Here is a 57671-nt window from a genome sequence, read left to right on the forward strand (position 1 = left end):
GGATGGATTGGTATTCTTATTCTCTGCAGTAGATGGAGTAGAGCCTCAGTCTGAAACAAACTGGAGACTTGCTGACAACTACAAAGTTGCAAGAATGGGATTCGTAAACAAAATGGACAGACAAGGTGCTGACTTCCTTAACGTGGTAAACCAGGTTAAGACAATGTTAGGATCAAACGCAGTTCCAATCGTTTTACCAATCGGTGCTGAAGAAGATTTCAAAGGTGTTGTTGACTTGATCAAAAACAGAGCGATCATCTGGGATGAAGCTGGACAAGGTGCTACTTTCGAGGTAGTTCCAATTCCGGAAGACATGAAGGATGAAGTTCTTGAATACAGAGAGAAATTAGTAGAAGCTGTTTCTGAATATGATGAAACTTTGATGGAGAAATTCTTCGAAGATCCGGATTCAATTACAGAAGAAGAAATCAATGCTGCATTGAGAGCTGCTACTATCGATTTATCTATTATCCCAATGACTTGTGGTTCTTCATTCAAGAATAAAGGAGTACAGTTTATGTTGGATGCAGTATGTAAATATTTGCCTTCTCCATTGGATAAAGATGATATCAAAGGTACTGACCCAAGAACTGACGCTGAAATCACAAGAAAACCATCTGTAGATGAGCCTTTCTCTGCATTAGCATTTAAGATTGCTACCGATCCTTTCGTAGGAAGATTAGCATTCTTCAGAGCTTACTCTGGAAGACTAGATGCAGGTTCTTATATCTTGAACACTCGTTCAGGAGATAAAGAAAGAATCTCAAGAATCTATCAGATGCACGCTAATAAGCAAAATCCGGTAGAATATATCGAAGCTGGTGATATTGGTGCTGCTGTAGGTTTCAAATCTATCAAAACTGGTGATACAATGTGTGACGAGAAAAACCCAATCGTTCTAGAATCGATGGTTTTCCCTGATCCGGTAATTGGTATCGCTGTTGAGCCTAAAACTAAAGCTGACCAGGATAAAATGGGTAACGCATTAGCTAAATTGGCTGAAGAAGATCCTACATTTACTGTAAGAACTGACGAGGCTTCTGGACAAACGATTATCTCTGGTATGGGTGAGCTTCACTTGGATATCATTGTTGACCGTATGAAGAGAGAATTCAAAGTTGAAGTAAACCAAGGACAACCTCAAGTTGAATACAAAGAAAATCTTACAAAAGTTGCTCAACACAGAGAAGTTTACAAAAAACAATCTGGTGGTAAAGGTAAATTTGCTGATATTGTATTTGAATTAGGACCTGCTGAAGAAGGTAAAATTGGTCTGGAATTTATTAACGAGATCAAAGGTGGTAACGTTCCTAGAGAATTTGTTCCTGCTATTGAAAAAGGCTTTAAAGCTGCAATGAAAAACGGTCCTTTGGCTGGTTTCGAAGTTGAAGGTATTAAAGTAGTTCTTAAAGACGGATCTTTCCACGCAGTGGATTCTGATGCTCTTTCTTTCGAATTAGCTGCTAAATTAGGATTTAAAGAAGCGGGACGTGCTGCTAAGCCAGTAATCATGGAGCCTATTATGAAATTGGAGGTTGTAACTCCAGAAGAATATATGGGTAACATCATTGGTGACCTTAACAAGAGAAGAGGTACGATCAGTGGACAAGAAGAAAAGAACGGTGCCGTTGTTATCAAAGGTTCAGTTCCACTTTCTGAAATGTTTGGATATGTAACGACTCTAAGAACACTTTCATCAGGAAGAGCTACTTCTTCTATGGAATTAGAGAAATACTTACCAACTCCACAAAACGTTGCTGAAGATATCATTGCTAAAGCAAAAGGTTAATTTTTTAAAGTACAAGAAATGTCACAAAGAATCAGAATAAAACTAAAATCTTACGATTATAACTTGGTAGACAAGTCTGCTGAGAAAATCGTAAAAACGGTAAAGGCTACTGGTGCTGTTGTAAACGGACCAATTCCATTGCCAACGAATAAGAGAATCTTCACTGTGTTGAGATCTCCACACGTAAACAAAAAAGCAAGAGAGCAGTTCCAATTATCAGCTCACAAGAGATTGATGGATATCTACTCTTCTTCTTCTAAAACTGTTGATGCTCTAATGAAATTAGAACTTCCTTCAGGTGTAGACGTTGAAATTAAAGTGTGATAATTGCATACTTTGCAATGATTATAATAAAATCCGTTCCTTTCGAGGGACGGATTTTTATTTTGTTCTAAACTTATATTTTTATTTTAATACTATTATGTATTGCAAGGTTCTATTTAAATTGTATATTTGTAAAAAATATTATTATGAAAAAGATTCTATTGTTTATGCTAATGTTTAGCTTATCAATTACAGCGCAGACTCACAGATTTGTTTACGAATATCATTTTAAAACAGATTCTACTTCTACAGAAAAAAGAAATGCCAATATGGTACTGGATATTAATCCACAAAATGTAAAATTCTATAATTATGAGTATGTAAAAACAGATTCTATAAATAAAACAAGAGGTGAAAGTAGTTCTATCTGGGACGATACTCCTGCAGTGATAAGAAAGAAAAATTCTAATGTAAATTCAAATTATGTGCTTGTTCAGAATATATTTGTCGTAGATACAGAAGATAAAATAAACTGGAATCTTTCTAACGAAACAAAAATATCGGGTAATTATACTTTGCAAAAAGCTACTACAAGATTTGGTGGAAGAAATTGGACCGCTTGGTTTACAAAAGATATCAATTTAAATGAAGGACCTTACAAATTTAGAGGCTTACCGGGATTAATTTTTGAAATATATGATGATAAAGATAATTTCAGATTTTCATTGATTAAAAGCTATAAACTTGCAAAAACCTACGAAACAAGAGATATTCTGGAACATTTCGGAGGACAGAATCCTGTGAAAATTTCTGAAACGAAACTTAAAAAAATGATGCTCGACAGCTATAATGATCCTTTGCATGAATTCAAAGAACATTATAAAAACAATAAAAACCCTGAAGCACGTTTTATGGTTATGGGAATTGAAGTGAAAAGTCCCGAGCAATTCAAAGATCTATCAGAAAAACTACAGAATAACATAAAGAAAAATAATAATCCTATCGAAATCGATAAGGCAATAAAATACTAACCAAAATCAACCAATTAAATTAACCTCAAAACTCTGCTGTTTCGGCGGAGTTTTTGATATTTAAACTAATATTAAAACTATTGAAAATGGCTAAACCAGACAAAAGCATCTTTGAAAGATTTTCAGATTGGGCAACAAAATTTACAGGAAGTTCTTACGCTTTTCTCGGAGCAACATTTATCGTAATTGCTTGGGCATTTTCCGGACCTGTTTTCAATTATTCTGAAACATGGCAACTGGTCATTAATACAGGAACTACGATTATAACTTTCCTGATGGTTTTTTTAATTCAAAAAGCTCAAAATAAAGATTCAAAAGCTATTCAGATAAAATTAAATGAATTGATTGCTGCAAACGAAAAAGCGAGCAACAGAATTGTAGATATTGAAGATCTAACAGAGAAAGAACTGGATCAGCTTCATTGTTACTATGAAAAACTTTCGGATTTTGCAGAAGAGGATGCCGACATTCATACATCGCATTCTATTGACGCAGCCAAAAGAAATCAAGATTACAAACACGAATTTTTTAAAAAGAAACATGAAGAATGGCTTCATAAGAAACAACAGAAAGGGGAATCAATTTGATTTCCTTTTTTATTTATGTTAAATTAATTAAATATATTGAAATATCTAATTTTGATAGTTTGGTTGAATAAAAATTTTAATTTTTTACGAAATTAAAATTTTTGTTCAAAATATGCTGTTACATCCTAAATTTGCTTACCTTAAGATTATTTAAATGAAAACAAGATTACCCTTTCTGTTGCTGGCGATTGCTGGTTCAATGGTAAATGCACAGTGGAATAAAACAGTTCCGACTAATGATATTACAAAAAAAAAGTGATAATTCAATTTATTATAGTTTGGATATCAGTCAGATAAGAACTCAACTCTCAAGAGCTCAAAAAATTGGTGATGGAGGAAAGATAACAATCAATATTCCAACATTAGATGAGAAGATTGAAAAATTTGCTATAAATAGTTTTCCTGTAATAGACGAGACATTAGCAAACCAATACCAATTAGGTTCTTATGTCGGTGTGGGAATTGATGATCCTACGAAATACATCAGATTTAGTGTTGCTCCAAATGATTTCCAGTCAATGATTATTAGCAATGGAAAATACGAATTTATAGAACCTGCTTCTGCTGATAAAACAATTTATTCTATTCATGGAAAAACAAGTAAAAAAGCCTTTACTTGTAGTACAAAAGAAGATCCGGCATCTGTTGAGCGATTAAATACAATGTTTAAAAATGGAGCTGCTGAAAAATCTGGAAATAAAAAATATCATACCCTTAAATTAGCTTTGTCGGTTACGGGAGAATATGGTGCTTATTTTGGAGGTACAGCTGGAGCACTTACCCAAATGAATGCTACACTGACAAGAGTAAATGGAGTATTTGAGCAAGAGTTCAATTTACATCTTAATATGGTAAATGCTCCTAATCTTATATTTACAGATTCTTCTACTCATAATTCAACGACAAACCCATATAGCAATGCTACTAATATGTGTAAATGGAATTATGAGCTTATGAATGTTTTGCATGGAGGAACTTATGGTGTTACTGATGCTAGTTTTGATATTGGTCACTTATTCGGAAGAAGCGGCGGCGGTGATGCAGGTTGTATAGGCTGTATAGGAAGTAATACTGTTACATATAGTACTTATACTGGATCTTTCACGGGATGTACTTCAGCAACATATCGTTATCCTGATAATTATAAAGGAAGTGGTATTACTTCTCCAGGAACGGGTGCACCACAAGGAGATAATTTTGATATTGATTATGTAGCTCACGAAATGGGACATTAATTAGGTGACTCTCATACATATAGCTTTTATGAGCAATACCTGAATAAAGAGATGGAAACAGGATTTGGATCTACAATTATGGGATATGCAGGAATTACAGGAACTAATACTGACGTTCAGGCTCATTTTGATCCGTATTTTCATAGTGCAAGTATAGATCAGGTACAAGCAAACTTGACATCTGTAACAGTAGATGTTGAGACGGATATTACAAATAATCCACCTGTCGTAGCTGCAATGGCAACAACATATACGATTCCAAAATCCACAGCTTTTGTTTTAACAGCAAATGCTACTGATCCAGATGGTGATGCTTTAACGTATTGTTGGGAACAAATGGATGCAAGTATACTGGATGGAGGTCTAGGTAAGGTTGCAGGAGTAGCTAATGGTTACGGAACAGCAGAAGGGATCGGTGATACAAGTTCATGTGCAAATTTCAGATCTTGGTCGCCAATTTCTAGCCCTACAAGATATTTTCCTAAATTAGCCACAGTTCTTGGCGGAGCTGTTAAAAATACAACAGACTTTGAAGCAGCATCTACAGTTGCAAGAACTACTAATTTCAGAGTTACGGTTAGAGATAATAAAGTTGGTGGACAAGCTCAAACAGCTTATGCAACACAAACTATTGTAGTCGGATCTGCAGCTGCGTTTACAGTAAATGCTGCAACTTTAACTCCGAATGCTAATTCTACCATAACTTGGGTGGTTTCAGGAACGACAGCTTCTCCGTATAATGTAGCAAATGTGAAAATTGATTATACTTATGATAGTGGTGCTACATGGACAACTTTAGCAGCATCTGTACCGAATTCAGGATCAGCAAGTGTGTTTGTTCCTGCAGCTTTGGCTGGTAAAATCGGTCACATAAGAGTTTCTGCGATTGGTAATGTTTTCTATGCGGTAAAACAGAACAATGTTGGAACTTTAGCAACAGCCGAAGTTGGAAATGTGAAAACTGTTCAGATCTATCCAAATCCTGTTGATGATGTATTAAATGTTAAAAATATTTCTCCAAAATCAACATATGAGATTTACAATGCACCTGGACAATTAATTGCTAAAGGTTTAATTGGAGACGGTAAAATTGTAGTAAGAGATTTAGTAAAAGGTGTTTATTTCATAAGCATTGATGAAAATGGAACAACTCTTAAAAATAAATTTGTTAAAAAATAAATTTTAAATAAAAGCAAAATAAAAACCTCTGATTTTTCAGAGGTTTTTTTATGAAGTGAAATTGAATTACTTCATAAAATAATCAAAATAAGAACAACTTCCCATCAAGCTTCTTGCAGTTTCGGTGTTCGCATATTGAGTTTTCAGCATTGCAAAATAGGTTCTGTATTGTTGGTTTTTAATCTGATCCATATTTTTTTTGTAAGCATCACTTTTTTCACTGTATTTCGGATCCGAGTAATTAACTTTCGAAGGGGTTTTTCTTTCATATTGATAATATTTTCCTTGTTCAGCACTCGCCATTTGGAAAAGAACTCTCGCTTTTTGTTCTTTGTTGGTCGATTCATTCAAAGCCTTTTTATAATAATTAATGGCAAGATCAAAATTATCTTGTTCAATATAAATCGTGTTGGGGAAATTTTTATAATAATATTGATAAGGATTTTCCTTTTCCCAATTGTAAAAACTATACTTTCCACCATCAGAATTATCAATATCCATTACGAATATCTGTCTGTAATATCCTAAAATAGAAGTGTTGTATAATAAATTTCCTATTAATTGACTAGCAGTTGCAGATTTTTCATCTTTTCCGACTCCGATTTTTTTCAACTGAATTAATGCGTCTACCAATTCCAGTTTATTCATCGTAGGCTTAATAAAAGGAAATTGTGAATAATCTTCTTTTTCCATACTTTCATCAGGCGAACTTTGGTAACTTTCCCAGACATTATGACCAAAAACTAAATCGGAAATATTATTGAAACCATTATAAACATTAGAAGCATATTTAAGAGGTGTCTGTTTTTTAGCATCATAATTCCATTCTGATCTTGGAATCCCGGTGAAACCTTGTGCTTTTGCATAATAAGATTTAGCTTTTTCAAAATCAGCCTGTCTCATGGCTCTATCACCATAAATTACCGCAAAGAAAGCATCAATATTTCCGACATCATTAATATTCTTAGAAATAATTTGCTCTTCAAACTGAGTCTTATTCGGTTTTCTATAAAAATCTTCCACACTTTTTACCAAAGTGGAATTCGGATTGTATTGAAGATCAGAAAGTTTATTATTCATTAAAAACGATTTTCCGTCTTCACCTTGTAGGAAATAACGGTTGGCCAGAACATCTTTTAAAAAGTCTTTTGTAGAAGGAACTTCACCATAATAATCATATTCATTGGCTTCCGTGCTGTCTTTTTTTACTTCAGGTTTATCCACAAAATATTCTGCATAGTCTTTCATTAAATGATCTTCGTATTCAGCATCAATTTTGGGCTGGGAAACAATATCGTTCAGAACTTTCATTCTTTTGATTTGCTCTTGATACTCAGGATTAGAAGTTTTAATATCATTTAAAATTTTAGTGCTTTCTTTGTAATCTTTTTTCAAAAACTTAAGATAAGCATCAGCAATTTGCCAATATTCATCCTTAGATTTCTCTTTCGTTTTATCGGTGAATTTTTCCAGATCATCCAAAAAGTCTTTTGTCTTATCATCGTACCAATAATTATTTTTCGTGAAAACAGGAATTCTATTTGGATTGTCTAGTAATTGATCGTCACTTTGGTCAGCTTTAATTTCTTCAGGACTTTTATCTTTCAAACCAAAAAGTTTCCTAAAGAATCTTACAATTTTTTGCCAGAAAGAAAGTTCTTCTTTTTTAGGTTCTGTCGTTTCAGCTTTTGCCTGATCTGTATTTTTTATTGAATTATTAACCTGAACCGTCGATTGATCATCATTAGTATAATAATAAACCGGAAGATAGCTTCTTTCCAGTTCATTGATGCTTCTCACCGCCATCACTTTCAGAATCTCCGAATCAGGATCAATTTCAAACATTTTTTCCATAATCGGAATCGGGTTGTTGAAATCTTCGTATCCTAAAAGAAAATATGCCATATTTTTATCGTCATTCGTTCCGGCTCTTTTTAAAATATTATTAAAAGAAGCAGTATCCGAAAGCTTCATCGAGACGAATGCAGATTCTTTACGGCTTTTACTGTCTTTGAAAACCTGGAAAAAATTCCAATTGGCATCGCTGTTCATTCCCAAACCTCGTTGTGCTCCCGCAAGTTGATCGAGAGCCATGATGTAAGGCGCACCTTTCAGTTTTATCGGCTCAACATATGTCTTGAAAGCCTGAGTTGCTGCATCGTAATTTCTTGTATAATGATTAAAACGAACCAGCTGAAATCCGTACCGCTGCTTGATTTCTGGATTTTTTGCAGCGTTGTACAAAGATGTTAATGCGGCAATTGTTTTATTGTAGTCAAGTTGAGTTGCATTTTTATCCGATTCGTTTTCTCTGTAATAAAAAGAATCGGCACTTTCCACATAATTAATTTTCATGTAAGGCTCAAGATATTTTGCTTCGATCAGATAATCAATTCCTTCATGATATTTTTGATAAAAATCAGCTCCTAATTTTATTAATAATTGATTATTCAGATTTCCTTTTTTTAATGCATTCAAATCATTGATGCTCATTTTATTCACCAGATAATCAGCTTCTGCGTAATTAAGCTGATTATTGAAAAACTTCTTCCATGAATAGATATTTTCATCAGGAATTTGCGAAGCTTTGAAATCAGAATAAAATCTTGTCGAATAGCTGTGAAGAAACGGAAGGTAAGATTTGTCCTTAATGATACTTTGTGTAAAAAGATTAAAGTATTCATAATCCGGATCAGACCACGCACAAGCCTCCGTTTTTGTATAAAAAAGCGATAATACAGCAAGTGAAAGGATATACTTTTTCATATTGTTTATGGTGTTTTTTGAGTTTATAGTTTTAATATTTAAGAAAGAAATTCAATGCAGTCATCTGTGAAATCAGTGGTAAATATTTTTTTTTGACCATTGATTTCACAGATCTTATAATTAAAAATTAAAATTCTGTCCTGTAACAAATTTACTATCTAATTGATAATAAACGATATTGAAATGTTTTATTTTTTTCTCAAGAAAATCGACAACCTCATGAAGTTGTTCATCTGAAATTTCTTCAATTTTAATTCTAAAACCTTTATTTAAATAATTTCCAAAGTAAAATCCGTCCTTCTGGATTTCAATTTCCGTTTCAGAGATTTTTTTAAAATTGGGGTTTTCCAGATCTTTTTCAGATAAAGCATTAATGAGTTTGTGTTTTCCTAAATAATTGGTTACAATTCCCCAAGAGTAAATAGGCAGTGCAACTTCAATTTTCTTAATAGGATATTCATCGATTTTCGATAAATAACTTTTCAATATATTCACATCAAGAATTGAATTTTTATCTGAATTTTCTAACGGCGAAGAAGTGGAATAACACATCAGATACACTTTTTCAACAGGCGGAATTCCTGTTTGTGCTTTATCTTTTACCTGATGAAGTCGTAGCGTGCAGGTGATTTCTTTTCCTGAAATCTTTTTTAATTCTTTTAAAAATGTAAAATAATCATCTTTCGTTCCAGCCGTCCAGTCGCAGTCGATCTGAATTTCACGACTGGTCTTCAAATGATATTCTGAGGTTTTCTTTTGAATTAAATCTTTAATATTTTTCGCCAGAAAAGTAATTTCTTCTTTGCTGATATACAGAAAAGTTCGGTTGGTAATAAAAACGGTGGGAACGATCTGTTTATCGGTTTCAAAACTTTGGTCTTTTGTAATGGTTCCAACCGGTTGAAATTTCCCGCTGATTTTATCGATATCAAAAAATCGGGTGTATAAATAAGGCGTTGTCGCTTTATTCAAAACTTCCTTTTCTGTTTTATCTAAGGCTAGTTTCGTTTTCCAATAATAAAATGTGTACGAATGATTCTCTTTTTTCGAGCATGAAAAAATGATGAGAAAAATAAGTAGAAATTTTAAAGCTTTCATTATTGATATAGTGTGGCTCCACATTCGCAATTCTGCTCAGCTATTTCGGAAACAGGACAACAGTCGTCTGATTTTTTGATTTTTCCTTTTTCGTCGGTAAGATAGATTTTTTCCTTATCGAATTTTACATAAAAGGTTTCGTTGTACGTTTTGAAATATACTTTCATCACTTTCGGATTGTATTTTCCTGCATTGATTTCTTCTTTCGTTTCAGTTCCATCTGCCTGATTGATTTGTATAAAACCAAAGTAGACGTCTCCATTATTTTTCACATCAAGATAATAAGAAGGAGTTCCCGTTCCGCTTACTCCCTGTTCAATATTAAAATCACGCTTTCCTGTGAACGGCACTTTCGATTGTGCAAACGAAAGAATACAGATGCAGAAAAGGAATAAACCCAAAACCTTTTTCATATTATAAATTTTCTCAAAATTAGAAATATCTCAGCAAAAATTAAACCGTAAAATCACGGTGATTACTTTTAATAAAGGCTTTTGCGGATTAATAAAAACAAAAAACCACTCCAATACTGGAATGGTTTGTAAATACTAACAATTTTTAAATTTAAAATACCGTTGCGGCAAGTTGTATTCTCGCAAATTTATTTGAAGGATTCCACATCGCCATCATTGAGACAGGCAGAGTGTAGTGATCCGTAATTTTAAGCGATTTAGTTGCTTTTACACCAACATTTACGATATCAAAACTGTTCGTTCCGTTTCCGTACAGAAAGTTTTTATCATTTAAAGCAAAACCAGCTCCTACAAAAGCATCAAGATTTACTTTTTTATCTTTAATCACAGGATAACTTGCCTGAACGTAGGTAGAATATTTATTCTTTTTATAAGTTCCGTCTTCTTCCAAAACAACTTCACCTGCATTAGCTCCACCATACAACATAATATCCGCTTCAATATTTAATGGAAATGAAGGTCCAAAAGTATAATTCGTTCTCAAGTCAATAATATGAGCTGTTCTTCTGTTGGAATAATTAAAAATATCATCCGAAGCAACTGCCGTATTGATGTTTCTTGAATTAAACAAATCCCACAATCCAATGTAAAATCTTCCGTTGGAAAACTGTACATAATAATTGATTTCCTTGTAATGGGTATCGTCTTTATCATCCGTTAAAGCTGACGCTCCCCAAATTCCGACTTTCCATTTTTTGTCTTTATCTAAAGCATAGGAAAGATTTCCCATCACAACAGGTTTATCAGTAATAATGAAACCTCTCCAAAGGTGATTGTTCTGAATATTTGCTGTGAAATCCAACCTGCTGTCTTCCTTTTCTTCCGTATTTTCCTGGGCAAAAAGATTCCCTGTGCCTAGTAAAACCAGGCATATATAAAAGAGTTTTTTCATTGTGTAAACTGTGTGTAGTTAACTTAAAGCTAGATTCAATAGCGCCGCAAGAGCTGCCCCGATGATAGGTCCTGCAATTGGAATCCATGCGTAACCCCAGTCACTACTTCCTTTTACCGGAAGAATAGCATGCATGATTCTTGGGCCAAGATCTCTAGCCGGATTGATGGCATAACCTGTTGTTCCACCCAAAGACAAACCGATTGCCCAAACTAAAAGCGTAACAGGCAAAGCTCCAATGGTTCCTAAACCGATTTTTGCGCTCGGATCATTATTTAAGTTTAGATTCGGATCTGCAAAATGGAAAATCACAAAAACCAAAACGAAAGTTCCTATAATTTCACTAATGATATTTGAAATTGGTTTTCTGATTGCAGGACCTGTACTGAAACATGCCAGTTTCGCTCCTTCATCTTCTGTGATGGCAAAATGATCTTTATTAAACAGCCAAACAAGAAAAGCTCCCAACATTGCCCCAATCATTTCTCCTGCAATATAAGTCGGAACCAAATCCCAAGAGAATTTTCCTGCAAAGGCCAAACCTAAAGTTACCGCCGGATTCAAATGTGCTCCGCTGACTGGTCCTGCAACCGTCACGCCCACAAAGACCGCCAAAGCCCAAGCTGTGGTAATCACGATCCATCCGGAATTATTTCCTTTGGTGTCTTTCAAAACAACGTTGGCTACTACGCCGTTTCCTAAAAGGATCATCAGCATTGTGCCGATTATTTCTGCTACAAATGGAGTCATAGTTTTAATTTGTTTTAAATGTGATTAATCTTCGATCCAGTTTTGAGAACGCTGAACCGCTCTGTTCCACGTGTTGACCATTTTATCAACTTTCTCTTTTTCCAATTGCGGATGGAAATCTTTATCAACAATCCATTGAGATTGTATTTCATCAATATTTTTCCAGTATCCAACGGCAAGTCCGGCAAGGTAAGCTGCTCCCAAAGCTGTTGTTTCCAAAGTTTTTGGTCTTGTAATTTTAAATCCGAAAATATCAGATTGAATCTGCATTAAAATATCACTTGCAGAAGCTCCTCCGTCAACTCTTAATTCCAAACTTTCTCTTCCAGAATCTGCTTCCATGGCTTTTACAATATCATAAACCTGAAAAGCAATTCCTTCCAAAGTTGCTCTTGCGATATGTCCGTTTGTTGTTCCACGGGTTACGCCAACGATTGTTCCACGAGCATACTGATCCCAATGAGGAGCGCCTAAACCTGTAAGAGCAGGTACGAAATAAACACCGCCGTTATTTTCAACAGATTGTGCTAAAGTATTTACTTCTTCCGCAGAATTGATTAGTTTTAAACCATCTCTCAACCATTGGATTGCTGCACCGCCTACGAAAACACTTCCTTCTAAAGCGTAATTCACTTCTCCATTAATTTTCCATGCAACAGTTGTCAATAAATTGTTTTTTGATGCAACGGCTTCGGTTCCTGTATTCATTAAAAGGAAACAGCCAGTTCCGTAAGTATTTTTTACCATTCCCGGAGTCGTACACATTTGTCCGAACAACGCTGCTTGTTGATCTCCTGCAATTCCCGCAATCGGAATTTTAGTTGAAAATAGAGTAGTGGCAGTTTCTCCGTAAATTTCACTGCTTTGTTTTACTTCCGGTAAAATTGCTCTTGGAATATTGAATAATTCTAATAAATCATTATCCCATTCTAAAGTGTGTATGTTCAAAAGCATAGTTCTGCTCGCATTCGAAACATCGGTGATGAACATTTTTCCACGTGTCAGTTTCCAGACAAGGAAAGTATCAACTGTTCCGAAACATAATTTTCCTGCTTCTGCTTTTTCTCTTGCACCTTCTACATTGTCTAAAATCCATTTCAGTTTTGTTGCTGAGAAATAAGCGTCTAATACAAGACCTGTTTTTTCTTTAATCGTTTCAGCATGACCTTGTTCTTTTAATTCGTCACAATATTTAGACGTTCTTCTGTCTTGCCAAACAATCGCATTGTAGACGGGTTCTCCCGTTTCTTTATCCCAGACGACGGTTGTTTCACGCTGATTGGTGATCCCGATTGCGGCAACTTCTCTTCCAGAAATTCCGGCTTTGGCGATAACTTCCGCCGCTACGGAAACCTGAGAAGACCAAATTTCATTGGGGTCATGTTCTACCCAACCCGGAGTGGGGTATATCTGTTCAAAACTCTTCTGAGAAACAAATTCTATTTCTCCGCTGTGATTGAATAAAATGGCTCTTGACGAAGTCGTACCTTGGTCTAGAGCGAGAATTAACTTTTCACTCATGCTGTGACATTAAATAAGGTTAAATAGATCTTGGAGAATAAGGAGTCAATAAATATCCTTTCGCCAATTCGATAAATTCTCTTTCCTGTTCGGTTGCCCATTCTTCAGAATGTCCGTTTTCTTTTGCGATAATGAAAGCGATCTTGTGTGCACTGTCTATCGCTGCTCTAGCATCTAAAAATAAAAGTCGGACTCTTCGTGCTAAAATATCCTCAATGGTTTGTGCCATTTCGCTTCGGATAGCCCAAATTGCTTCTGCGACTGTGAATGGGTGATCAGGATGTATTTTTTCTGAAAATTCAGGATTGCTCTGTTGTAATTTTTTGATTTCCGGAATATCTGCTCCGTAAACATATAAATGATTGGTTCTGTCCACCGTTTCAGGTTCCACATTTCCATGAATCGAAAGATGTTCTGTTTTGGAAGTTGTTGTTCCTAACTTGTGAACTCTCATTGCTTCATCAATTGTGTCTTCTGCCATTTTACGATAAGTCGTCCATTTCCCACCGATGATGGAAACCAATCCGGTGTCGGATGTTACCACTTTATGGCTTCTCGAAACTTCTTTTGTGCTTTTGCTTCCGTCTTTTGGGGCGGCAAGAGGTCGAAGTCCTGCGAAAACAGATTTTACATCTTCACGCGTTGGTTTTTTAGCTAAATATTGTCTTGCGGTATTTAAAACAAATTTAATTTCATCTTCCAAAGCTCTCGGTTCGAAACTTTCGTTTTCCAATAAAGTATCGGTTGTTCCTACCAAAGCTCGGTCGTGCCATGGAACAACAAACAAAACTCTTCCGTCTGATGTTTTAGGAATCATGATGGCGTCGTCGCTTTTTAAGAAAGATTTATCTAAGACTAAATGAATTCCCTGACTTGGAACGACGAATTTTCCGTGTTTCGGATTGTTCATATTTAATATGTCGTTCGTGAAAACTCCAGTTGCGTTGATAACAACTTTCGCTTTGATTTCGAATTGCTCTTTCGTGAATTGATCCTCAGCAAGCACTCCGATTATTTTATTGGAATTATTTTTAATTAAATTAATCACTTTAATATAATTAATTACAGTTCCTCCTTTTTCAGTTATGGTTTGTGCTAAATTAATTGCCAGTCTTGCATCATCAAACTGTCCGTCCTGATAAACAACTCCGCTTGCCAACCCTTTCTGTTCAATAGTTGGAATTTTTTCAATTGTTTTTGATTTGCTGATGTATTTCGTTTTGCCTAAACTTAATTTTCCTGCAAGAAAATCGTAAACCGAAAGTCCTATTTTATAATAAATTCCTCCCCACCAAGTATAATTTGGAATGATAAAAGACTGATTTTTTACAACATGAGCTGCATTTTTTGCCAGTAAGCCCCTTTCTTTCAAAGCTTCTTTTACTAAACCAATATCTCCCTGTGCTAAGTATCTTACTCCTCCGTGTACCAATTTTGTACTTCTGCTGGAAGTCGCTTTCGCGAAATCGTGAGATTCCAACAGTAACGTTTTAAATCCTCTGCTTGTAGCGTCTAATGCCGAACCTAAACCACTCGCTCCTCCGCCGATGATTAGAAAGTCCCATTCTTTTACGGTGGTTAATTTGCTGAGTTCTTCGTTTCGTTTCATAATATTTCGTTATGTTTCGTTTTCAAATGTATGAATTTAAAACGAAACCAAAAAGAAAATAAACGAAATTTTTCGAATCAAAATAAAATTGGTATTTTTGATGAAACGAAACGAAATGGAAAAATTACTGCCGAGACATAATGATATACTGAAGGAGCTGGATGAAAAGGATCATGTTCTTGTGCAGGATTTATGTGAGAAGTTTAATGTTTCGTCTGTTACGATTCGAAAGGATCTTAATTATCTTGAAAGTTTAGGGCTGCTTTTTCGAAATCATGGAGGTGCGAGTAAGCATGTAAGATATGCGTACGAAAAAAACGTTGGCGAAAAGGAAAATATTAATGTGGAAGCAAAACAAAATATTGCAAGAACTGCCTTATCATTAATTCAGGAAAATGACTGCATTATTCTTGCTTCCGGAACGACGATGCATTATCTGGCGAGAATGCTGGTGAATTTCGGTCCTTTGACTGTTCTGACTTCTTCTTTACGTGTTGCGATCGAACTTTGTAATAATCCTAACATTAATATTATACAATTGGGAGGTGAAGTGAGAAAAAGCTCGACTTCTATTGTAGGTTCCATTTCTGAAGGTATTCTAAAGCAATTCTCCTGTAATAAATTGTTTCTTGGTGTCGACGGAATCGATATGGATTTCGGAATCAGTACTTCTAATGCCGCAGAAGCTCATCTAAATCAATTAATGATTGAGTGTTCCGAAAAAGTTGTCATTCTTGCTGACTCTTCAAAATTGAATGTAAAAGGTTTCGGTAAAATCGCTCCTTTGGATAAAATAGATTATTTGATCACAGATAATGAGATTTTAGAAGAAGATAAAAATAACCTTGAGGAAATTGGAGTAAGTGTAATTATTAAGTAAAAATCAACTTATTTTTAAATTTTCTGTAAATCAAAAATATTTCAGCGAAAATTTCATCCGAATTTTTCCAAATTTACCTAAATGATTAAAAATCAAAATATTTTGCATTAAATATTTGTCAGTTATAAAATTATTCATAAATTTGCACACTCATTTTAGGAGCGTAGTATGCCTATATCAAAAGTAGAAATTACTTCAGACTTCCCAAAAATGGTGATAAATAAAGGATAAATTTTATTATAACATAAACAATGTCAGGTATTATTGGTAAAAAAATCGGTATGACGTCTTTGTTTAACGAAGAAGGAAAAAACATTCCTTGTACAGTTATTCAAGCTGGTCCATGCTCGGTTTTACAGGTCAGAACCTTAGAAGTTGACGGTTATACAGCCGTGCAATTAGGTTTCGATGACAAGAGTGAGAAGAACGTTGGTAAAGCGTTAGCTGGTCATTTTAAAAAGGCTGGTTCTGCTCCTAAAGCTAAATTAGTAGAATTCCACGAAGGGTTCTCTGAGGCGAAAGTAGGAGAAGAAGTAAAGGTTGATCTATTCGCTGAAGGTGAATATGTAGATGTAACTGGTACTTCTAAAGGTAAAGGTTTCCAGGGTGTTGTTAAAAGACACGGATTTGGAGGTGTAATGCAGGCAACTCATGGTCAGCACAACAGACTTAGAGCTCCAGGTTCTATCGGTGCTGGATCTGACCCTTCAAGAGTATTCAAAGGGATGAGAATGGCTGGAAGAATGGGAGGTAAGCAGGTAACTGTTCAAAACCTTCAAGTATTAAAAGTGGATCAAGAACAAAATCTTTTAGTAGTAAAAGGTGCTGTTCCGGGAGCTAAAAATTCTTATGTAATTATCAGAAAATGGAACTAGTAGTATTAAATACATCAGGAAAAGAGACCGGAAGAAAAGTAACTCTAGACGAATCAGTATTCGGAATTGAGCCAAATCAGCACGCGGTTTACTTAGAAGTGAAGCAGTACCTTGCAGCACAGAGACAAGGAACTCATAAATCAAAAGAAAGAAGCGAAATTACTGCTTCTACTAAAAAGCTTAAGAAGCAAAAAGGATCTGGTTCTGCTAGATATGGTGATATTAAATCTCCAACTTTCAGAGGTGGAGGTAGAGTATTCGGACCAAAACCTAGAGACTACAGATTCAAATTGAACAAAGCTCTTAAGAGATTAGCTAAAAAATCTGTTTTATCTCAGAAAATGAGAGACAACAGCATCAGAGTTTTAGAAGATATGAGCTTAAATGCTCCTAAGACTAAAGATTTCATTACATTATTGGATGCTTTGGCATTGAACGGTAAAAAATCTTTGTTCATTCTTCCTGAAGCTAATAAGAATGTGTATTTATCTTCAAGAAACTTACCTAAAACTAAAGTAATGAACTTCAACGAAGTTAGTTCTTATGATATAGTAAATGCAGGTGAAGTTGTATTCTTCGAAGGTGCAGTTGAAAAATTCCAGGAAAATTTAAAGAAATAAATCATGTCTATTATCATTAAACCAGTTATCTCAGAAAAGGCTAATTACCTTACGGATTTAAGAGGTTCTTATTCTTTCTTGGTTAATACTAAGGCGAATAAAATCCAGATTAAAAAAGCTGTGGAAGCGGCTTACGGTGTAAAAGTAGCAGACGTTAACACAATGATTTATGCTCCGAAGGTTTCTTCGAAATACACTAAAAAAGGTCTTCAAGTAGGAAAGACAAATAAATTGAAAAAAGCGGTGATCAAACTTGCTGAAGGTGAGGTTATCGATATTTTTGCTGTAAATTAATTATTAATTATAAATAATAGTAATGTCTGTTAGAAAATTAAAACCTATCACCCCAGGACAGAGATTCAGAGTTGTAAACAATTTTGAAGAAATTACTACCAACAAACCAGAGAAATCTCTTACAGTTGGTATTAGTAAGTCAGGTGGACGTAACCAAACTGGTAAAATGACCATGCGTTACACCGGAGGTGGACACAAAAAGAAATACAGAATTATTGACTTCAAAAGAAACAAAGCAAACGTTGAAGCAACTGTAAAATCTGTAGAATACGATCCAAACAGAACTGCATTTATCGCTTTATTAGAGTACGCAGATGGAGAGAAGAGATATATCATCGCTCCAAACGGTATTAAAGTAGATCAAAAAGTAGTTTCAGGTGAAAGCGTAGAACCTAATGTAGGTAACGCAATGAAATTGAAAAATATTCCATTGGGTACTGTTATCTCTTGTGTTGAAATGAAGCCTGGACAAGGTGCAATTTTAGCAAGAAGTGCTGGTTCTTCAGCTCAACTTACTTCAAGAGACGGAAAATACGCAATCATCAAATTGCCTTCAGGAGAATCTAGAATGATCCTTACTGAGTGTATGGCAATGATCGGTTCAGTTTCTAACTCAGATCACCAATTAACTGTATCAGGTAAAGCTGGTAGAAGCAGATGGTTAGGTAGAAGACCTAGAACTAGACCGGTAGTAATGAACCCTGTAGATCACCCAATGGGAGGTGGTGAAGGACGTTCTTCTGGAGGTCACCCAAGATCTAGAAACGGTATGCCTGCTAAAGGATACAAAACTAGAAAGAAAAACAAAGTGTCTAACCGTTACATCGTATCTAAAAGAAAATAATTATGGCAAGATCACTTAAAAAAGGACCATTCATTCATCATACTTTAGATAAGAAGGTTCAGGCAAACATAGAAGCTAATAAGAAAACTGTTATCAAAACTTGGTCTAGAGCATCGATGATCTCTCCGGACTTCGTAGGACAAACTATTGCTGTACACAACGGAAAATCTTTTATTCCTGTTTACGTTACAGAAAACATGGTAGGTCACAAGTTAGGCGAATTTTCTCCAACAAGATCTTTCAGAGGTCATGGTGGTAACAAAAACAAAGGAAGCAGATAATCATGGGATCAAGAAAAAGAGAAAGTGCATTAGCACGTAAATTAACAAATCAGGATGTAGCGAAAGCGTTACACAATGATTGCCCGTCTTCTCCAAGAAAAATGAGATTAGTAGCTGATATCATCAGAGGAGTAGAAGTAGACAAAGCTTTATACATTCTAAAATATTCTAAAAAAGACGCATCAAACAAATTGGAGAAAGTATTACTTTCTGCAATGGCAAACTGGCAGTCTAAAAACGAAGGTGCTGATATTGAAGAAGCAAACCTTATCGTTAAAGAAATTTTTGTAGACAGTGCAAGACAATTGAAGAGACTAAGACCAGCTCCACAAGGTAGAGGGTACAGAATCAGAAAAAGATCAAACCACATTACATTAATCTTAGGTACAAAAGAAAATTAATCAAGGTATGGGACAGAAGACAAATCCAATTGGTAATAGATTAGGTATCATCAGAGGATGGGATTCTAACTGGTTTGGTGGAAACGATTATGGAGACAGAATCGCTGAAGACTACAAAATCAGAAGATACCTTGAGGCTAGATTATCTAAAGGTGGTATTTCAAGAATTTATATTGAAAGAACATTAAAATTAGTTACAGTTACAATTACTACTGCTAGACCGGGACTTATCATCGGGAAAGGAGGTCAGGAAGTTGATAAATTGAAAGAAGAATTGAAGAAACTTACTAAAAAGGATATTCAAATCAATATTTTCGAAATCAAAAGACCTGAGCTTGATGCAGTATTAGTTGCTGACAGTATCGCTAAGCAGATCGAAAACAGAATCTCTTACAGAAGAGCTGTTAAGATGGCTATCGCTGGTACAATGAGAATGGGTGCAGAAGGTATCAAAGTTCAGATCTCTGGTAGATTGAACGGTGCTGAAATGGCAAGATCAGAATCTTTCAAAGACGGAAGAATTCCTTTGTCTACTTTCAGAGCGGATATCGATTATCACATTGGTGAAGCACTTACTCAGTACGGTAAGCTAGGTGTAAAAGTTTGGATCATGAAAGGTGAAGTTTACGGTAAAAGAGAACTTTCTCCTCTAGTGGGACAACAGAAAAAAGGAGGTCCGTCAGGAGATAGAAGAGACAACAGAGGAGGAGACAGAGACAACAGAAGACCTAGAAAGAACAATAACAACAATAATAACAATAATAATTAAAAATTTTAGATAGAAATTTTGAATTTTAAATTACCGTTACTTTTTTAAAATAAAAAAAATCTAAAATCTAAAATCTAAAATCTAAAATTTAGAAATTATGTTACAACCAAAAAGAACCAAGTTCCGTAGAGTTCATAAGATGAAGATGAAGGGGAGTGCCCAAAGAGGTAGTCAACTTGCTTATGGAACTTTCGGAATCAAGGCGACAGAAGGTGCTTGGATCACTGCAAGACAAATTGAAGCTGCTCGTATTGCTGCGACAAGATATATGAAGAGAGAAGGTCAACTATGGATCAAAATCTTCCCGGATAAACCAATTACTAAAAAACCAGCGGAAGTACGTATGGGTAAAGGTAAAGGTGCTGTGGAATATTGGGTAGCTGTAGTAAAACCTGGTAAAATTATGTTCGAAGTTGGAGGTGTACCTTACGATATCGCTAAGGAAGCTCTTAGACTTGCTGCACAAAAATTACCAATCGTTACTAAATTTATAGTTGCTAACGACTTTGTTAAACCTCTTTAATCTTTGAATACAATGAAAAAAGCTGATATTAAAAATTTAAGCGCAGAGGAAGTTCAGGCTCAATTAGCTGATGCAAAAGTTCAATTTTCAAAAATGAAATTGGCTCACAAAATCAGCCCGCTTGAAAACCCGATCCAAATCAGAGATTTGAGAAAAACAATCGCAAGACTAAATACTGAGTTAACTAACAAACAATAATTTCATTTTAAAATGGATAGAAATTTAAGAAAAGAAAGAATCGGAGTGGTTTCCAGCAATAAAATGGAAAAAACTATTGTTGTTAGTGAAACTACAAGAGTAAAGCACCCGATGTACGGTAAATTCGTTTTGAAAACGAAAAAATATACTGCACACGACGAGAACAACGAATGCAACGAAGGAGATACAGTTCTAATTTCTGAAACTAGACCTTTAAGCAAGAGCAAGAGATGGAGATTAGTAAGAATCATTGAAAAAGCTAAGTAATAATGTTACAAACAGAATCAAGATTAAAAGTTGCTGATAACACAGGTGCAAAAGAAGTACTAGTTATTAGAGTTCTGGGAGGAACCAGAAGAAGATATGCTTCAGTTGGTGATAAAATCGTTGTTACGATCAAAGATTCTACACCATCAGGAAACGCAAAGAAAGGTCAGGTATCTAAAGCTGTAGTGGTAAGAACTAAAAAAGCAGTTAGAAGAAAAGATGGTTCATACATCAAATTCGAAGACAATGCTTGTGTATTACTAAACGCAGCGGGAGAAATGAGAGGGACACGTGTTTTCGGACCAGTTGCTCGTGAGTTGAGAGACAAAGAATATATGAAAATCATTTCATTAGCTCCTGAAGTACTTTAATATTTAAAATTTTAAAAAAAAATGTCAAAGTTAAAAATAAAAAGAGGAGATAACGTAATCATTACTACTGGTAAGAAAGATATCAAAGGTAAAACTGGTGAAGTTATTGAAGTGATCAAAAAAGAAGGAAGAGACCCTAGAGTTATTGTTGCAGGACTTAACATCGTTAAAAAACACGTTAAGCCTTCAGCTTCAAATCCTCAAGGAGGAATTACTGAAAAGGAAGCTTCTATTCATATCTCAAACGTGGCTTTAGTTGGTAAAGACGGAAAAGCTATCAAAATCGGTTACAAAATCGAAGGAGATAAGAAAGTAAGAATCAACAAAAAAACGGGTGAAACTTTATAATTTTAAATAACACATGGAATATATAGCAAGACCCAAAAAAGCATATAAAGAAACGATTGTTCCAGCAATGATGGAAGAATTCGGATACAAATCAGTAATGCAGGTACCAAGACTTGAGAAAATTATTTTATCTCAAGGTTTAGGAGACGCTACTGCTGATAAAAAGATCATCGATTATGCTGTTGAAGAATTAACGAACATCACTGGTCAGAAGGCTGTAGGTACTATCTCTAAGAAAGACGAAGCTGCTTTCAAATTGAGAAAAGGAATGCCTGTAGGTGCTAAAGTTACTCTAAGAGCAGACAAAATGTATGAATTCTTAGACAGACTTACTGCTTCTGCTTTACCACGTATTAGAGATTTCTCTGGTATTAAGGCTGAAGGTTTCGACGGTAGAGGTAATTATAACTTAGGTATTACTGAGCAGATTATCTTCCCTGAGATCGCAATCGACAAAGTGAAAAAAATCCAAGGGATGGACATCACTTTTGTTACAACTGCGAAAACAGATAAAGAAGCTAAAGCATTATTAACTCACTTCGGTTTACCATTCAAAAAGAACTAAGAAATGGCTAAAGAATCAATGAAAGCGCGTGAGCGCAAAAGAGAAGCACTAGTTGCTAAATACGCTGACAAAAGAAAAGCTCTTAAAGAAGCAGGTGATTACGAAGGTTTGCAAAAACTTCCTAAAAACGCTTCTCCTGTAAGATTACACAACAGATGTAAACTAACAGGTAGACCAAGAGGATATATGAGAACGTTCGGTATTTCCAGAGTAACTTTCAGAGAAATGGCAAACAACGGTCTTATCCCGGGAGTTAAAAAAGCTAGTTGGTAATAATTACTAATTAAAAAATCGGGACAATTAAGTTGTTCAGATACTAAAGATAAAAATATCAGACCGAAGTTTTCTGAAGTCTGATATTTTATTCTTCAAGTCTTTGCAAAACTGATTGTTCTTTAACCAATAATTTAAAACAAAGAAATGGTAACAGATCCAATTTCAGATTTCCTAACAAGAGTAAGGAACGCACAAAGCGCAGGCCACAAAGTGGTGGAAATTCCTGCATCGAAAATCAAAAAAGAGATTACTAAGATTTTATTTGATCAAGGGTATATTTTAAACTACAAGTTTGAAGATAGCGCTGTTCAGGGTACAATCAAAATCGCTTTGAAGTACGACAAGCAAACTAACAAACCAGCTATTAAATCTATCCAAAGAGCTTCTAGACCAGGTTTGAGACAGTACAAAGGTTCAGCTGAGCTTCCAAGAGTACTAAACGGTTTGGGTATTTCTATCATCTCTACTTCTAAAGGAGTAATGACTGACAAGAAAGCTAGAGAAGAGAAAGTAGGCGGTGAAGTAATCTGCTATGTTTATTAATTTTTAATCACAGGAAAATGTCAAGAATTGGTAAAGCAATTATAACAGTTCCAGCAGGAATTACAATCACTGAAAATAACGGTGTTGTAACTGTAAAAGGTCCTAAAGGAGAACTTTCTCAGGAGCTTACAGCAGGAATTACTATTGAACAGAAAGATGGTGAACTTAACGTTAACAGACCATCTGATACTAAACAACACAAAGCGCTTCACGGTTTATACAGAGCGTTGATCAACAATATGATTGTTGGTGTTAATACAGGTTTCGAAAAGAAACTAGAACTAGTAGGGGTAGGATACAGAGCATCACACGCAGGTCAAAAACTTGAGTTGGCTTTAGGATTCTCTCACGGTATTGTACTAGAACTTCCAAACGAAGTTAAAGTTGATACATTGACTGAAAAAGGTAAAAACCCAATTATTACTTTAACGTCTCACGACAACCAACTTCTAGGAATGGTAGCTGCAAAGATCCGTTCTTTCAGAAAGCCTGAACCGTACAAAGGAAAAGGTGTGAAATTCGTAGGAGAAATTGTTAGACGTAAAGCTGGTAAATCTGCTTAATAAATTATAAGTATTATGGCATTAAGTAAATTAGAAAAAAGAATAAGAATAAAAAGAAGAGTAAGAGGGAAAATCTCTGGATCTTCTGAATTGCCAAGATTATCTGTATATAAAAGTAATAAGGAAATTTACGCTCAGTTAATCGACGATAACAGTGGAAAAACTTTAGCTTCTGCTTCTTCTAGAGAGAAAGGAGTTGATGCTAATGGGACTAAAACTGAAGTTTCTGCTGCTGTAGGTAAGGCTATCGCTGCTAAAGCTATTGCTGCAGGAATCGAAAATATAGTGTTTGATAGAAACGGATTCGTATATCACGGAAGAGTTAAGGCTCTAGCTGATGGTGCGAGAGAAGGAGGACTTAAATTCTAATCATAAAAATTTCGGAAATATGTTAGGACTAGATAATATAGAAAGAGTAAAACCGGGAGGATTAGAATTAAAAGATCGTCTCGTAGCTGTTAATAGAGTAACAAAAGTAACTAAAGGAGGTAGAGCTTTCGGATTTTCTGCTATCGTTGTGGTAGGTAACGAAGAAGGTGTTATCGGTTACGGACTAGGAAAATCTAAAGAGGTTGCTTCTGCAATTGCTAAGGCAGTTGAAGACGCTAAGAAAAACCTTGTGAAAGTTCCTGTAATGAACCACACTATTCCTCACCAGACTACTGCTAGATACGGTGGTGCAGATATCTTTTTAAGACCTGCTTCTCACGGTACAGGTCTTATCGCCGGAGGTGCGGTAAGAGCGGTACTAGAATCTGCTGGTATTCACGATATCCTTTCAAAATCTAAAGGATCTTCAAACCCACACAACGTGGTGAAAGCTACTTTCAAAGCGTTATTGGATATCAGAAGACCTGAAGAAATTGCTAGAATGAGAGGAGTTTCACTAAGTAAAGTGTTTAACGGTTAATATATAAAACAATGGCAACAATCAAAGTAAAGCAAGTAAGAAGCGCTATTGGAAGAACAAAAACCCAAAAGAGAACGCTTGAAGCATTAGGATTTAAGAAACTTCACCAAGTTGTAGAACACGAAGCTACTCCTTCTATCTTAGGAATGATAGCTGCAGTTAGTCATTTACTTGAAGTTCAAAAATAATTTTTAAAATAATTTTAAAATGAATTTAAACAACATAAAACCAGCTGCAGGATCTACTTTCAATTCAAAAAGAATTGGTAGAGGTCAAGGTACTGGAAAAGGAGGTACTTCTACGAAAGGTCACAAAGGTCAGAAAGCAAGAGCTGGTTATTCTCAGAAAATCGGTTTTGAAGGAGGTCAGATGCCTTTACAAAGAAGATTACCGAAATTCGGATTCAAAAACGTAAACAGAAAAGAGTTTAGAGGAGTTAACCTTGATACAATCCAAATTTTAATTGAAAATAAATCTATCACTGGAGATATTACAAGAGAAGTTATGATTGAGAACGGTCTAATTACTAAAAACGAATTAGTGAAAATTATGGGTAGAGGAGAATTGAAATCTGCGGTTTCTATCTCAGCTGACAAATTCACTAAATCTGCTGAAGAGCTTATTGCTAAAGCAGGTGGAAAAGCAATTACCTTATAATAATTACTAATGAAAGAATTTATACAAACCCTCAAAAATATTTGGAGTCTTAAAGAACTTAGAGATAAAATTCTCTTTACTTTAGGTATAATCCTTGTGTATAGATTCGCATCTTATATCTCTTTACCTGCGATTAACCTTGCAGAAGTAGGAGATCTCTTAGAGCATTATAAAAATCAAGGCGGTAACAAGCAAGGAGCAGGTCTCCTTGGCTTGCTTTCGTCGTTTACGGGGGGGGCTTTCAGCCACGCTTCCGTAATGGCGTTAGGTATCATGCCTTATATTTCTGCTTCTATTATTGTTCAGTTGATGGGAATGGCTATTCCTTATCTTCAGAAACTTCAGAAAGATGGAGAGTCAGGTAGAAATACATTGAATCAGATTACTAGATGGTTAACTATCGGAGTTTGTCTTGTACAGGCACCTTCTTATTTAACTTCTATTACTCAATTGTTTTTACCTTATGCTCAGTTCTCATCTGCATATTATGTAGAGCCAAATTCTATCATGTTCTGGTTACCAAGTATTGTTATTTTGGTAGGTGGTTCAGTATTCGCAATGTGGTTGGGTGAGAAAATCACCGACAAAGGTATCGGAAATGGTATCTCTATCCTTATTATGGTGGGGATTCTTTCAAGATTGCCTGAAGCATTCGTTCAGGAGATGGCAGTGCAGAACGGAAAAGGAGGAATGGGATCTATCATGATCCTTATTGAAGTAATTTTCTGGATGTTGGTTGTTCTTTTAGCGGTGGTATTATCCGTTGCTGTTAGAAAAATCCCTATTCAGTATGTAAGCAGAGCTCAGGCAAGAGGAGGTGTAAACAGAAATCTTATGCAAGGAGCAAGACAGTGGATCCCATTGAAAGTTAATGCTGCCGGTGTAATGCCAATTATCTTTGCTCAGGCATTGATGTTCGTTCCGGGATTATTAACAAAAGTAGATGAGTCTAACACTTTTCTTGCAGGTTTCAAGAATGTTTTTAGCTGGCAATACAACGTATTGTTTGCGCTATTAATTATTATCTTCTCGTTTTTCTATACTGCAATTACAATTCCGGTAAACCAAATGGCTGATGATTTGAAGAGAAATGGTGGTTTAGTACCGAAAGTAAGACCAGGAAAAGAGACAGCTGATTATTTAGATGATATTTTATCAAAAATTACCTTGCCAGGTGCAATATTTTTATCTATCTTTGCAATCCTTCCGGCAATTGTGCATGGAACCTTTGTTCAGACAGATGCGTTCGCCCTATTTTTCGGGGGAACATCACTATTGATTATGGTTGGAGTAATTTTAGATACAGTTCAACAGATTAATACATATCTGCTGAACCATCATTATGATGGCTTAATGCAGTCTAAATTATCAAGAACGACTGGATATTAATTTATGGCGAAACAAAAACATATTGAACAAGACGGCGTTATAACGGAAGCACTTTCGAACGCTCAGTTCCGTGTAGAACTAGAAAATGGGCATATTCTTATCGCTCATATTTCTGGTAAAATGCGAATGCATTATATTAAACTTTTACCTGGTGATAAGGTAAAATTAGAAATGTCTCCTTATGATTTAACAAAAGGGAGAATTACATTTAGATATTAAAACAAATGCCAAATGGAATGTATGTTCCATTTGGCTATTGTTAAAAAATAAATACTATCAAAATGAAAGTAAGAGCATCAATTAAAAAAAGAAGTGCTGATTGCAAAATCGTACGCAGAAAAGGTGTACTATTTGTAATCAACAAGAAAAACCCAAAATTTAAACAAAGACAAGGCTAAAATTAAATTATGGCGAGAATTTCAGGTATTGATTTACCAAAAAACAAAAGAGGAGTTATCGGTTTAACTTATATTTATGGAGTAGGAAGAAGTACTTCTTCTGAAATCCTTAAGGCTGCCGGTATCAGCGAAGACAAGAAAGTCAACGAATGGAATGACGATGAATTGGCTGCAATCAGAACTTATATCTCAGAAAACGTAAAAGTAGAAGGAGAACTTAGATCTGAAGTGCAATTGAACATTAAGAGATTAATGGACATAGGATGCCAACGAGGAATACGTCACAGACTTGGATTACCTTTAAGAGGCCAGAGAACGAAAAACAACTCTAGAACCCGAAAAGGAAAGAGAAAAACTGTTGCTAACAAGAAAAAAGCTAGTAAATAATCGTTAGGAATTATGGCAAAACAAACTAAAGTAGTTAAGAAGAGAAAAGTAAAAGTTGAAGCTATTGGAGAAGCGCATATTCAGGCTTCTTTCAATAACATCATCATTTCTTTAACAAATAAAAACGGAGAGGTTATCTCTTGGGCTTCTGCCGGTAAAATGGGATTCAGAGGTTCTAAAAAGAATACTCCATTTGCTGCTCAAATGGCAGCTGAAAATTGCTCTGCTGTAGCTCACGAAGCTGGTTTAAGAAGAGTGAAGGTGTTCGTAAAAGGTCCTGGTGCAGGTAGAGAATCTGCTATCAGATCTATCCACAATTCAGGAATTGAAGTAAGTGAAATCGTTGACGTGACTCCTATGCCACACAACGGATGTAGACCACCAAAAAGAAGAAGAGTTTAATTTTTAGAATTTACCCATTATGGCAAGATATATTGGACCTAAAACTAAGATTGCTAGAAAGTTTGGTGCTGCAATCTACGGAGATGATAAAAACTTCGAGAAAAGAAAAAACCAACCGCCAGGACAACACGGTCCTAACAAAAGAAGAGGTGCTAAAAAATCAGAATATGCAGTTCAGTTAGCTGAAAAACAAAAAGCTAAATATACTTACGGTATTTTAGAAAGACAGTTTGCTAACCTATTTGATAAAGCACACAGAAGTAAAGGTGTAACAGGGGAAGTTCTATTGCAACTTTGTGAATCAAGATTGGATAACGTAGTATACAGATTAGGTTTTGCTAAAACTAGATCTGCTGCTAGACAGTTAACTTCTCACAGACACATTACTGTGAATGGTGAGATTCTTAACATTCCTTCGTATTTGGTAAAAGCTGGTGATGTAATCGCTGTAAGAGAAAAGTCTAAGTCTCTTGAAGTTGTTACAAACGCATTAGCTTCTAAAGCAAATTATGAGTGGTTACAATTCAACGATGAGAAGAAAGAAGGTACCTTCATTTCTGCTCCTGAAAGAATCCAAATTCCGGAAGACATCAAGGAGAACCTTATCGTGGAACTTTACTCTAAATAATTTTTTAATCAAATTTTTGCTCAACCCAATAATATGGCAATTTTACAATTCATAAAACCCGATAAAGTAATTTTACTTAACTCTGATGAATTTAGAGGTTCGTTCGAATTCAGACCTCTAGAACCAGGTTTCGGGCTTACAATCGGTAATGCTTTGAGAAGAGTGTTGCTTTCTTCTCTGGAAGGATACGCTATTTCATCTATCAAAATAGAAGGTGTAGAGCACGAATTTTCAACTATTCCAGGAGTAATCGAAGATGTTACCGAAATTATTCTTAACCTTAAGCAGGTAAGATTAAAAGCTACGGCAGAAAACCAGTCTAATGAGCAGGTTGTTGCTAAAGTTTCGGGACAAACGATTATTACTGCTGGAGACTTAGGTAAATCTATCAACGGATTTGAGATTCTAAACCCAGATCTAGTGATTTGTAACCTAAACTCTGATGTTACTTTTGAAATTACGTTTAATATAGAAAAAGGAAGAGGGTATGTTCCTTCTGAACAGAACAAGTCAAACAATGCACCTGTAGGTACTATTGCTATTGACTCTATCTTTACGCCGATTAAAAAAGTACAGTATAGTATTGAAAATTACCGTGTAGAGCAAAAAACAGACTACGAAAAACTTGTATTAGATATAGAAACTGACGGATCTATCAGTCCTCAGAATGCTTTAACAGAAGCTTCTAAGATATTAATTTATCACTTCATGTTGTTCTCTGATGAGAGAATCACTCTTGAAACTGAAGCTGTAAAAGCATCTATCCAATACGATGAAGAAACTCTTCACACAAGACAATTACTTAAGTCTAAATTAGCAGATATGGATCTTTCCGTAAGAGCCCTAAACTGTCTGAAAGCAGCTGAAGTAGAAACTCTTGGAGAATTGGTTTCTTACAGTAAGTCTGATTTGATGAAATTCAGAAATTTTGGTAAAAAATCTTTGACAGAACTAGAAGAATTAGTGCATTCAAAAGGTCTTAACTTCGGTTTTGACGTTGCAAAATATAAATTAGACGCTGATAATTAAATAATAATGAGACACGGTAAAAAATTCAATCACTTAGGAAGAACAGCTTCTCACAGAAGTGCTTTGCTTTCTAATATGGCTTGTTCTCTAATTGAGCATAAAAGAATCAACACTACTGTAGCTAAAGCTAAGGCTTTGAGAGTATATGTTGAGCCTCTATTAACAAAAGCAAAAGAAGATACTACACACAATAGAAGAATTGTTTTTTCATATCTTCAAAATAAAGAAGCAGTTGCTGAATTGTTCAGAACTGTAGCTCCAAAAATCGCTGAGAGAAACGGTGGTTATACAAGAATCATCAAAACAGGTTTCAGACCAGGTGATGCTGCTGATACTGCTCTTATCGAGTTGGTAGATTTCAATGAGCTTTACAATCCTAATGCTGAAGAGAAGAAAACTACAAGAAGAAGCAGAAGATCTACAACAGCTACTAAAAAAGAAGCTGTAGTTGCTGAAGCTCCTGTAGTAGAAGAAAAAGCTGCTGAGCCTACGGCTGAAGCTGCTGATTCTACAGAGGAAAAAACTGAAGAATAATATTCATTCAGATATATAAAAAAAACCGTTCAGATTTCTGAGCGGTTTTTTTTATGCTTTAGATTTTAGTCTTTTTCAATTCGATAATATTATTGCCTTGTACAATATGCAAGCTGTCACCTTTTACTTTTGCAGTCATATCGTCTTTTTTATAAACAGTTTCATCACCATTAGTTTCTGTTTTTTTCAAAGTGAAAGTTTTGTGATTGTTGGTAATGGCAAGAGTACTTTCTTTTGGAGTTGTTTCAAAAACTACTTTTACTAAAGTGCCATCACTTGCTTTATAAATATTGCTTACTTTTTCTGTTTTCTGTCCATTTACTTCTGTAATTGAAGATCCTGTGCTTAATGTATCTGCTTTTCCATTATTATTTACCACAGAAGTCTCCGATGTTTCCATACTTATGACATCTTTATTTCCTCCTTCATTTTTTGAACAGCTTAACAATGATAAAAAAAACGTGGAAACTGCGAATAAAACTACTTTTTTCATGATGTTTAATTTTATTTAATGTATTGATTGTTAATTATTTTTTGATTGTAAGAAAAAATTGTTTAAATTTAATAGAAACAAAAACTAAACCAAATACCCAGAAACTCAATGTTCAAAATTACACAAAAGTGTAATTGATTCGGTTTTATTTTCTGTCGAAATTTGTCTTAAACAAAATTACAAACATGAGCATTTCCATAGCCATAGTAGAAGACGAAAAAAACTACAACAATGCGTTGAAGAAAGTCATCAATTATCAGGATGATATGAAAGTTGTTGCTCAGTTTTTCGATGGGAAGGATGCTCTACAAAATCTCTCTGATATTTCTCCGGATGTTGTAATGATGGATATTCAGTTGCAGGATATGCTCGGAATTGAAATTATTGAGAAGCTTAGGAAGGGATTGCCAAAAACTCAATTTATTATGTGTACAAGTTTTGAAGACGATGAGAAAGTCTTCAACTCTTTAAAAGCCGGAGCAATGGGATATCTTGTGAAAGGCGAAAGCATGGATAAAATTCTCTCATCTATCCGTGATGTCTACAATGGTGGTGCACCGATGAGTTTCTCAATTGCCAGGAAAGTTTTAAGTCATTTTGAAAGAAAACTTCCTGAAATAAAAGGCTTCGATGAACTCACCGAACGTGAAAAAGAAGTGCTGGAACTTTTATCTCAAGGCTTATTATACAAAGAAATCGCAGATAAAAAATTCATCAGTATTGATACGGTGAAAAAACATGTCGGAAACATTTACAGAAAACTCCACGTTAACAACAAAGTGGAGGCTATTAATAAGTTTAACCATTTTAAAAACTAAGAAATTATGCCAACAGAAAACAATCTTCATGATGATCATGTACAATCCATTTTAGATTCTATAAGAAATGGATTTGCTGAGAAACAATTAGCAAGTCGAGAATTAGATATAATAAATACATATGTGGATATTATATCTAATAAAAAATTACCAATAAGTTTACTAAGCGGAGAAATTACTTCAGTTCAAGCTCTTGATAGGGTAGGAGAGTATAATAAATGGTTTGGTAGATTTAAAAGTTATGACAAATATTTTGAGATAAATGGAGATGTCATAAAAAGAATTATTAATCCAGATAAAAATCTTAAGATTACTTTTGTAGATTTAAATGACGAATTAGGAATAGTACTTCATAATATGGATAATGAGGATAATGAGGATAATGGAGATAATTATATTTTCCAATTATATATCGAAAAAGGAGTAACGTCATCAATTACTATTAGTGACTTTAGAAAATTAAAGGAAAAGTTTGAAGATAAGAAAAAGGGCTTGAAGTTGCTTTTAAATGATGATTTAACCAATAAGTTAGGAACACCAAGTGAAAATACAAGAACTATTACGATTGAATATGCAACTCATTTCTCCGGAATTGATTTAAATGAATTAGAAACGGTTTATTTATTTCCAGCAATAGATACTGAAGGTAAAAATTATTATAAACATAAAATAACCTTTGTAATGTTTTTTGCTTATAGAGGTACAACAGTAGGAACTGTTTTTTATGATACATTTCAAATTTGCCCACCAGACGGATGCAAATAGTATATTGTATATATTTTAGTATTATATTTCTTTGTTTTGTAGCCTCAATTTACAATAAGGTTGCAAGACAAAGATTTTTTTGGATGTATTTTCTTGTGATTTTGGTTTTAGAAATGGGACTTTTTTTAAATTTCATTCCTTATAAAATATATATACTTTCATTTTTTATTTACATACCCTATCTTTTATATATATATAGCCAAAATCTTAAAAACAAATCATTTCATATTTTTGTAGGTTTTTTATCTTTGATAACAAGTTTGGTGTTGTATTTTTCTCAAAAAAATTATCAGATTCAGCTAGGGTTAGTAATGAGTTTTACCTATATTCTCATTGCTATATTGTGGTTCTTTAGTCAATTAAGAAAAACGAACCACATACCTATTATAAAAAAGCAACTGTTTTGGATGAGTACATCTTTATTATTGATTGGAATAGTTTCTATTTTTAGATTAGTTCCAATGTATTATTTTAATGAAGAAGATAAAAACTTTCTTATAATAATTAGTAAAATACATCAATATTCTATAATAGTTAGTTATATCATTTTTTTTAAAGGTCTATTTTGCAAGCAATGAAATCCTTACCTTCTGAAATTAGATTTACCTATATTATTGCTATGTTCATCATGATAGCATTTATAGGGTTTATAATATTTGTTGTATTGATGTACAACCGAAAACAGCTACTTAACCTCAAAGAAAAACAACTCAAAGAATCCGAGCACCAAAACGAGCTTCTCCAAAAAGAACTCGAAAAACAAAAATCCATAGAAACAGAGCGGGAAAGAATTTCCCACGATATGCACGATGATCTCGGTGCAGGAATTTCAGCATTAAAATTGCAGGCAGAATTTTTAAAAGAACGAGCTGAAAATGATGATCTGAAAAATGATATTGATGAACTCTTGAAAACCTCCGAAGAAATGAATCTTTCCATGCGGGAAATGCTTTGGAGTCTTAACTCTGGAAATGATACTTTGGGGAGCTTTATCGATTATTCAAAGATGTATGCACAAAATTTTTTGAAAAAAACAAAAATTCTCCTGCTTACAGAAAGCGAAAACGTTGTTTTGGAAACAGTAATCACTACAGAACAGAGAAGGAATTTATTTTTATGCTTAAAAGAGACCCTTAACAATGCTTACAAGCACAGTCAATCCAACCAAATCAAATTGTCATTCATCCAAAAAGACAAAGAATTCATGATGAAAATCTCCGACAACGGAATCGGAATTAACCACGAAAAATCAGAAGGAAACGGACTTCGAAATATGAAACGCAGAATGCAGGAACAAAACGGACACTGCGAAGTCACTACTGAAAACGGGACGCATCTGTTTTTCAGGATAGATTTATAAGAATTTTTATTTATTGAATACAGACAGCATCATTTTATGGTGCTGTTTTTTTTAAATCACCCTTTTGTGTAATTGACAGAGGTTTGTTTTTAAAGGAACTTTGAAGTAGGAATTTAAAAATTAATAGCCATGAAAACTAAAATTTTACTTCTCATTGTAGGATTGTCTTTAATGTCATGTCGAACAATGACAGAAACGCAAACCATTAAATATGATTTTTCAAAAGGAGAATTTACAGGGGTTCCAATAAAGCCTGTTCAAGGACAGCCAGTTATTGTAAAAATTGACAGTATTAATAATCTGTTTTATAAAGTGAGCATTGATGCAAAAGATATCGCAATAAGAGATAAAAATCTTTTTGGTGAAGAAGATCCTCCAAAATCAGCTAAATCTCCCGAACCTGCCGATCCGAAAAAACTAGATGCACCTGCAAAAATTGAACAAGAGCTTCTAAATCCGAAAAATCAGAAAATCAGCGATGAAAAAATTAATACAAGACTTTCAAAACAAGTTTTAGATCTTGAAAAAGAAATTGAAGACAATTCAGCCTTAATAAAAAAAAATAAATCGGAAAAAACTAATCTGGAAAATAAGCTCCAGACCATAAATCAACAATTGTCATCAGTAAAATCATTAGATGAACTGAAAATACAGATTGACACTTTGAAATCTGGAAACAATAAAATTAAAACGGAATTACAAAAAATGATAAGTAAAAGAAATGAATTAGAAACCAATCAATCAAGCTACAAAAATGAAATTGAAAAAATAGAGAAAAAAATCTCAGAATATGTAAATACAAATAGACAGCTTAACGAAGAAGTCTTGAAAATTGCAGATCAGGATAAATCAGCAAAAGATTTAATAACTGATTACTTGAGCAAAATAAAAAATATGTATACAAATCTTTATCAATCTGCAAATGCTATTTATAAAATTAATGACAATTACAATAATTATATAGATAAAGTTTACTCAGCAGAACTTACCCTGGGAGAATATAAAAAAATTAAAAATTATGTAGGGTTAGAAAATCCGGTGATTATAAAAACTGGCAAGTTAAATGAATGCAATAGTGAAGTTAATAAGTTTGACAGTATTAAAACTAATCTTTTAATGAAGTTTAATGATACTGAATTAGATAAAATAAAGGATCAGTTATCAAAATTTTCGGATGGTCAAAATCTTATCTCAAAGTTAAATGAAGATATTTTAACAATTAGAAAGGATGTAACGGATGTTTCTAAAACGGTCAATGATCTCAATATAAGAAAAAAATTAAATTACGTCGAAAGTTTAGATAGGATTCTGTTAAAAGCTGAAACTTATACCTATACTTCGCCACCAATACAAGGTTATGAAGATTATTTAAAGTTCAATATAAGTATTACTACTAGATCGAAAGCAGAAGATGGAAAATATATAATCGACAGATTAACACCATTTGAATATAAAGAATATATAAAAGGGGGAATCCGTTTTGATTTTAGTATTGGAACTGTTTTCGATATTGGAAACAAACAACAGGAATTTGAAGTAATTCAAGATGTTATGGGATATAAGATTGTTCAAAAAACAAATAATCAATATATACCGACTATTGCAGGAATGCTACACTCAAGTTGGAGATCTGCGAATAATTTTGCATTTGGTTTTACTTTAGGAGTTTCCATGGATATGACTAAACTTCAATTAAATTCATTATTTCCTGGAATAAGCTTATTAGTTGGAAGAACGGATAAAATTATTTTTACAGTTGGGCCAGCTCTTAGAAAAGTGACAGAATTACAAAATGGATTTATTTTAGATCAACCTCTAACTTATTCCCCTCAAGAATATACTGCAGAAAGCTATAAATTAGGTTGGTTTGTAGGAATAAGTTGGAATCTTACGTCAAAACAAAGATCGTTAATGAGATTAGATTGAAATTGTGATTAAGTTTAAAATAAGAAATTCCTATGATCCCAAAATTAACTAAAATTTAACTCAGAATAAACGTATAAATTAGCTCTCACGTGCTTCAAAAAGTTAAAAATTGATTAAATTTGTCTAAACTATAAAAAAACGAACAATGAGTTACATTTCTTACATAGAAGCGAGACAAATTTTAGATTCAAGAGGAAATCCTACAGTTGAAGTAGATGTATTCACGGAAGGTGGTGCGATGGGTCGTGCTGCAGTACCTTCAGGAGCGTCTACAGGAGAGCATGAAGCGGTAGAATTGCGTGATGGTGGTTCAGAATATATGGGGAAGGGTGTTCTTAAAGCTGTTGAGAATGTAAGAGAAGTAATTGCTCCAGAATTGGTAGGTCTTCCTGTTTTTGATCAGAATCTTATCGATCAGATTATGATTGATCTTGACGGAACAAACAACAAAGGAAGCTTAGGAGCAAACGCAATCCTTGGAGTTTCTTTGGCGGCTGCAAAAGCTGCTGCAAACGAATTGAAATTACCTTTATACAAATATGTTGGTGGTGTTAATGCAAATACACTTCCAGTTCCGATGATGAACGTTATCAACGGTGGTTCTCACTCAGATGCGCCGATCGCGTTTCAGGAATTTATGGTAATGCCGGTAAAAGCAGATTCTTTCTCTCACGCGTTGAGAAAAGGGACTGAAATTTTCCACAACCTTAAAGCGATTCTTCATTCAAGAGGTCTTTCTACTGCGGTAGGGGACGAAGGTGGTTTTGCGCCAACTTTCAAAGGAACTGAAGACGCTTTGGATACTTTGCTTCAGGCAATCGAAAAAGCTGGTTATAAGCCGGGTGACGATGTAATGATTGCATTAGATTGTGCAGCTTCAGAATTCTATAAGGATGGAGTTTATGATTACAGAAAATTCCAGACTCCGGATGCAGCTCAGTTTACAAGCAGTGAGCAGGTTTCTTACTTAGCTGAATTGGCAAACAAATATCCAATTATCTCTATCGAGGATGGTATGCAGGAAAATGACTGGGATGGTTGGAAAATGTTAACAGATAAAATTGGTGATAGAGTACAATTAGTTGGTGACGATTTATTCGTAACGAATGTTGAAAGATTATCAAGAGGGGTAAAAGAAGGAATTGCAAATTCAATCCTTGTAAAAGTAAACCAAATCGGTTCTCTTTCTGAAACGATGGCTGCTGTACAAATGGCTCAACATAACAAGTTCACTTCTGTAATGTCTCACAGATCAGGAGAAACTGAAGATTCTACAATCGCAGATTTAGCAGTAGCAATGAACTGCGGACAGATCAAAACTGGTTCTGCTTCAAGATCAGACAGAATGGCGAAGTACAATCAATTGTTGAGAATTGAAGAAGCTTTAGGCGAAACTGCTATTTTTCCAGGATTGGAAGCTTTTAAAATCAAAAGATAATTAATCGAATTTATAAATAACGGCAAGCGAAATTTTTAGTTTGCCGTATTTTGTAATAAGTAGTATATTTAGAAAAAAATAAATTAAATAATGTCAGACAACAAAGTAATATTGAATTACGACGGTAATTCATATGAATATCCAATCGTGGATAGTACTATCGGAGACAGAGGGATCGATATTTCAAAATTAAGAGACCAGACAGGTTTAATCACTTTAGATTTAGGTTACAAAAACACAGGAGCTACACTTAGCGACATCACTTACTTAGACGGAGACAAAGGAGAATTATTCTACAGAGGATATCCTATCGAGCAGATTGCTGAGAAGTCTAATTTCACAGAGGTAATGTACCTTTTACTACATGGTGAATTACCAAATCAAGATCAATTCAATACCTTTAACGGTAACATTAAAAAATATAATTTCGTAGCAGAGGAGATGAAAAAAATCATCGATGCTTTTCCTCGTTCTGCTCACCCAATGGGAGTTTTATCTACTTTAACTTCTGCTTTAACGGCTTTCAATCCAAAAGCTGTTAACGTAAATTCTAAAGAAGAAATGGATCTTGCTGCAGAATTGCTTATTGCTAAATTTGCTCACCTTGCTGCTTGGACTTACAGAAAAACTTTAGGTCTTCCATTAAACCACGGAGATAACAATCTTAACTATGTAGAGAATTTCTACAAAATGGCTTTCAGATTACCAAACGAAGACTTCAACATGAATCCTGTGGTAACTGAAGCTTTAGATAAATTATTAATTCTTCACGCAGATCACGAGCAAAACTGTTCTACATCTACTGTAAGAATGGTAGGTTCTGCTCACACAGGTCTTTTTGCATCTGTTTCTGCAGGTATTTCTGCACTTTGGGGTCCACTTCACGGTGGTGCAAACCAAGCTGTTATCGAAATGCTTGAATTAATCGAAAAAGATGGTGGAGATGTTAACAAATGGGTAGCAAAAGCTAAAGATAAAAATGACAGTTTCCGTTTGATGGGATTCGGACACAGAGTGTACAAAAACTTCGATCCAAGAGCAAAAATCATCAAAAAAGCTGCTGACGATTTATTAGCTGCTTTAGGAATTGAAGACAAAGCGCTTGATATTGCAATGCAGTTAGAAAAAGTAGCTCTTGAAGACGAATACTTCATCGAAAGAAAACTATATCCAAACGTAGATTTCTATTCAGGAATCATCTACAGAGCGTTAGGAATTCCTACAGAAATGTTTACAGTAATGTTTGCATTGGGAAGACTTCCGGGATGGATCGCTCAATGGAAAGAAATGAGATTAAAAGGAGATCCGATCGGAAGACCAAGACAGGTTTACCAAGGAGCTCAACAAAGAGATTATATCGATATTCTAAACAGATAATATTCGATTGATACAAATAAGAATCCCAAGTTTTTGCTTGGGATTTTTTATTTTTAATAGTTGCGTTTTTTTAGAGCAATACTGTGTTTTTGGGAGTGTCAATTTTGTTATTTTTTATTTTTAAGTTAATAATAGCATTGTTTTAATAAATAAATATCTGGAAAATCTTCAAGAATCGAGATTAAAAACTATGTATTTGAAATTAACATTAATAAAAACCTGTATTTGGATTAATTCTTAGTTAAAATTTAATTTCAGACGGAAAATATTTTAAAAGTTTTCCAGATAGAGCCCTTTACTTATATTTGTAGCATTGCATAAATCTTTATGAGACTAAATATAAAAAACGAAACGGGAAGGCTGAAATCTGTAGTTTTGGGTCAACCCAATTCAATGGGATCGGTTCCAACCCTTGAGGAAAGTTATGACGCAAAGTCATATTACTCAATCGAACATAATATGTATCCGAAAGAATCGGATATCATCAATGAAATGAACGCTTTTGAAGCAGTTTTAAAGAAATATGATGTAGAAGTTCTTCGTCCTGATATTATTCAGGATTACAATCAGGTTTTTGCGAGAGATGTAGCGTTTGTGATTGACGATAAAATGATCATTTCCAATGTTATCGCAGACAGAGCCGATGAGCAGGAAGCCTACAAAAAAGTTTTCGAAAAAGTGGCTTGGAGAAAAATCATTAATCTTCCGGAAACTGCGCATATTGAAGGAGGTGACGTCATTGTCTGGAATGACTTTTTGTTTATCGGAACTTGTTTCAGTGAAGATTACAGAAGTTATAAAACGGCAAGAACCAACGAATACGCCATCGAAATTCTTAAAGAATATTTTCCGAAAAAGAGAATTATCGACCTTGAATTAAAGAAAAACGACAAGATTCCATACGAAGGAATTTTACATTTAGACTGCACTTTCAATCCGATTGGAAAAGATAAATGCATTATTTACAAAGACGGTTTTGTTGATGAAAGCGATTACCGTTTGATCATCGATATTTTCGGAGAAGAAAACTGTTTTCATGTAACTGCTGAAGAAATGTTTGATATGTGTCCGAATATTTTCTCTATTTCTCCCGAAATTGTAGTTTCAGATAAAGCTTTCACAAGAATGAACGATCACCTGAGAAACGAGTGGGGAATGACGGTTGAAGAAATCCCTTATCGTGAAATTTCTAAAATGGGCGGATTGCTGCGTTGTTCAACAATGCCTTTGGTGAGAGAGTAACCAAATATTGATAATAGTGAATTTAAAAGTTTTACTCAATAATAAATGGATTGCGTTATTGCTTTTAGCGATTACGTTTTCATTGATTTACAATACTTTCACAAAATTTCCTTATACATTTTGTGTAATTATTGCGGTAATTCTTTTATTTACTTACTTGCAGGATGGAAATCTGAAAAATCTTAATTTTAAGAAAATAGGATCGTCAGAAATTAAAATAATATTGATTTCTTACCTTGCTCTGGAAATTTCCATGGATTTTATTTTTCAGCCTTTGGTCAGTAAAATTTTTAATGAACCGGCAGATTATTCTTCATTTAAAATTATTGAAGGGAATCCTCAGAAATATTTCAAATGGCTTTTCAATATGTGGATAAGTGCCGCGATTGGAGAAGAACTTTTATTCCGTGGTTTTGCGTTTTCACAGCTTACAAAATGGTTTGGTGAAAAGAAAATCTGGTTGGTTTTATTAAGTGCTGTCATGTTTTCGTTACCGCATTTATACCAGGGAATTTCAGGATTAGTAATGACATTTTTATTCGGATTGGTTTTTGGTTTTATTTATTTAAAATTCAAAAATATCTGGATCAATATTATTGTTCACGGTTTGATTGACACGGTTTTTCTTACTTTGAGCTATTATGGATTAACAGATTTTTATTCAGGATTCAATATTATTTTATAATTCCTGATTTGAAAAAAATTCATTACATATATATTCTATTATTTCTCTCGGTTTTTAAAGTTGAAGCTCAGAGTTTGAATTGGAGTGAGGTTTTATATGGGAATTTGAAAGGTTTACAAGCAAATAATATTAAAAGTTTGCAGCTTAAAAAAGGCAGTAAAGTAATCAGATCAATTGAAGTTGATTCGCAAAAAAGACAAATTATTGCTAAAGATTCTTTAAATATAAATTATTTCGATTTTGATACAAATGATCAGTTGGTTTCTTTAAGATCTATTAAAAATAATAGACAGGAAAAACTTGAATTAAATTATAAAGAAAGCCAGATCAATGCATTGTCAAGGTTTATTGATCATGAAGACTTTTCTTATTATAACAAATTTTCAAAATTCATTTTTCAGGGTAAATCTTATGAAACGAAGGAAACCTATAGATTTGATAAGATAAAAAATGATTCTACTGAAGTTTTCAGGACTCAATATATTTTCAATGAAAGTAATCCTGACTTAAGTTATGAAGAAATCTATCGAAACGGAAAAATTTGGGAAAAGAAGTATTTCAATGATACTGAAGTTAAAAAAGAAAAGTTTGATGGTTATTATACCGTTGATTCAACTTTGCAGAAAGATTATAAGCGAACGAAATTTCACTTCGAGAATTATCCCGATCATCAGATTATAAAAATTGAAAAAGATTCTGTTCTTACCATCAATAAAAAATCAGGAAAAAAGATCAGTGAAAAACTGGAATATGCTTCTTTGCCTTTTAAAGAAATTTTCTACGATGAAAATGAGAATGTAAAAGAGAAAATTGTTTATTTTAATTACAGAAATTCTTTCAATGAAATAATTCTTTGGGAAGAAACAAAATATGATGGAAATGGAAAGTTAGTAAGTAGAAAATTTCCCAATAAAAAAATATATAAACTTAAAAATGGTATTTTAGTTTTTAGAAAAAAAACAACAAGACATATTATTAGTTGTGGATCAGGTTATCCGTTTAGAAATAAATCTGTGTTAACATATTATCCACAATTCTATTCTTCTTCAATATTATTCACTACGAAACTGGCAAATAATTTTAGTGATAATTTTGATATATATGCTATTGATGAAGAGGAAGAAATAATTTACAGTTATTTAGATTTCAAAGATGACGCAATGGTTACAAAAAACTATTCGGCATCAAAGGACGTAAAAGATGAACTTCGTTCAACATCAAGAAACATCAGAAGAAAAGACAGATACGTTTTAAAATATTTCGATGGAATAAAAGTTGAGGCAGAAACTATTTCGGGTAAAAAATATACAATAGATCTTGTTCAGAACCCAGAATTATTATCTTTTGCCATTTATACATTTTTAATCAAAGATTAGTTATAAAAAAATAAAGAACATGCAGACAACAGATACAGTATTAATGATAGAGCCGATCGCATTCGGTTTTAATGAAGAAACAGCAAAAAACAATTATTTTCAGGTAGAGCAGAAAGGCTTTGATATTCAGTTTAAAGCTTTGACGGAATTTAAAGCTTTTGTTGAAAAATTAAGAAGCAAAGGAATTAATGTGATTACCATTAAAGATACATTAGATCCTCACACTCCGGATTCTATTTTCCCAAATAACTGGATAAGCTTCCACAATGATGGAAAAGTGGTTTTGTATCCGATGTTTGCCTCCAACAGAAGAGTAGAAAGAAGAGATGATATCATTGAAACGATCAAAGACCAAGGATTTGATGTTGCTGAAATTGATGATTGGTCACTTGCTGAAATTCAGGGACATTTTTTGGAAGGAACAGGAAGTATGATTTTCGATCATGACAATAAAATCGCTTACGGTTCGGTTTCTTTGAGATTGGATGAAAATTTATTCAGAAAATTCTGTGAGAAATATGGTTTTACGCCTGTGGTTTTTCATTCGTTCCAAACGGTAGGTTCGGAAAGACTTCCGATTTATCACACGAATGTAATGATGTGCGTTGCAGATAAATTTGTTGTAATCTGTCTGGATTGTATCGATAATGAACTGGAAAGAAGCAAAGTTATAGAAGCCATTAAAAATTCAGGAAAAGAAATCATCGAAATTTCTGAAGAACAAATGCAGCAATTTGCAGGAAATATGCTTCAGGTTCAAAATAAAGACGACGAAAAGTTTTTAGTAATGAGCGAAACAGCTTATAAATCTTTAAACGAAAATCAGGTTTCAGCGATTGAAAAATACTGTGAAATCATCTATTCAGATTTAAATACAATCGAGGTAAACGGCGGAGGAAGTGCACGTTGTATGCTTGCTGAAGTTTTCTTACCAAAAAAATAATATATTTGCTCAAAATATAATTAATTGGAATCATCAACCAGTAAAGGTTTACATATTCTTCTGACTTTGGAAACGGAGTCAGAAGCTTTGTTATTAGACAGTGACGGTTTTTTGACATTTACGAAAAGTATGCTGGAAACAAAAGATGTGGAAATTGTAGGAATTACAAACCACATTTTTGAAAATCAAAGTTTTACTTCGGCAGTTTGTCTTAAAGAATCTCACCTTTGCATTCACACGTGGCCGGAATTCGGGCAACTTACTTTTGATATTTTTCTGTGTAATTATTTGCAGGACAATACGGAAAAAGTTGAAAAAATTGCCGATGAGGTTGTGGAGTATTATAAAGCTAAAACCATTCAGAAACACAAAATTTACAGATAAAAATGCATTACACTTGTCCCTTATGCAAGACTGAGAATAAGATTGATGCAGATTTTCAGATCACGGAATATATTTGCCGATCATGTTCTAATCTTATTGATATTACTAAAAATACATCGACAAAAGTTGTAAAGAAACCTATTGAAAATGTTGTTCTTGAGATTGGTCAAAAAGGAATTGTTGATGATGTAGAATATGCGGTAACAGGAATCATTATCAGGAAATACGGAACAAATATCTTTTGGAGAGAATATTATTTAAAAGATAAAAAAGGAGAAGATGCTTTTTTAAGTGAAAGCGACGGACACTGGGTTTTCCTTCATTCAATCAATGGAATGGATGTCAAGAAAAAACTGAACGGAAAAGCAGCAGAATTACATGGGAAAAATTACCGTTGGTATGAAACTACGGAATGTTATATTCATGCAGCAGCAGGTTTTTTCGAAAATAAATTAGATTTTGGACTGGCAACTTACAGAGAATATGTTAATGCCACTCAAATGATTTCTCAGGAACAGTCGAAAGGATCAAATGAATATTTTTTTGGCAGACATATTTCAAAATATAAAGTAAAAAAGGCTTTCAATATTCAAAATCTACCGAATTATTCAGGAGTTGGGATTGTACAGCCATTTTATTTTAATTTTAGACAGACCATAAATATTATGGCTATTACAGCCTTATTGATTTGCCTTGTTCAATTGTATGTTGTTACATCCAGAACGAATAAGTCTGTTTTTGAACAGGAAATCAATTTTACAGATGTAAAAGACAAAGAAATGGTGAGCAAAAGTTTCGAATTATCGGGCGGTTCTGCACCTTTGAAAGTTGATGTTTCTTCTAATGTAGATAATTCCTGGGCAAATGTAGGATTAAGTCTGGTGAATGAAAGTACAAACGAAATTGCTTACACTTCGAAAGATATTGAAGAATATCACGGTTATGAAGACGGAGAAAACTGGAGTGAGGGAAGTAAAAGCTCAGAATTTAACTTCTGTGGCGTCGCACCGGGAAAATACCATTTTTTAATTTCCGCGGAGAAGGAAAGTAATATTTCTGATCCGTTTAAATCGGGATATCAGATTGATAGTGGTAATTATTCCGTTATTCAGGATGGTAAAGGATATTTCTATATGAAGGACAATAAAACGTCTCAAATTACAACTTACTCGGATAAAATAATTTTTAAAAATGAATTAATGGGAATGAATCTGATAAAGGAACCTAAAGAAGTTCAGAAAATAGATTCTATTCTCTTTTATGCTGTTCCTACGGAATACAATTATGTAGTAAATTCGGATACCAATCCTACAGTAAAAATAAAAGCAGAATGGCTTCCTGTTTCTTTCTGGAATTTTGCTATTGTAATTATTTTATTAATCGTTTTTGTCGGAGCATGTTATTTAGGAAGAAAAATTTTTGAATCGAGTAAATGGTTGAACAGTTCAAACTCACCTTATCCACAATCTTAATATGAAAATTATCAATTACATAAAAGAAAACTGGCTGTTGTGTCTCATCGGAATTTTTTTTCTAGGTTGGTTTACTTACCTTACCTATAACGGAAACCAATTCTGCGATTGCGAAAAAACAGAAACCTACCGCGACGGAGCTACAAGAAGACATCATTCTTCTGGAGTCGGCTATTACAGATATTATCACAAATAAAAATATAAACTATGGATCAGATAAACTTTTTACCCATCATCAATTCGGTGATTTATTCTTTTTTAGGAATTGCCATTTTGTTGGTATGTTATGTTGTTATTGAGAAAATAACGCCGGAAAAAACATGGCATGAGATCGCTCAAAATAAAAACACAGCTTTAGCAATTATTTTCGGAGCTTTTATCATCGGAATTTCAATTATTATAAGCGCAGCAATTCATGGATAAGAAGAGGATTCCTCTTGAGCTGTTATTAATGTTTTCGGTGTTTGTCATTGCAACTTGCGGACTAATCTACGAATTGGTTGCAGGAGCTTTGGCGAGTTATCTTTTAGGAGATTCTGTGAAACAGTTTTCTTTCATCATTGGCGTTTACCTGTTTTCGATGGGAGTTGGGTCTTATTTTTCAAAATTTATTAAAGGAAATCTGATTGATAAGTTCGTAGAAATCGAAATTTTAGTAGGAATAATCGGAGGAATCAGTTCGGTCGTGCTTTTTATTTTGTTTAATACTTTGGCGCACTTTGAGGCGGTTTTATATCTTTTTGTCTTTTTTACAGGATGTTTGGTCGGTGTGGAGATTCCTTTATTGATGAACATTTTGAAAGACAGAGTTCAATTTAAAGATTTAGTTTCAAATGTCTTCGCCTTCGATTATATTGGAGCATTATTAGCTTCTATTTTATTTCCGCTGGTTTTAATTCCACAGTTGGGAATTGTAAAAACACCTTTGTTTTTTGGATTGATTAATATTTCGATTGCCATATTTTTATGTTTTTACCTTAAAAGAGAACTTTCAAAACCGATTTCATTAAGGATAAAATCAATCGGAGCATTCGTTTTTCTATTGGTGCTTTTTATTTTTTCGGATAAAATTTTATCGTTTTCGGAAGAGAAATTATACGGTGAAAATGTAGTTTACACCAAAAGCTCGCCTTATCAGAGAATCGTTTTAACGAGAAATAGCCGCGAATTCAGGTTATATTTAAATAACAACTTGCAGTTTTCATCAACTGACGAATACCGCTATCACGAAGCATTGGTTCATCCCGCAATGTCGATGGCAAAAAATATCGACAATATTTTAATTTTAGGTGGCGGTGACGGTTTTGCCGTTCGTGAAGTCTTAAAATATAAAGACGTAAAAAATATCACTTTGGTTGATTTAGATGGAGAAATGACTAATTTTTTCAAAACTAATGAAACGATGCGACAGCTAAATCAAAGTTCTTTATCGAATCCGAAACTGAAAGTTATCAACAAAGACGCTTATATTTGGGTAAAAGAAAATAAACAGAAGTTCGGAGTTATTATCATCGATTTTCCTGATCCTTCCAATTACAGCTTGGGAAAATTATATTCCCTGCAGTTTTACAAAGAATTGGAAAAACTGACAACTTTAGATACAAAAATAGTTGTTCAGACCACTTCACCATACTTTGCTCCGAAATCTTTCTGGTGTATAGAGAAAACAATTAATCAGATTTTTCCGTTTACTTCGGCGTATCACACGTATGTCCCGTCTTTTGGAGAGTGGGGATTTTCAATGGCTTCTTTTGAACCGATCAATAATAAGATTTACAGAAAAATTCCAGATTTAAAATTTTACGATTACAACTTTTCACAATTATCATATTTTACCAAAGATATGAAGACGAAAGATATCGAAGTCAACCGATTGGATAATCAAATTTTAGTACGATATTTTGATGAAGAGTGGGGAAAGGTTCAATAAAAGATGTCAATTATTTATTATATTTGTGTCATAAAATGATACTTAAAATATAATATTATGATAGCAGAGATTGAAAAATATATTGAAATTCAAAATAATATTGATCGGATTCTGAAAGAGTCGCCTTTCAAAATTGCTTATATCATTGAGAAAACAGGGATCAAAAAGCCAACGTTTTTTAAGAAAATGAAAGAAAAAAGATTTACTTCCGAAGAATTATTGTCTATTGCTAAAGTGATGGAGCCTGTTTATAAAAATGAAACTGATGAAGAGATCTTAGAGTCGCTGAAAAGGTCTGAAGAAGATTTCAGAATAGGAAGAACAGTTTCTCATGAAGAAGTGATGAGGCAAGCTCGAGCAAGATTAGAACAGCGTAAGAATGAGAATAGAATATAGTAGTCTTTCCAGAAAAGATTTTGAGAATCTTCAGGATTATCTTTTCGATAATTGGGGAGTTCTTGTCTTGGAAAACTTTTTGGATAAATATGAACAAGCTATTCAACTTTTACTCTTGAAAAATGTGTATTTTGAAAAATATAGAGATACAGGTTTTATGAAATATTTGGTAACGAAACATAATTATATCATTTATGATTATAAGGATGATATGTTGAGAATTCACAGAGTTATCAACAACTTCCAGAATCCCGATGATAATTACGAAAGTATTTCAAAATAATAATTAAATCTTGCCAAATTCTACCACACAATTTTCACGAAAAGATTTCTTAAAAACAATACTTTTAGGCAGTCTCATGCTTCCTTTTTTACAATATTGCAGTAAGAAAGGAAAATCATTATTGCTTAAAATCACGGGAACAAATCATATTCTTGGTCATAAACTTTGGGCTAAAGATTTCCCAAAACCTACGGAAGAAATCCGCACAAAATATCTCATTGTCGGTGGTGGAATTTCTGGACTTTCAGCGTGTAGGTTTTTCAGTCAGAACAATGAAAATGATTATCTGTTACTCGAAATGGAAAATCATTTGGGAGGAAATTCATCAAACGGGCAAAATCAATTCTCCAAATTTCCTTTGGGAGCGCATTATTTACCGTTACCTAATAAAGAAAATATAGAAATAATCGAATTTTTAAAAGAATGCGGAGTTTATCAGGGTGATGATAAAAACGGAGATCCGATTTTAGATGAATATCAAATGACTTTTCCACAACAGGAACGTTTATTCTTCAAAAATTCGTGGCAAAATGATATTGTTCCGCAAAAAGGAATTTCAATAGAAGCTCAAAAAGAAGTGGATCATTTTTTTAAAATGATGGATCATTTCCGTGATAAAAAAGATAATCAGGGAAAATATTTCTTCGCGATTCCGGTAGAAGATTCAAGCAAAGAAGATGAGGTTTTGCAATTGGAAAAGATGATTTTTAAAGATTGGTTGCATCAACAAAATTTTAAATCTGAAGAACTGTTTTGGTTGTTAGATTATTCCTGTCGAGACGATTACGGATTGGGAATTGACTATGTTTCGGCGTGGGCAGGAATTCATTATTTTGCCGGAAGAAAAAATAACTGGAGCAAAAAATACAAAGAACAGGTTTTTACATGGCCGGAAGGAAATGCGAGATTAGCAAAGCATTTTTCAACATATACAAAAGAAAAATCTTTACCTAATCATTTAGTTTTTGATGTTAAAATAAATGATAATATTGAGGTTTTAAGTTTTGATAACATTCAAAAAAAGACAAAAAAAATCATTGCTGAAAAAGTTTTGTTTGCAACACCGCAATTTGTGAATGAAAGAATTTTCAATCATAAAAGGGCTGAAAATTTCAATTACGTTCCGTGGCTTTTAACAACAATTATTCTGAAAAATGAATTTGGAGGTGATGAAGAATTGGCTTGGGATAATGTGATTTACGGTTCGGATGGATTAGGATATATTTACGATCAGCACCAAAATATAGAACAGATTTTAGGCGAGAAAGTCATTACATATTACAGGAGTTTTTCAACGGATGACTGTAAAAAAGCCAGAAAAAAATTATATAGTTTAAAACAAGATCAGCTTAAAAATTTAGTGTTGGATGATTTAAAAAAAGCACATCCTTTGATCGAAGATTTTATCATTGAAATGCAGTTTCATAAGATCGGTCATGCGATGATTGCGCCTGTTCCGCATCAGATTTTCGGGAAACCGGAAGCAAAACAGTCAATTGATGGAAAAATTTTCTTCGCCCACTCTGATTTGTCGGGAATTTCGATCTTTGAAGAAGCTTTTTATCAGGGATTAAGAACTGCAGAAAAGATGTTATGAGACAACCTTGGATACATAGCGCAAAAACGGACGGCTGGTTTATTTTATCACCGCCTTTTTTGATTTTGCTGATTATTTTTATTTTTCAGAAGCAAATTCAGGGGCTTGAAAACCATTATTCTTTTTATGCATGGCTTTTCCTGATTGTTTTTGTGGATGTAGCGCATGTATATTCGACTTTATTTAAAACCTATTTCGTTAAAGAAGAAGTTCAGAAAAGAAAACTTTTGTATTACGGAATTCCTGCGTTGAGCTGGGTTTTGGGATTGATTTTATATCAGTTCGGAAGCTTAACATTCTGGTCGGTTCTAGCTTTGGTCGCGGTTTTTCATTTTATACGGCAGCAATATGGTTTTATGCGAATTTATGCACGTTTCGAACCAAATAACTGGAGCAAAAGAATCGATGAAATTGCCGTTTATTCTGCGACTATTTTCCCGATGTTGTATTGGTTTAAAACACCGAGAGCTTTCACATGGTTTGTTGAAAATGAATTTAACTGGCTTAAAAATTTACCGAATTACATAAACTTTATCTCCATTTTATATGTTTTAATTTTATCAATTTGGATCATTAAAACTGTTTTTGAAATTTTTAAAACCAAACGATTTAATATTCCTAAAATAGCTTTAATTACAGGGACTTACCTTTCGTGGTACTTCGGAATTGTCTATTTTAATAACGATTTGGTTTTCACTTTTCTCAACGTTATTTCACACGGAATTCCTTACGTTGCTTTGATTTATATTCGGGAAATTAAGCAGAAAGAAACAACTCAGCGTAATACATTTTCAGTTTTTCAATCTACTTTTGGAATATTTCTATTTATTAGCGTGATCGTTGGTTTTGCTTTTTTTGAGGAATTTTTATGGGAAATTCTGGTTTGGAACGAACATTTTTCATTGAATTTAAATATATCATTAAATTGGTTCCAATTCTTAGTTCCTTTGTTGGTGGTTCCGCAACTCACTCATTACTTATTGGATGGCTTTATTTGGAGAAAACCGAAAAAAGTTGATTAATTTTGCCTTGTAAGTAAAACATATAAAAATGCAGAAGTGCCTCCTTTCATTAATGATTTTGTTGGGAATATTTAGCTTGAAAGCTCAGCAAAAGACATTTTGTAATCCTATCAATATTGATTACGGATATACTCCCTTCGAAGTTTTTTCAAAACAGGGAAAACACCGTGCTACAGCAGATCCGGTGATTGTTAATTTTAAAAATAAGCTATTCCTTTTTTCCACCAATCAGGAAGGATATTGGTATAGTGACGATATGCTAGATTGGAAATTTGTACACAGAAAATTCCTTAGAGATAAAAAATATATTCATGATCTGAATGCTCCCGCAGTTTGGGCGATGAAAGATACTTTGTATGTTTTTGGGTCAACGTGGGAACAGGATTTCCCGATCTGGAAAAGTACAAATCCCACAAAAGACGACTGGAAAATTGCAACGGATACTTTAAAAGTCGGAGCTTGGGATCCTGCTTTTCATTATGATGAAGACAAAAATAAATTATATTTATATTGGGGTTCAAGCAACGAATGGCCGTTGTTGGGAACTGAAGTAAAAACAAAAAACCTACAGTCAGAAGGTTTTGTAAAACCAATTTTAAGATTAAAACCTGAAGATCACGGATGGGAAAGATTTGGTGAATATAATGATAATGTTTTCCTGCAGCCTTTCGTTGAAGGAGCGTGGATGACAAAGCACAACGGAAAATATTATATGCAATACGGAGCTCCGGCAACGGAATTCAGCGGATATTCTGACGGAGTTTATGTAAGTAATAAACCATTGGAAGGTTTTGAGTATCAACAACACAATCCATTTTCCTATAAACCGGGAGGTTTTGCTAGAGGAGCAGGACACGGAGCAACTTTCGAAGATAACTACAAGAATTGGTGGCATGTTTCAACGATTTTTATTTCAACTAAAAATAATTTTGAAAGAAGACTGGGAATCTGGCCTGCAGGATTTGATAAAGATGATGTGATGTACTGCAACACAGCGTATGGAGATTATCCGACGTATCTTCCACAATATGCGCAGGGAAAAGATTTTTCCAAAGGGCTCTTTGCGGGTTGGATGTTGCTGAATTTTGATAAACCGGTTCAGGTTTCATCAACTTTGGGAGGTTATCATTCCAATTATGCAGTGGACGAAGATATTAAGACGTATTGGAGCGCTAAAACCGGAAATTCAGGAGAGTGGTTTCAGACGGATTTGGGAGAGGTTTCTACTATCAATGCCATTCAGATTAATTATGCTGATCAGGATGTTGAGTTTATGGGAAAAACTTTAGGCAAAATGCACCAGTATAAAATTTACGGATCGAATGACGGTAAAAAATGGGATGTGATTGTTGATAAAAGCAAAAATACGAAAGACGTTCCTCACGATTATGTAGAACTGGAAAAACCTGCCAAAGTAAGATTCCTGAAAATGGAAAATCTAAAAATGCCAACAGGAAAATTTGCATTAAGCGGTTTCAGAGTTTTTGGAAAAGGAGCGGGAACAGTTCCTCCGAAAGTTCAGAATTTTGTTCCTTTAAGAGCTGATCCAAAAAAATACGGTGAAAGAAGAAGTATCTGGATGAAATGGCAGCAAAATTCCGATGCAGACGGATATGTAATCTATTGGGGAAAATCTCCTGAAAAACTATACGGAAGCATCATGGTTTATGGAAAGAATGAATATTTCTTCACTGGAGCCGACAGAACGGATGCTTACTATTTCCAGATTGAAGCTTTTAATGCGAATGGAGTTTCGGAAAGAACGGAAGTTTTTAAATCGGAATAAAAATATAATGATAAACGCTTTGAAATTTCAGAGCGTTTATTTTTTGTCTAAACTTTTTAGAAAAAGCTCAATTTTATTAATTAAAAAAGTTGAATTTGAGCCTTTTTCCCAATCGAGATGACCTCCGTCAAAATCATAAGATTCGTGATAAACTTTATTTTTAGTTAAAACAGAATCTAAAATTTTCTTTTGAGATAAAGGAACAACATTGTCTTTCGTTCCATAATAAGAAAGAGTAGGAGTTGAATTGTTATTGATCCAATAAACGGGACTCCCAAAATCCATTAATGAAACTTTATTATCAACAATTTTCGGATCTATGAGATGTTTTTCGACGAAAGCATATTCATCATAATTTTTAAAACCAGGATCATTCAAATCTGCAGGACCTACAATGTTAATAACTGCTTTTAAATTTTTATCCTGATCAAATTTATAAGCATACAACATTGATAAATTTCCGCCTGCGCTGTTTCCGAGAAGAATATATTTTGGTTTAATCTTTAAATTTTTTTCTACATAATTCATGGCATTTTTGATATCATCTGTCTGATTGGGAAGTGCAAAACGGGTTGTTGAAGCCAATCGATAATCTAGATTCACGAAAATGTTTTCTGGAAATTTTTTCATTAGATCAAAAGTAAATCTCGTCAGTTCCGATCTTGTCCCTCCACGCCAACCGCCGCCATGAATAATGATGAAAACATTTTTTTCTTTGGTTTGATTTTCGGGAATATAAACGTCCATTTTCTGGTCATAATCTTTTCCGTAAGAAATGTCTTTTTTTATTTTGAAAGAAATATCTTTTCCAAGCTCGATTGTTTTTTTCTGACAACCTGAAAATGTTATCATTATTAAACTTCCAAAAATTATTAAATAGTTTTTCATCAATTAATTTTAACCTTAATATTAGTTTAAAAATAGAAAAACTCACCGATTTCTCAGCGAGTTTACCACAAAATAATTAGTTATATGAAGAAATGATTGTTTTATCTTGTTCTGTTTTTAATAGCGTCTGAAGCACTTTCGATGTCTCTTACTTTTTTCACTTTCTGGTTTCCAAAATTATAGGTAAGACTCACTGTTATGTTTCTTCTGTACATATCGTTTTTGATATAATTGTAATTTCCTGAAGACTGCATATCTTCAATTTCCACAACGTTGGTTCTCAAAACATCATTTACATTCACTGCGAAAGTCCAGTCGTTCCAGTTTTTCTTGATGCTTAGATCTAGGCTCATTAGGTTTTTCAAGACTCCAAGTTCGATCTGTTGTTTATCTACATAGAAGAAATTCACACCCAAGAACCATGTTTTCTTTTTGTCAAGACGGATGGTATTGTTACTTGTAACGACTAAACTTGTTGATTTTCTGTCATTAACGTAAGTGTCAAAAACCTGTCCTGTCGTAGGATCTGTATTTAAAGTTCCGTTATTGATATTGTGCTGAACTCCGGCATTGAAATTCAATGTCAAATATTGTTTAAAAAGAGATTTTTGGATTCCCAACATTGCAGACATTTCCTGTTTGTCACCGAAATTGGTTCTGATGTAGGCAAGCTGTACTCTTTTTTGATTCGTTTCCGGATCAATATAACTTCTTTGTAAAGGAACCTGGGTGATCTGGTCTTTTTCGTAAGAGTGATTTAAAATCAAGAAATAAGAGTTTTTATACATATATGTTAATTCCTGATTGTACGTTGAGGATGCTTTTACAAACGGATTGTTTTGAGTATAATTATCCTGAGTGATGATATTTTTTACAGGATTAAGCTCCCAAAAGCTAGGTCTTCTCATTCGGCTTGAGAATGAATAAGAGATGTTATTCTTATCATTAATGGCATAGTTGAAACTTAAATAAGGTAAAAGATTATTGTAGTTTCTTTCTATTCTTTGATATTCAGGCTGTTTTGCATTGTCGGAAGTTCCCAAACTATTGGTAATTTCATATCTTGCTCCAACTTTTCCTGAGAATTTATCAGAGAATTTTTTCTCTAGCGTAAGATAAGCTCCATAAATATTTTCGTCATAAATAAAGTGATTTGGGTCTGTTGTAAGATTTACTAATTGTAATTCTCCTGCGCTGTTGTAGATGTAATCGTATGTAAAGTTTTTGGTATCGTTGTCGGTTTTAGTTTTATTAAAATTTCCCCCTGCTGAAAAAGTGAAATCATTTTTAAATTTTTGAATATAATCTACCGTTCCCGAAAAATTGTTGATGATCTGCGGAATTTCCTGAACGATTTTTTGTCCGTTTCTTGAGAAACCTGAAGTACTTCCTACAACATCAGAGATCATCGTATTGTTGTCAGAATACTGGAATCTTTTATAATTAAGATAAGCTGCATTTAAATTTAATTTACTTCCCAGAGAATCAAGCTTTAATTCGTAGTTTAAGTTAACGGAATTGTTGTAGTTTCTTGCATCTTCTTTATTTTTCGTTCTTGTATAATCTGTAGAAATTAGATTGTTATTATTATCATATCTTGTTATTGTGTTTAACAAATTAATAGTAGAATTATAGCTTTTATTTGCCCAGGAATTCCACGATAAGGCTAAATTGCTTTTTTCATTCAGTTGATAATCAATATTTAAATAACCACCGATGTTTTTGTTTGGATCATCAATATCACCTACAGATTCGTTTTGGACGTTTCCTGTTCTGTTTTTTAAAATATAAGATTGTGGATTAATATTTTCTCCGCCACTTAAATTAGCATTGATACCCAATTTATTCTTTCTGTAATTCACAGAGAAACTTGCATTGCTCGCATTGAATTTATTTTGAGTATTCGACATTCTCATGTTTCCGCTTGTTCCGTCGCTCATTTTTTTCTTTAAGACGATGTTGATGATTCCATCAGAAGATTCTACCTGATATTCACTTCCCGGAACAGTAATTACTTCAATTTTCTGAATATTTTCTGCGGGAGTATTTTTTAGGAATTGAGTCAGAGATTCCGCATCCATATTGGTTTTTCTGCCGTTTATGAAGATTAGAGCGTTGTTTTTTCCTGCGATCTTTAGCGTTTTATCATCAGTTGTCGATAAAAGCGGAGTTTGTTTCAAAAGATCGAAAGTCGTATTTCCTTTTGCAACAGGAGATGAGGCAACATCATACACAAAACGGTCGCTTTGTTTTTTGAAGACCTGTTTCGTTAAAGTTACTCCTTCGATACTTTTTGTTTTTGTAGAATCTTGTTTTTTTTCCTGTGCGAAGGTTAATCCGCTGAAAAATATAGCTGCGATAAGAATTGGCGTTTTCATGATTTTATCTTTTAGAGAGTTTAATAGCTTGTATTTGTTATTATTTAACATTGCAAAGATATATAATAAATATAGTATCATGCAATACAAAGTACTTAAAATATTTTTAATTTAAATTTAACTATTTGATTTTCAGTTATTAAAATTTTAAGTTAGATTTTTAATTTCACTGACTTTCTTATTTAATTAGACAATTTAGAATGAAAATCTGTTACATCTCAACTTGAAATTTGGTAAGGTTTTAGAAATATTTAATGAAAAATCATAAAATATAATTAGGGATGCGATTTTATGATTAATTTAGTAGAAACTAAAAATTAATAGCTTATGAAAAAAATTTACCTCTTATTTTTGTTGTTATCATTAATATTTTCGTGTAAAGATGAATCTTTCTTAGAAATAGATGACAACACGTCGAATCCCCAATCCAATTATAATTTTGGGAATACTGCACAAAAGAACTTCCAGGGTGTGGTTCTTGACACAAACGGAACCCCTGTTTCCGGAGCAACAGTTACAATAGGAACGAGTACAGTTACAACTAATCTTAAAGGTTTTTTTACGTTTCAGAATGCTTCGGTAAAAGAGAATTTTGCACATATAAAAGTGACGAAATCCGGTTATGTAAATGCTTCACGAGTTTTGGTTCCTACTAATGGAATGAATAGAGTGAACATTATGATGATCCCTGCAACCACAACTTCTACGATTTCTGCGGGTTCAACTTCTACAGTTTCTTTACCAAACGGAACAAAAGTGAAGTTCGACGGAAGTTTTAAAGATGCAAGTGGAAATGCTTATTCAGGAAGTGTAAATGTAGCTTTGTTTAATTTATCTTCATCAAATTCTTATTTAAATGAATTAATGCCCGGATCTTTCTTGGCTACAAATTCAGGAGGAAATGCGAGAGTAATGGAAACTTTCGGGATGGTACATGTCCAACTAACGGGAAGTTCAGGACAAAATCTTCAGATTGCAAACGGACATACTGCGGAAATGACAGTTCCGATTGACGCTGCACAAACTTCAACTTCGCCAAATACGATTCCATTATGGTCTTATAACGAAGATACAGGAATGTGGAACGAAGAAGGCTCTGCAACGAAAGTTGGAAACACTTATGTAGGAACAGTAAGCCATTTCTCTTGGTGGAATTGTGATGCACAGTTTGAACAGGCAACCATGAAGGTAACGGTAAAAAATGCTGCGGGACAAGTTTTGCCTAATATTAAAATAAATTTAAAAAGAAGCTCACAGACTTACGAGACTACCGCTATGACTGATAATGCAGGTATGGCTTCTGGAATTGTTCCGGCAGGTGAAGTTCTTACATTGAAGATCTATGACGTTTGTAATAATGTAATTTATACATCGAATGTAGGACCATTTCCGGCTGGAGTTACAACAACTATAGCAGATATTACGCTTACTCCACCTGCTTCTACCAATTATATTATCCAGGGAAATCTGAAAACTTGTGCCAATACTGATGTTACTGATGGTTATGTAATATTGAAACCTGTGATCACTTCAAATTATTTCCAATATATATCGGTTCCGGTGGGAAGTAATGGAAGTTTTATTTTTAATACCTATTCATGTACAGCAAATCCGCAATTTATTTATGAAGGATTTGATATTGCGAACTTTCAGTCAACTAACGAAGTTACTTTTACAGCAGCATCTAATAATACGAATTTGGGCAATATTACGGTTTGTAATTCTATCATTGAGTTTATAAGCTATAAAGTAGATAGCCAACCTGTGAAATATGTAACGGGATCATCTATAAACGCTCAATGGTTTGGTCTTACATCAACTTCTCCGAATATGCCGGCGAAACAATTGAGAATAAGTTCTCCGTCTCCAATAGCTGGAAATTCTTTCTATATGACCCAAAATAATATGCTTGGAGTTCCAGGAACATTTACAACGGATTATACATACGAATTTTCAGGAGGATATTTTACTCCATCAAATGGAAATGTAGTGGTTCAGATTACAAGTTTCGGAGCAATTGGGGATTTTATTGATTTTACAGTCAATGGAACATACAGTGATACATCGGGAAGTCATACGTTCACGGCAACAGGACACGTAAAACGAGATATGTAAATTAAAAAAGAAAAAGGACCGAAAAGGTCCTTTTTTTATGTCGTATTGTTATTCTCTATCGAAACGGGCAAGTTTTTTATCTATCCAAATTGTAGCGAAAGGAAAGAATGCTGAAATTAAAGAAAAAACACTGTCTTCATCATCCCATGCATATATCTTTCTTATTGAAGGCAGAAATAAAAGATAAAGTGTAAAAAACAGTCCATGAATACTTCCAATAGTACTAATGTAGATGATTGGCAAAACATCATTTGGATTAGTACGTATCCACGTCATAGCAGTAAATAGGAAAAACCACGAAATAGCTTCAGCCAAACAAATTTGCTTAAACCATTTGATGACTTTTTCCTGAGAATATTTTGAGAAAAATTTTTCGATGAAATTCATTTCAGTTATTTATAATAAATTTTGAAGTATGTTTTTACCTCATATCTTGAATGTTCTATATTGACAAAGTTACGGGATTTAATAAAATTTCGAATCTTTTTTTCGAAGTAAGGAATGAACTGTTTATTATGATTGTTATCAATATGATGCTTGAAATTTTCTACGGATAATTTTTGTGTATCATCATTAAAATCCAATTCTACTTCAGTAAAGGATTGATTTTTTTCTTTTGATGCTTCATAACCTTTGGGATAAGTAAAGTCTTTGAAAAAATAATTGTTGATTAATTTATCACCTGAAAAGTCATTTTCATCATAAAGTAGATCGAAGTTGTCATTATATTTAAAAATGGCAGAAGGTTCTTTATCTATGTAATCTAAAAGGGATTTTTTTACAAGCCCATCAATAAGTTCTTTACCAAATTTTTCTTCGGTTAATTGATTCATATATTGATAATAACATGC

Annotated in this window: 68 protein-coding genes (2 of these 68 cut by a window edge); 56 read left to right on the forward strand and 12 right to left on the reverse strand. The window is 33.8% G+C overall.

Features of this window, described 5'->3' with window-relative positions; genetic code table 11:
* From fusA to ABD940_RS12175, 6 genes are all read left to right on the forward strand, one after another.
* Positions 1-1789, forward strand: partial view of an elongation factor G gene (gene fusA / locus ABD940_RS12150; protein WP_345204135.1) — the 3' portion only. Its footprint begins 329 nt before the window's first position; 1789 of the gene's 2118 nt are visible here — the last part of the coding sequence; its start codon lies beyond the left edge, outside the window; it ends in the stop codon at positions 1787-1789.
* Positions 1790-1807: 18 nt separating this feature from the next.
* Positions 1808-2113, forward strand: coding sequence for a 30S ribosomal protein S10 (gene rpsJ / locus ABD940_RS12155; protein ID WP_002661363.1), 306 nt, complete (start codon positions 1808-1810; stop codon positions 2111-2113).
* Positions 2114-2259: 146 nt separating this feature from the next.
* Positions 2260-3084, forward strand: a complete 825-nt coding sequence (locus ABD940_RS12160; RefSeq protein WP_345204139.1) for a GLPGLI family protein — start codon at positions 2260-2262, stop codon at positions 3082-3084.
* Positions 3085-3170: 86 nt separating this feature from the next.
* On the forward strand, positions 3171-3671 hold the full coding sequence (locus tag ABD940_RS12165; protein ID WP_345204141.1) for a low affinity iron permease family protein: 501 nt from the start codon (positions 3171-3173) through the stop codon (positions 3669-3671).
* 236 nt (positions 3672-3907) lie between these two features.
* The gene (locus ABD940_RS12170) at positions 3908-4906 is read left to right on the forward strand and encodes a reprolysin-like metallopeptidase (protein ID WP_345204144.1); all 999 of its coding nucleotides are present in this window, start codon (positions 3908-3910) and stop codon (positions 4904-4906) included.
* A gap of 51 nt (positions 4907-4957) precedes the next feature.
* Entirely contained in the window at positions 4958-6085 is a 1128-nt protein-coding gene (locus tag ABD940_RS12175; RefSeq protein WP_345204146.1) for a T9SS type A sorting domain-containing protein, read from the forward strand.
* Positions 6086-6151: 66 nt separating this feature from the next.
* Here the strand turns inward: ABD940_RS12175 and ABD940_RS12180 are convergent, their stop codons facing one another.
* The 7 genes from ABD940_RS12180 to ABD940_RS12210 all read right to left on the reverse strand — a co-directional run bounded on the left by ABD940_RS12180 (position 6152) and on the right by ABD940_RS12210 (position 15194).
* Positions 6152-8851, reverse strand: a complete 2700-nt coding sequence (locus tag ABD940_RS12180; RefSeq protein WP_345204149.1) for a hypothetical protein — start codon at positions 8849-8851, stop codon at positions 6152-6154.
* Positions 8852-8971: 120 nt separating this feature from the next.
* Entirely contained in the window at positions 8972-9949 is a 978-nt protein-coding gene (locus ABD940_RS12185) for a hypothetical protein (protein WP_345204151.1), read from the reverse strand.
* Positions 9949-10362: a hypothetical protein gene (locus ABD940_RS12190; protein WP_345204154.1), complete on the reverse strand. Its 414-nt coding sequence runs from the start codon at positions 10360-10362 to the stop codon at positions 9949-9951. The genes ABD940_RS12185 and ABD940_RS12190 overlap by 1 nt, the downstream gene beginning before the upstream one ends.
* A gap of 151 nt (positions 10363-10513) precedes the next feature.
* Positions 10514-11314, reverse strand: a complete 801-nt coding sequence (locus ABD940_RS12195) for a hypothetical protein (RefSeq protein ID WP_345204156.1) — start codon at positions 11312-11314, stop codon at positions 10514-10516.
* 18 nt (positions 11315-11332) lie between these two features.
* Positions 11333-12073 carry an MIP/aquaporin family protein gene (locus ABD940_RS12200; RefSeq protein WP_345204714.1) on the reverse strand — a complete coding sequence of 247 codons (741 nt, stop codon included), beginning with the start codon at positions 12071-12073 and terminating at the stop codon, positions 11333-11335.
* A 15-nt stretch (positions 12074-12088) separates the two neighbouring features.
* Entirely contained in the window at positions 12089-13585 is a 1497-nt protein-coding gene (gene glpK, locus ABD940_RS12205; RefSeq protein ID WP_345204159.1) for a glycerol kinase GlpK, read from the reverse strand.
* Positions 13586-13604: 19 nt separating this feature from the next.
* On the reverse strand, positions 13605-15194 hold the full coding sequence (locus ABD940_RS12210; protein WP_345204162.1) for a glycerol-3-phosphate dehydrogenase/oxidase: 1590 nt from the start codon (positions 15192-15194) through the stop codon (positions 13605-13607).
* A 115-nt stretch (positions 15195-15309) separates the two neighbouring features.
* On the opposite strand from ABD940_RS12210, the gene ABD940_RS12215 reads away from it, so the two are divergent.
* The 29 genes from ABD940_RS12215 (at position 15310) to rplQ (ending at position 30146) form a co-directional block, all read left to right on the forward strand.
* Positions 15310-16074 carry a DeoR/GlpR family DNA-binding transcription regulator gene (locus ABD940_RS12215; protein ID WP_345204164.1) on the forward strand — a complete coding sequence of 255 codons (765 nt, stop codon included), beginning with the start codon at positions 15310-15312 and terminating at the stop codon, positions 16072-16074.
* A gap of 251 nt (positions 16075-16325) precedes the next feature.
* Positions 16326-16949 (forward strand): 50S ribosomal protein L3, encoded by a 624-nt coding sequence (gene rplC / locus ABD940_RS12220; protein WP_345204167.1) that lies wholly within the window; start codon positions 16326-16328, stop codon positions 16947-16949.
* Positions 16940-17569 (forward strand): 50S ribosomal protein L4, encoded by a 630-nt coding sequence (gene rplD, locus ABD940_RS12225; protein WP_345204170.1) that lies wholly within the window; start codon positions 16940-16942, stop codon positions 17567-17569. The genes rplC and rplD overlap by 10 nt, the downstream gene beginning before the upstream one ends.
* Positions 17570-17572: 3 nt before the next feature.
* On the forward strand, positions 17573-17863 hold the full coding sequence (rplW, locus tag ABD940_RS12230; RefSeq protein ID WP_345204173.1) for a 50S ribosomal protein L23: 291 nt from the start codon (positions 17573-17575) through the stop codon (positions 17861-17863).
* Between the two features lie 22 nt (positions 17864-17885).
* On the forward strand, positions 17886-18707 hold the full coding sequence (gene rplB, locus ABD940_RS12235) for a 50S ribosomal protein L2 (RefSeq protein WP_047401275.1): 822 nt from the start codon (positions 17886-17888) through the stop codon (positions 18705-18707).
* A gap of 2 nt (positions 18708-18709) precedes the next feature.
* The gene (gene rpsS, locus ABD940_RS12240; protein ID WP_034678015.1) at positions 18710-18988 is read left to right on the forward strand and encodes a 30S ribosomal protein S19; all 279 of its coding nucleotides are present in this window, start codon (positions 18710-18712) and stop codon (positions 18986-18988) included.
* Positions 18989-18990: 2 nt separating this feature from the next.
* A complete protein-coding gene (gene rplV, locus ABD940_RS12245) occupies positions 18991-19389 on the forward strand; it encodes a 50S ribosomal protein L22 (RefSeq protein WP_056026831.1) in 399 nt (132 codons plus the stop codon).
* A 7-nt stretch (positions 19390-19396) separates the two neighbouring features.
* Positions 19397-20158, forward strand: coding sequence for a 30S ribosomal protein S3 (gene rpsC / locus ABD940_RS12250; protein WP_345204183.1), 762 nt, complete (start codon positions 19397-19399; stop codon positions 20156-20158).
* A gap of 97 nt (positions 20159-20255) precedes the next feature.
* On the forward strand, positions 20256-20681 hold the full coding sequence (gene rplP / locus ABD940_RS12255) for a 50S ribosomal protein L16 (RefSeq protein WP_047401278.1): 426 nt from the start codon (positions 20256-20258) through the stop codon (positions 20679-20681).
* A 12-nt stretch (positions 20682-20693) separates the two neighbouring features.
* Positions 20694-20879, forward strand: coding sequence for a 50S ribosomal protein L29 (gene rpmC / locus ABD940_RS12260; protein ID WP_345204185.1), 186 nt, complete (start codon positions 20694-20696; stop codon positions 20877-20879).
* Between the two features lie 12 nt (positions 20880-20891).
* Positions 20892-21146 (forward strand): 30S ribosomal protein S17, encoded by a 255-nt coding sequence (gene rpsQ / locus ABD940_RS12265; RefSeq protein WP_034678021.1) that lies wholly within the window; start codon positions 20892-20894, stop codon positions 21144-21146.
* Between the two features lie 2 nt (positions 21147-21148).
* Positions 21149-21517, forward strand: coding sequence for a 50S ribosomal protein L14 (gene rplN, locus ABD940_RS12270; protein ID WP_007839504.1), 369 nt, complete (start codon positions 21149-21151; stop codon positions 21515-21517).
* Between the two features lie 21 nt (positions 21518-21538).
* On the forward strand, positions 21539-21865 hold the full coding sequence (gene rplX / locus ABD940_RS12275; RefSeq protein ID WP_047427597.1) for a 50S ribosomal protein L24: 327 nt from the start codon (positions 21539-21541) through the stop codon (positions 21863-21865).
* 13 nt (positions 21866-21878) lie between these two features.
* Positions 21879-22430, forward strand: coding sequence for a 50S ribosomal protein L5 (rplE, locus tag ABD940_RS12280; protein ID WP_345204190.1), 552 nt, complete (start codon positions 21879-21881; stop codon positions 22428-22430).
* Between the two features lie 3 nt (positions 22431-22433).
* Positions 22434-22703, forward strand: a complete 270-nt coding sequence (rpsN, locus tag ABD940_RS12285; protein ID WP_027387207.1) for a 30S ribosomal protein S14 — start codon at positions 22434-22436, stop codon at positions 22701-22703.
* A 147-nt stretch (positions 22704-22850) separates the two neighbouring features.
* Positions 22851-23249, forward strand: a complete 399-nt coding sequence (gene rpsH / locus ABD940_RS12290; protein WP_039364085.1) for a 30S ribosomal protein S8 — start codon at positions 22851-22853, stop codon at positions 23247-23249.
* 17 nt (positions 23250-23266) lie between these two features.
* Entirely contained in the window at positions 23267-23812 is a 546-nt protein-coding gene (gene rplF / locus ABD940_RS12295) for a 50S ribosomal protein L6 (RefSeq protein WP_345204198.1), read from the forward strand.
* 15 nt (positions 23813-23827) lie between these two features.
* The gene (gene rplR, locus ABD940_RS12300) at positions 23828-24181 is read left to right on the forward strand and encodes a 50S ribosomal protein L18 (RefSeq protein WP_100377194.1); all 354 of its coding nucleotides are present in this window, start codon (positions 23828-23830) and stop codon (positions 24179-24181) included.
* A 19-nt stretch (positions 24182-24200) separates the two neighbouring features.
* A complete protein-coding gene (gene rpsE, locus ABD940_RS12305) occupies positions 24201-24722 on the forward strand; it encodes a 30S ribosomal protein S5 (protein WP_034712988.1) in 522 nt (173 codons plus the stop codon).
* An 11-nt stretch (positions 24723-24733) separates the two neighbouring features.
* Positions 24734-24910 carry a 50S ribosomal protein L30 gene (gene rpmD / locus ABD940_RS12310; protein WP_007839493.1) on the forward strand — a complete coding sequence of 59 codons (177 nt, stop codon included), beginning with the start codon at positions 24734-24736 and terminating at the stop codon, positions 24908-24910.
* Positions 24911-24929: 19 nt separating this feature from the next.
* On the forward strand, positions 24930-25379 hold the full coding sequence (gene rplO / locus ABD940_RS12315) for a 50S ribosomal protein L15 (RefSeq protein ID WP_345204206.1): 450 nt from the start codon (positions 24930-24932) through the stop codon (positions 25377-25379).
* A 9-nt stretch (positions 25380-25388) separates the two neighbouring features.
* The gene (gene secY / locus ABD940_RS12320; RefSeq protein ID WP_345204208.1) at positions 25389-26768 is read left to right on the forward strand and encodes a preprotein translocase subunit SecY; all 1380 of its coding nucleotides are present in this window, start codon (positions 25389-25391) and stop codon (positions 26766-26768) included.
* A gap of 3 nt (positions 26769-26771) precedes the next feature.
* Entirely contained in the window at positions 26772-26987 is a 216-nt protein-coding gene (gene infA, locus ABD940_RS12325; protein WP_034684855.1) for a translation initiation factor IF-1, read from the forward strand.
* A gap of 62 nt (positions 26988-27049) precedes the next feature.
* Positions 27050-27166 (forward strand): 50S ribosomal protein L36, encoded by a 117-nt coding sequence (gene rpmJ, locus ABD940_RS12330; RefSeq protein ID WP_007839480.1) that lies wholly within the window; start codon positions 27050-27052, stop codon positions 27164-27166.
* A gap of 9 nt (positions 27167-27175) precedes the next feature.
* A complete protein-coding gene (rpsM, locus tag ABD940_RS12335) occupies positions 27176-27553 on the forward strand; it encodes a 30S ribosomal protein S13 (RefSeq protein WP_007839478.1) in 378 nt (125 codons plus the stop codon).
* Between the two features lie 12 nt (positions 27554-27565).
* Entirely contained in the window at positions 27566-27955 is a 390-nt protein-coding gene (gene rpsK, locus ABD940_RS12340) for a 30S ribosomal protein S11 (protein WP_034694697.1), read from the forward strand.
* A 19-nt stretch (positions 27956-27974) separates the two neighbouring features.
* Entirely contained in the window at positions 27975-28583 is a 609-nt protein-coding gene (gene rpsD / locus ABD940_RS12345; protein WP_345204212.1) for a 30S ribosomal protein S4, read from the forward strand.
* 33 nt (positions 28584-28616) lie between these two features.
* Complete coding sequence (locus tag ABD940_RS12350; protein WP_345204214.1) at positions 28617-29612, forward strand: DNA-directed RNA polymerase subunit alpha; 996 nt, start codon at positions 28617-28619, stop codon at positions 29610-29612.
* A 6-nt stretch (positions 29613-29618) separates the two neighbouring features.
* Positions 29619-30146 (forward strand): 50S ribosomal protein L17, encoded by a 528-nt coding sequence (gene rplQ / locus ABD940_RS12355; RefSeq protein ID WP_345204216.1) that lies wholly within the window; start codon positions 29619-29621, stop codon positions 30144-30146.
* A 58-nt stretch (positions 30147-30204) separates the two neighbouring features.
* Here rplQ and ABD940_RS12360 read toward each other — a convergent pair whose 3' ends face one another.
* Positions 30205-30639, reverse strand: a complete 435-nt coding sequence (locus tag ABD940_RS12360; RefSeq protein WP_345204219.1) for a hypothetical protein — start codon at positions 30637-30639, stop codon at positions 30205-30207.
* Positions 30640-30824: 185 nt separating this feature from the next.
* Here ABD940_RS12360 and ABD940_RS12365 point away from each other — a divergent pair, with 185 nt between their 5' ends.
* From ABD940_RS12365 to ABD940_RS12460, 20 genes are all read left to right on the forward strand, one after another.
* The gene (locus ABD940_RS12365; RefSeq protein WP_345204221.1) at positions 30825-31457 is read left to right on the forward strand and encodes a response regulator; all 633 of its coding nucleotides are present in this window, start codon (positions 30825-30827) and stop codon (positions 31455-31457) included.
* A 6-nt stretch (positions 31458-31463) separates the two neighbouring features.
* Complete coding sequence (locus tag ABD940_RS12370; protein ID WP_345204223.1) at positions 31464-32222, forward strand: hypothetical protein; 759 nt, start codon at positions 31464-31466, stop codon at positions 32220-32222.
* Positions 32223-32796: 574 nt separating this feature from the next.
* Positions 32797-33582, forward strand: coding sequence for a sensor histidine kinase (locus ABD940_RS12375; protein ID WP_345204225.1), 786 nt, complete (start codon positions 32797-32799; stop codon positions 33580-33582).
* Between the two features lie 129 nt (positions 33583-33711).
* A complete protein-coding gene (locus tag ABD940_RS12380; RefSeq protein ID WP_345204228.1) occupies positions 33712-35508 on the forward strand; it encodes a hypothetical protein in 1797 nt (598 codons plus the stop codon).
* A 145-nt stretch (positions 35509-35653) separates the two neighbouring features.
* On the forward strand, positions 35654-36946 hold the full coding sequence (gene eno / locus ABD940_RS12385) for a phosphopyruvate hydratase (protein WP_345204230.1): 1293 nt from the start codon (positions 35654-35656) through the stop codon (positions 36944-36946).
* A 90-nt stretch (positions 36947-37036) separates the two neighbouring features.
* Complete coding sequence (locus tag ABD940_RS12390; protein WP_345204233.1) at positions 37037-38323, forward strand: citrate synthase; 1287 nt, start codon at positions 37037-37039, stop codon at positions 38321-38323.
* A gap of 327 nt (positions 38324-38650) precedes the next feature.
* Positions 38651-39565 carry a dimethylarginine dimethylaminohydrolase family protein gene (locus ABD940_RS12395; RefSeq protein ID WP_345204235.1) on the forward strand — a complete coding sequence of 305 codons (915 nt, stop codon included), beginning with the start codon at positions 38651-38653 and terminating at the stop codon, positions 39563-39565.
* A 16-nt stretch (positions 39566-39581) separates the two neighbouring features.
* A complete protein-coding gene (locus ABD940_RS12400) occupies positions 39582-40250 on the forward strand; it encodes a CPBP family intramembrane glutamic endopeptidase (RefSeq protein ID WP_345204238.1) in 669 nt (222 codons plus the stop codon).
* An 8-nt stretch (positions 40251-40258) separates the two neighbouring features.
* On the forward strand, positions 40259-41626 hold the full coding sequence (locus ABD940_RS12405) for a hypothetical protein (RefSeq protein ID WP_345204241.1): 1368 nt from the start codon (positions 40259-40261) through the stop codon (positions 41624-41626).
* Positions 41627-41645: 19 nt separating this feature from the next.
* Positions 41646-42569, forward strand: coding sequence for a citrulline utilization hydrolase CtlX (gene ctlX, locus ABD940_RS12410; RefSeq protein WP_345204243.1), 924 nt, complete (start codon positions 41646-41648; stop codon positions 42567-42569).
* 24 nt (positions 42570-42593) lie between these two features.
* A complete protein-coding gene (locus ABD940_RS12415) occupies positions 42594-42953 on the forward strand; it encodes an S-adenosylmethionine decarboxylase family protein (protein WP_345204245.1) in 360 nt (119 codons plus the stop codon).
* 2 nt (positions 42954-42955) lie between these two features.
* On the forward strand, positions 42956-44425 hold the full coding sequence (locus tag ABD940_RS12420) for a DUF4178 domain-containing protein (protein WP_345204248.1): 1470 nt from the start codon (positions 42956-42958) through the stop codon (positions 44423-44425).
* 1 nt (position 44426) lies between these two features.
* Complete coding sequence (locus ABD940_RS12425; RefSeq protein WP_259128355.1) at positions 44427-44621, forward strand: hypothetical protein; 195 nt, start codon at positions 44427-44429, stop codon at positions 44619-44621.
* Positions 44622-44632: 11 nt separating this feature from the next.
* Positions 44633-44848: a DUF350 domain-containing protein gene (locus ABD940_RS12430; RefSeq protein ID WP_047401304.1), complete on the forward strand. Its 216-nt coding sequence runs from the start codon at positions 44633-44635 to the stop codon at positions 44846-44848.
* A complete protein-coding gene (locus ABD940_RS12435; protein ID WP_345204262.1) occupies positions 44841-46355 on the forward strand; it encodes a polyamine aminopropyltransferase in 1515 nt (504 codons plus the stop codon). The genes ABD940_RS12430 and ABD940_RS12435 overlap by 8 nt, the downstream gene beginning before the upstream one ends.
* A gap of 57 nt (positions 46356-46412) precedes the next feature.
* Positions 46413-46751, forward strand: a complete 339-nt coding sequence (locus tag ABD940_RS12440; protein WP_345204264.1) for a hypothetical protein — start codon at positions 46413-46415, stop codon at positions 46749-46751.
* Positions 46735-47034, forward strand: coding sequence for a type II toxin-antitoxin system RelE/ParE family toxin (locus tag ABD940_RS12445; RefSeq protein ID WP_345204267.1), 300 nt, complete (start codon positions 46735-46737; stop codon positions 47032-47034). Before ABD940_RS12440 ends, ABD940_RS12445 begins: the two co-directional genes overlap by 17 nt.
* A 10-nt stretch (positions 47035-47044) precedes the next feature.
* A complete protein-coding gene (locus tag ABD940_RS12450) occupies positions 47045-48631 on the forward strand; it encodes an NAD(P)-binding protein (RefSeq protein WP_345204270.1) in 1587 nt (528 codons plus the stop codon).
* Positions 48628-49653: a hypothetical protein gene (locus ABD940_RS12455; protein WP_345204273.1), complete on the forward strand. Its 1026-nt coding sequence runs from the start codon at positions 48628-48630 to the stop codon at positions 49651-49653. Before ABD940_RS12450 ends, ABD940_RS12455 begins: the two co-directional genes overlap by 4 nt.
* Positions 49654-49681: 28 nt before the next feature.
* On the forward strand, positions 49682-51439 hold the full coding sequence (locus ABD940_RS12460; protein WP_345204277.1) for a discoidin domain-containing protein: 1758 nt from the start codon (positions 49682-49684) through the stop codon (positions 51437-51439).
* Positions 51440-51475: 36 nt separating this feature from the next.
* Here ABD940_RS12460 and ABD940_RS12465 read toward each other — a convergent pair whose 3' ends face one another.
* Positions 51476-52327, reverse strand: a complete 852-nt coding sequence (locus ABD940_RS12465; RefSeq protein ID WP_345204280.1) for an alpha/beta fold hydrolase — start codon at positions 52325-52327, stop codon at positions 51476-51478.
* Between the two features lie 101 nt (positions 52328-52428).
* On the reverse strand, positions 52429-54705 hold the full coding sequence (locus ABD940_RS12470; protein WP_345204283.1) for a TonB-dependent receptor domain-containing protein: 2277 nt from the start codon (positions 54703-54705) through the stop codon (positions 52429-52431).
* A 327-nt stretch (positions 54706-55032) separates the two neighbouring features.
* Between ABD940_RS12470 and ABD940_RS12475 the strand changes: the two genes are divergently transcribed.
* Complete coding sequence (locus ABD940_RS12475; RefSeq protein ID WP_345204285.1) at positions 55033-56820, forward strand: carboxypeptidase-like regulatory domain-containing protein; 1788 nt, start codon at positions 55033-55035, stop codon at positions 56818-56820.
* Positions 56821-56868: 48 nt separating this feature from the next.
* Here the strand turns inward: ABD940_RS12475 and ABD940_RS12480 are convergent, their stop codons facing one another.
* Entirely contained in the window at positions 56869-57207 is a 339-nt protein-coding gene (locus ABD940_RS12480) for a DUF3817 domain-containing protein (protein ID WP_345204287.1), read from the reverse strand.
* Between the two features lie 5 nt (positions 57208-57212).
* On the reverse strand, positions 57213-57671 hold the 3' portion of the coding sequence (locus tag ABD940_RS12485) for a hypothetical protein (protein WP_345204289.1). 333 nt of this gene lie beyond the right edge of the window; 459 of the gene's 792 nt are visible here — the last part of the coding sequence; the start codon falls outside the window, past its right edge; the stop codon is at positions 57213-57215.

The sequence above is a fragment of the Chryseobacterium ginsengisoli genome, assembly GCF_039542325.1.
Lineage (GTDB): Bacteria > Bacteroidota > Bacteroidia > Flavobacteriales > Weeksellaceae > Chryseobacterium > Chryseobacterium ginsengisoli.

Bases quoted from the DNA above. Each gene is read 5' to 3' on its own strand.
- rplN (WP_007839504.1), top strand. From the start codon at position 21,149: ATGTTACAAACAGAATCAAGATTAAAAGTTGCTGATAACACAGGTGCA.
- ABD940_RS12170 (WP_345204144.1), top strand. From the start codon at position 3,908: ATGATATTACAAAAAAAAAGTGATAATTCAATTTATTATAGTTTGGAT.
- ABD940_RS12480 (WP_345204287.1), bottom strand. From the start codon at position 57,207: ATGAATTTCATCGAAAAATTTTTCTCAAAATATTCTCAGGAAAAAGTC.
- ABD940_RS12455 (WP_345204273.1), top strand. From the start codon at position 48,628: ATGAGACAACCTTGGATACATAGCGCAAAAACGGACGGCTGGTTTATT.
- ABD940_RS12350 (WP_345204214.1), top strand. From the start codon at position 28,617: ATGGCAATTTTACAATTCATAAAACCCGATAAAGTAATTTTACTTAAC.
- ABD940_RS12380 (WP_345204228.1), top strand. From the start codon at position 33,712: ATGAAAACTAAAATTTTACTTCTCATTGTAGGATTGTCTTTAATGTCA.
- rpmD (WP_007839493.1), top strand. From the start codon at position 24,734: ATGGCAACAATCAAAGTAAAGCAAGTAAGAAGCGCTATTGGAAGAACA.
- glpK (WP_345204159.1), bottom strand. From the start codon at position 13,585: ATGAGTGAAAAGTTAATTCTCGCTCTAGACCAAGGTACGACTTCGTCA.
- rplW (WP_345204173.1), top strand. From the start codon at position 17,573: ATGTCTATTATCATTAAACCAGTTATCTCAGAAAAGGCTAATTACCTT.
- ABD940_RS12390 (WP_345204233.1), top strand. From the start codon at position 37,037: ATGTCAGACAACAAAGTAATATTGAATTACGACGGTAATTCATATGAA.
- rpsC (WP_345204183.1), top strand. From the start codon at position 19,397: ATGGGACAGAAGACAAATCCAATTGGTAATAGATTAGGTATCATCAGA.
- rpsD (WP_345204212.1), top strand. From the start codon at position 27,975: ATGGCAAGATATATTGGACCTAAAACTAAGATTGCTAGAAAGTTTGGT.
- ctlX (WP_345204243.1), top strand. From the start codon at position 41,646: ATGCAGACAACAGATACAGTATTAATGATAGAGCCGATCGCATTCGGT.
- ABD940_RS12210 (WP_345204162.1), bottom strand. From the start codon at position 15,194: ATGAAACGAAACGAAGAACTCAGCAAATTAACCACCGTAAAAGAATGG.
- rpsM (WP_007839478.1), top strand. From the start codon at position 27,176: ATGGCGAGAATTTCAGGTATTGATTTACCAAAAAACAAAAGAGGAGTT.
- ABD940_RS12395 (WP_345204235.1), top strand. From the start codon at position 38,651: ATGAGACTAAATATAAAAAACGAAACGGGAAGGCTGAAATCTGTAGTT.
- rplP (WP_047401278.1), top strand. From the start codon at position 20,256: ATGTTACAACCAAAAAGAACCAAGTTCCGTAGAGTTCATAAGATGAAG.
- rplR (WP_100377194.1), top strand. From the start codon at position 23,828: ATGGCATTAAGTAAATTAGAAAAAAGAATAAGAATAAAAAGAAGAGTA.
- ABD940_RS12440 (WP_345204264.1), top strand. From the start codon at position 46,413: ATGATAGCAGAGATTGAAAAATATATTGAAATTCAAAATAATATTGAT.
- secY (WP_345204208.1), top strand. From the start codon at position 25,389: ATGAAAGAATTTATACAAACCCTCAAAAATATTTGGAGTCTTAAAGAA.
- rplE (WP_345204190.1), top strand. From the start codon at position 21,879: ATGGAATATATAGCAAGACCCAAAAAAGCATATAAAGAAACGATTGTT.
- rpsH (WP_039364085.1), top strand. From the start codon at position 22,851: ATGGTAACAGATCCAATTTCAGATTTCCTAACAAGAGTAAGGAACGCA.
- ABD940_RS12180 (WP_345204149.1), bottom strand. From the start codon at position 8,851: ATGAAAAAGTATATCCTTTCACTTGCTGTATTATCGCTTTTTTATACA.
- ABD940_RS12445 (WP_345204267.1), top strand. From the start codon at position 46,735: ATGAGAATAGAATATAGTAGTCTTTCCAGAAAAGATTTTGAGAATCTT.
- rplF (WP_345204198.1), top strand. From the start codon at position 23,267: ATGTCAAGAATTGGTAAAGCAATTATAACAGTTCCAGCAGGAATTACA.
- ABD940_RS12190 (WP_345204154.1), bottom strand. From the start codon at position 10,362: ATGAAAAAGGTTTTGGGTTTATTCCTTTTCTGCATCTGTATTCTTTCG.
- rplD (WP_345204170.1), top strand. From the start codon at position 16,940: ATGGAACTAGTAGTATTAAATACATCAGGAAAAGAGACCGGAAGAAAA.
- rpsQ (WP_034678021.1), top strand. From the start codon at position 20,892: ATGGATAGAAATTTAAGAAAAGAAAGAATCGGAGTGGTTTCCAGCAAT.
- ABD940_RS12460 (WP_345204277.1), top strand. From the start codon at position 49,682: ATGCAGAAGTGCCTCCTTTCATTAATGATTTTGTTGGGAATATTTAGC.
- rpsK (WP_034694697.1), top strand. From the start codon at position 27,566: ATGGCAAAACAAACTAAAGTAGTTAAGAAGAGAAAAGTAAAAGTTGAA.
- ABD940_RS12175 (WP_345204146.1), top strand. From the start codon at position 4,958: ATGGAAACAGGATTTGGATCTACAATTATGGGATATGCAGGAATTACA.
- rplB (WP_047401275.1), top strand. From the start codon at position 17,886: ATGTCTGTTAGAAAATTAAAACCTATCACCCCAGGACAGAGATTCAGA.
- ABD940_RS12365 (WP_345204221.1), top strand. From the start codon at position 30,825: ATGAGCATTTCCATAGCCATAGTAGAAGACGAAAAAAACTACAACAAT.
- rplO (WP_345204206.1), top strand. From the start codon at position 24,930: ATGAATTTAAACAACATAAAACCAGCTGCAGGATCTACTTTCAATTCA.
- rplC (WP_345204167.1), top strand. From the start codon at position 16,326: ATGTCAGGTATTATTGGTAAAAAAATCGGTATGACGTCTTTGTTTAAC.
- eno (WP_345204230.1), top strand. From the start codon at position 35,654: ATGAGTTACATTTCTTACATAGAAGCGAGACAAATTTTAGATTCAAGA.
- rpsJ (WP_002661363.1), top strand. From the start codon at position 1,808: ATGTCACAAAGAATCAGAATAAAACTAAAATCTTACGATTATAACTTG.
- rpsN (WP_027387207.1), top strand. From the start codon at position 22,434: ATGGCTAAAGAATCAATGAAAGCGCGTGAGCGCAAAAGAGAAGCACTA.
- ABD940_RS12195 (WP_345204156.1), bottom strand. From the start codon at position 11,314: ATGAAAAAACTCTTTTATATATGCCTGGTTTTACTAGGCACAGGGAAT.
- rplQ (WP_345204216.1), top strand. From the start codon at position 29,619: ATGAGACACGGTAAAAAATTCAATCACTTAGGAAGAACAGCTTCTCAC.
- ABD940_RS12165 (WP_345204141.1), top strand. From the start codon at position 3,171: ATGGCTAAACCAGACAAAAGCATCTTTGAAAGATTTTCAGATTGGGCA.
- ABD940_RS12160 (WP_345204139.1), top strand. From the start codon at position 2,260: ATGAAAAAGATTCTATTGTTTATGCTAATGTTTAGCTTATCAATTACA.
- ABD940_RS12475 (WP_345204285.1), top strand. From the start codon at position 55,033: ATGAAAAAAATTTACCTCTTATTTTTGTTGTTATCATTAATATTTTCG.
- ABD940_RS12185 (WP_345204151.1), bottom strand. From the start codon at position 9,949: ATGAAAGCTTTAAAATTTCTACTTATTTTTCTCATCATTTTTTCATGC.
- infA (WP_034684855.1), top strand. From the start codon at position 26,772: ATGGCGAAACAAAAACATATTGAACAAGACGGCGTTATAACGGAAGCA.
- ABD940_RS12430 (WP_047401304.1), top strand. From the start codon at position 44,633: ATGGATCAGATAAACTTTTTACCCATCATCAATTCGGTGATTTATTCT.
- ABD940_RS12215 (WP_345204164.1), top strand. From the start codon at position 15,310: ATGGAAAAATTACTGCCGAGACATAATGATATACTGAAGGAGCTGGAT.
- rpmC (WP_345204185.1), top strand. From the start codon at position 20,694: ATGAAAAAAGCTGATATTAAAAATTTAAGCGCAGAGGAAGTTCAGGCT.
- ABD940_RS12375 (WP_345204225.1), top strand. From the start codon at position 32,797: ATGAAATCCTTACCTTCTGAAATTAGATTTACCTATATTATTGCTATG.
- rplX (WP_047427597.1), top strand. From the start codon at position 21,539: ATGTCAAAGTTAAAAATAAAAAGAGGAGATAACGTAATCATTACTACT.
- ABD940_RS12435 (WP_345204262.1), top strand. From the start codon at position 44,841: ATGGATAAGAAGAGGATTCCTCTTGAGCTGTTATTAATGTTTTCGGTG.
- ABD940_RS12425 (WP_259128355.1), top strand. From the start codon at position 44,427: ATGAAAATTATCAATTACATAAAAGAAAACTGGCTGTTGTGTCTCATC.
- rpsE (WP_034712988.1), top strand. From the start codon at position 24,201: ATGTTAGGACTAGATAATATAGAAAGAGTAAAACCGGGAGGATTAGAA.
- ABD940_RS12360 (WP_345204219.1), bottom strand. From the start codon at position 30,639: ATGAAAAAAGTAGTTTTATTCGCAGTTTCCACGTTTTTTTTATCATTG.
- ABD940_RS12370 (WP_345204223.1), top strand. From the start codon at position 31,464: ATGCCAACAGAAAACAATCTTCATGATGATCATGTACAATCCATTTTA.
- rpsS (WP_034678015.1), top strand. From the start codon at position 18,710: ATGGCAAGATCACTTAAAAAAGGACCATTCATTCATCATACTTTAGAT.
- ABD940_RS12420 (WP_345204248.1), top strand. From the start codon at position 42,956: ATGCATTACACTTGTCCCTTATGCAAGACTGAGAATAAGATTGATGCA.
- rpmJ (WP_007839480.1), top strand. From the start codon at position 27,050: ATGAAAGTAAGAGCATCAATTAAAAAAAGAAGTGCTGATTGCAAAATC.
- ABD940_RS12470 (WP_345204283.1), bottom strand. From the start codon at position 54,705: ATGAAAACGCCAATTCTTATCGCAGCTATATTTTTCAGCGGATTAACC.
- ABD940_RS12465 (WP_345204280.1), bottom strand. From the start codon at position 52,327: ATGAAAAACTATTTAATAATTTTTGGAAGTTTAATAATGATAACATTT.
- rplV (WP_056026831.1), top strand. From the start codon at position 18,991: ATGGGATCAAGAAAAAGAGAAAGTGCATTAGCACGTAAATTAACAAAT.